Annotated in this window: 55 protein-coding genes (2 of these 55 cut by a window edge); 26 read left to right on the forward strand and 29 right to left on the reverse strand. The window is 48.1% G+C overall.

Annotated features, from left to right (window positions below; all coding sequences use genetic code 11):
- Positions 1–1,400: the 5' portion of a protein kinase domain-containing protein gene (locus tag M3P05_RS04350; RefSeq protein ID WP_249698102.1), read on the reverse strand. It extends 952 nt beyond the left edge of the window; only the first 1,400 of its 2,352 coding nucleotides appear in the window; the start codon lies at positions 1,398–1,400; its stop codon lies off the left edge, out of view.
- 164 nt (positions 1,401–1,564) lie between these two features.
- On the opposite strand from M3P05_RS04350, the gene M3P05_RS04355 reads away from it, so the two are divergent.
- Positions 1,565–2,776 (forward strand): multidrug effflux MFS transporter, encoded by a 1,212-nt coding sequence (locus M3P05_RS04355; protein WP_249698104.1) that lies wholly within the window; start codon positions 1,565–1,567, stop codon positions 2,774–2,776.
- A gap of 24 nt (positions 2,777–2,800) precedes the next feature.
- Here the strand turns inward: M3P05_RS04355 and M3P05_RS04360 are convergent, their stop codons facing one another.
- Positions 2,801–3,763, reverse strand: a complete 963-nt coding sequence (locus M3P05_RS04360) for a LysR family transcriptional regulator (RefSeq protein ID WP_249698105.1) — start codon at positions 3,761–3,763, stop codon at positions 2,801–2,803.
- Between the two features lie 116 nt (positions 3,764–3,879).
- Between M3P05_RS04360 and M3P05_RS04365 the strand changes: the two genes are divergently transcribed.
- From M3P05_RS04365 to M3P05_RS04375, 3 genes are all read left to right on the forward strand, one after another.
- Complete coding sequence (locus M3P05_RS04365; RefSeq protein ID WP_249698107.1) at positions 3,880–5,091, forward strand: multidrug effflux MFS transporter; 1,212 nt, start codon at positions 3,880–3,882, stop codon at positions 5,089–5,091.
- A gap of 118 nt (positions 5,092–5,209) precedes the next feature.
- Positions 5,210–5,821 carry an OmpA family protein gene (locus M3P05_RS04370; protein WP_249698109.1) on the forward strand — a complete coding sequence of 204 codons (612 nt, stop codon included), beginning with the start codon at positions 5,210–5,212 and terminating at the stop codon, positions 5,819–5,821.
- A 106-nt stretch (positions 5,822–5,927) separates the two neighbouring features.
- Positions 5,928–6,395 carry a NifB/NifX family molybdenum-iron cluster-binding protein gene (locus M3P05_RS04375; RefSeq protein WP_249698111.1) on the forward strand — a complete coding sequence of 156 codons (468 nt, stop codon included), beginning with the start codon at positions 5,928–5,930 and terminating at the stop codon, positions 6,393–6,395.
- On the opposite strand, the gene M3P05_RS04380 is transcribed toward M3P05_RS04375, so the two are convergent.
- On the reverse strand, positions 6,378–6,593 hold the full coding sequence (locus M3P05_RS04380) for a topoisomerase DNA-binding C4 zinc finger domain-containing protein (protein ID WP_249698113.1): 216 nt from the start codon (positions 6,591–6,593) through the stop codon (positions 6,378–6,380). The two genes, M3P05_RS04375 and M3P05_RS04380, sit on opposite strands and share 18 nt — an antisense overlap.
- Before the next feature lie 33 nt (positions 6,594–6,626).
- Here M3P05_RS04380 and M3P05_RS04385 point away from each other — a divergent pair, with 33 nt between their 5' ends.
- The gene (locus M3P05_RS04385) at positions 6,627–7,049 is read left to right on the forward strand and encodes a nucleotide triphosphate diphosphatase NUDT15 (RefSeq protein ID WP_249698115.1); all 423 of its coding nucleotides are present in this window, start codon (positions 6,627–6,629) and stop codon (positions 7,047–7,049) included.
- Positions 7,050–7,062: 13 nt separating this feature from the next.
- Here M3P05_RS04385 and M3P05_RS04390 read toward each other — a convergent pair whose 3' ends face one another.
- From M3P05_RS04390 to M3P05_RS04400, 3 genes are all read right to left on the reverse strand, one after another.
- Entirely contained in the window at positions 7,063–7,365 is a 303-nt protein-coding gene (locus tag M3P05_RS04390; RefSeq protein WP_249698117.1) for a hypothetical protein, read from the reverse strand.
- A gap of 434 nt (positions 7,366–7,799) precedes the next feature.
- On the reverse strand, positions 7,800–8,729 hold the full coding sequence (gene ylqF, locus M3P05_RS04395; protein WP_249698119.1) for a ribosome biogenesis GTPase YlqF: 930 nt from the start codon (positions 8,727–8,729) through the stop codon (positions 7,800–7,802).
- Between the two features lie 108 nt (positions 8,730–8,837).
- Positions 8,838–9,074: a hypothetical protein gene (locus M3P05_RS04400; protein WP_249698121.1), complete on the reverse strand. Its 237-nt coding sequence runs from the start codon at positions 9,072–9,074 to the stop codon at positions 8,838–8,840.
- Positions 9,075–10,056: 982 nt separating this feature from the next.
- Between M3P05_RS04400 and M3P05_RS04405 the strand changes: the two genes are divergently transcribed.
- From M3P05_RS04405 to M3P05_RS04415, 3 genes are all read left to right on the forward strand, one after another.
- Positions 10,057–10,548, forward strand: coding sequence for a TDE2712 family protein (locus tag M3P05_RS04405; protein ID WP_249698122.1), 492 nt, complete (start codon positions 10,057–10,059; stop codon positions 10,546–10,548).
- A gap of 293 nt (positions 10,549–10,841) precedes the next feature.
- On the forward strand, positions 10,842–12,167 hold the full coding sequence (gene uhpC, locus M3P05_RS04410; RefSeq protein WP_249698124.1) for an MFS transporter family glucose-6-phosphate receptor UhpC: 1,326 nt from the start codon (positions 10,842–10,844) through the stop codon (positions 12,165–12,167).
- 178 nt (positions 12,168–12,345) lie between these two features.
- Complete coding sequence (locus M3P05_RS04415) at positions 12,346–13,512, forward strand: WD40 repeat domain-containing protein (protein WP_249698126.1); 1,167 nt, start codon at positions 12,346–12,348, stop codon at positions 13,510–13,512.
- Between the two features lie 95 nt (positions 13,513–13,607).
- On the opposite strand, the gene M3P05_RS04420 is transcribed toward M3P05_RS04415, so the two are convergent.
- Both M3P05_RS04420 and ettA read right to left on the reverse strand, forming a co-directional pair.
- Positions 13,608–14,471 (reverse strand): hypothetical protein, encoded by an 864-nt coding sequence (locus M3P05_RS04420; RefSeq protein ID WP_249698129.1) that lies wholly within the window; start codon positions 14,469–14,471, stop codon positions 13,608–13,610.
- 163 nt (positions 14,472–14,634) lie between these two features.
- Complete coding sequence (gene ettA / locus M3P05_RS04425; RefSeq protein WP_249698131.1) at positions 14,635–16,293, reverse strand: energy-dependent translational throttle protein EttA; 1,659 nt, start codon at positions 16,291–16,293, stop codon at positions 14,635–14,637.
- A gap of 108 nt (positions 16,294–16,401) precedes the next feature.
- Here ettA and M3P05_RS04430 point away from each other — a divergent pair, with 108 nt between their 5' ends.
- The gene (locus M3P05_RS04430) at positions 16,402–16,707 is read left to right on the forward strand and encodes an ankyrin repeat domain-containing protein (RefSeq protein ID WP_249698133.1); all 306 of its coding nucleotides are present in this window, start codon (positions 16,402–16,404) and stop codon (positions 16,705–16,707) included.
- Positions 16,708–16,769: 62 nt separating this feature from the next.
- Here M3P05_RS04430 and M3P05_RS04435 read toward each other — a convergent pair whose 3' ends face one another.
- From M3P05_RS04435 to M3P05_RS04465, 7 genes are all read right to left on the reverse strand, one after another.
- Complete coding sequence (locus tag M3P05_RS04435; protein ID WP_249698136.1) at positions 16,770–17,357, reverse strand: hypothetical protein; 588 nt, start codon at positions 17,355–17,357, stop codon at positions 16,770–16,772.
- Positions 17,358–17,604: 247 nt separating this feature from the next.
- Complete coding sequence (locus tag M3P05_RS04440; protein WP_249698138.1) at positions 17,605–18,588, reverse strand: hypothetical protein; 984 nt, start codon at positions 18,586–18,588, stop codon at positions 17,605–17,607.
- Between the two features lie 12 nt (positions 18,589–18,600).
- A complete protein-coding gene (locus M3P05_RS04445; protein WP_249698140.1) occupies positions 18,601–19,710 on the reverse strand; it encodes an AAA family ATPase in 1,110 nt (369 codons plus the stop codon).
- On the reverse strand, positions 19,703–20,863 hold the full coding sequence (locus M3P05_RS04450) for a DUF262 domain-containing protein (RefSeq protein ID WP_249698141.1): 1,161 nt from the start codon (positions 20,861–20,863) through the stop codon (positions 19,703–19,705). The genes M3P05_RS04445 and M3P05_RS04450 overlap by 8 nt, the downstream gene beginning before the upstream one ends.
- Before the next feature lie 81 nt (positions 20,864–20,944).
- A complete protein-coding gene (locus tag M3P05_RS04455) occupies positions 20,945–21,223 on the reverse strand; it encodes a DUF5655 domain-containing protein (protein WP_332841996.1) in 279 nt (92 codons plus the stop codon).
- Positions 21,223–23,112, reverse strand: a complete 1,890-nt coding sequence (parE, locus tag M3P05_RS04460) for a DNA topoisomerase IV subunit B (protein WP_249698146.1) — start codon at positions 23,110–23,112, stop codon at positions 21,223–21,225. Before parE ends, M3P05_RS04455 begins: the two co-directional genes overlap by 1 nt.
- Before the next feature lie 132 nt (positions 23,113–23,244).
- Positions 23,245–23,874 carry a YqiA/YcfP family alpha/beta fold hydrolase gene (locus tag M3P05_RS04465; protein ID WP_249698148.1) on the reverse strand — a complete coding sequence of 210 codons (630 nt, stop codon included), beginning with the start codon at positions 23,872–23,874 and terminating at the stop codon, positions 23,245–23,247.
- Between the two features lie 214 nt (positions 23,875–24,088).
- Between M3P05_RS04465 and M3P05_RS04470 the strand changes: the two genes are divergently transcribed.
- From M3P05_RS04470 to M3P05_RS04475, 3 genes are read left to right on the forward strand one after another with little or no spacing between them, the layout of a single operon-like run.
- Positions 24,089–24,358 (forward strand): aldo/keto reductase, encoded by a 270-nt coding sequence (locus M3P05_RS04470; protein WP_249698150.1) that lies wholly within the window; start codon positions 24,089–24,091, stop codon positions 24,356–24,358.
- Entirely contained in the window at positions 24,340–24,522 is a 183-nt protein-coding gene (locus M3P05_RS21200) for a hypothetical protein (protein WP_408635858.1), read from the forward strand. The genes M3P05_RS04470 and M3P05_RS21200 overlap by 19 nt, the downstream gene beginning before the upstream one ends.
- The gene (locus tag M3P05_RS04475; RefSeq protein ID WP_249698152.1) at positions 24,441–24,638 is read left to right on the forward strand and encodes an aldo-keto reductase family protein; all 198 of its coding nucleotides are present in this window, start codon (positions 24,441–24,443) and stop codon (positions 24,636–24,638) included. The genes M3P05_RS21200 and M3P05_RS04475 overlap by 82 nt, the downstream gene beginning before the upstream one ends.
- Before the next feature lie 63 nt (positions 24,639–24,701).
- On the opposite strand, the gene M3P05_RS04480 is transcribed toward M3P05_RS04475, so the two are convergent.
- Complete coding sequence (locus M3P05_RS04480) at positions 24,702–25,643, reverse strand: protein DA1 (protein WP_249698153.1); 942 nt, start codon at positions 25,641–25,643, stop codon at positions 24,702–24,704.
- A gap of 115 nt (positions 25,644–25,758) precedes the next feature.
- On the opposite strand from M3P05_RS04480, the gene M3P05_RS04485 reads away from it, so the two are divergent.
- Positions 25,759–26,142: a hypothetical protein gene (locus M3P05_RS04485; RefSeq protein ID WP_249698154.1), complete on the forward strand. Its 384-nt coding sequence runs from the start codon at positions 25,759–25,761 to the stop codon at positions 26,140–26,142.
- A 31-nt stretch (positions 26,143–26,173) separates the two neighbouring features.
- On the opposite strand, the gene M3P05_RS04490 is transcribed toward M3P05_RS04485, so the two are convergent.
- A complete protein-coding gene (locus tag M3P05_RS04490; RefSeq protein WP_249698155.1) occupies positions 26,174–26,719 on the reverse strand; it encodes an LOG family protein in 546 nt (181 codons plus the stop codon).
- 243 nt (positions 26,720–26,962) lie between these two features.
- Between M3P05_RS04490 and M3P05_RS04495 the strand changes: the two genes are divergently transcribed.
- A complete protein-coding gene (locus tag M3P05_RS04495) occupies positions 26,963–28,159 on the forward strand; it encodes a hypothetical protein (RefSeq protein WP_249698156.1) in 1,197 nt (398 codons plus the stop codon).
- A gap of 66 nt (positions 28,160–28,225) precedes the next feature.
- On the opposite strand, the gene ushA is transcribed toward M3P05_RS04495, so the two are convergent.
- The 4 genes from ushA to M3P05_RS04515 all read right to left on the reverse strand — a co-directional run bounded on the left by ushA (position 28,226) and on the right by M3P05_RS04515 (position 33,860).
- On the reverse strand, positions 28,226–29,890 hold the full coding sequence (gene ushA / locus M3P05_RS04500) for a bifunctional UDP-sugar hydrolase/5'-nucleotidase UshA (protein ID WP_249698157.1): 1,665 nt from the start codon (positions 29,888–29,890) through the stop codon (positions 28,226–28,228).
- 104 nt (positions 29,891–29,994) lie between these two features.
- Entirely contained in the window at positions 29,995–31,080 is a 1,086-nt protein-coding gene (locus M3P05_RS04505; protein WP_249698158.1) for a hypothetical protein, read from the reverse strand.
- 101 nt (positions 31,081–31,181) lie between these two features.
- Positions 31,182–32,579, reverse strand: a complete 1,398-nt coding sequence (locus M3P05_RS04510) for a S41 family peptidase (RefSeq protein WP_249698159.1) — start codon at positions 32,577–32,579, stop codon at positions 31,182–31,184.
- A 120-nt stretch (positions 32,580–32,699) separates the two neighbouring features.
- Positions 32,700–33,860 carry a murein hydrolase activator EnvC family protein gene (locus M3P05_RS04515; protein ID WP_249698160.1) on the reverse strand — a complete coding sequence of 387 codons (1,161 nt, stop codon included), beginning with the start codon at positions 33,858–33,860 and terminating at the stop codon, positions 32,700–32,702.
- Between the two features lie 194 nt (positions 33,861–34,054).
- Here M3P05_RS04515 and M3P05_RS04520 point away from each other — a divergent pair, with 194 nt between their 5' ends.
- Positions 34,055–35,176, forward strand: a complete 1,122-nt coding sequence (locus M3P05_RS04520) for a diacylglycerol/lipid kinase family protein (RefSeq protein ID WP_249698161.1) — start codon at positions 34,055–34,057, stop codon at positions 35,174–35,176.
- 49 nt (positions 35,177–35,225) lie between these two features.
- Here the strand turns inward: M3P05_RS04520 and gpmM are convergent, their stop codons facing one another.
- Both gpmM and M3P05_RS04530 read right to left on the reverse strand, forming a co-directional pair.
- On the reverse strand, positions 35,226–36,758 hold the full coding sequence (gpmM, locus tag M3P05_RS04525) for a 2,3-bisphosphoglycerate-independent phosphoglycerate mutase (protein WP_249698162.1): 1,533 nt from the start codon (positions 36,756–36,758) through the stop codon (positions 35,226–35,228).
- Between the two features lie 181 nt (positions 36,759–36,939).
- Complete coding sequence (locus M3P05_RS04530) at positions 36,940–38,316, reverse strand: alanine/glycine:cation symporter family protein (protein ID WP_249698163.1); 1,377 nt, start codon at positions 38,314–38,316, stop codon at positions 36,940–36,942.
- A gap of 643 nt (positions 38,317–38,959) precedes the next feature.
- Between M3P05_RS04530 and M3P05_RS04535 the strand changes: the two genes are divergently transcribed.
- From M3P05_RS04535 to M3P05_RS04560, 6 genes are all read left to right on the forward strand, one after another.
- Complete coding sequence (locus M3P05_RS04535; protein ID WP_249698164.1) at positions 38,960–39,376, forward strand: rhodanese-like domain-containing protein; 417 nt, start codon at positions 38,960–38,962, stop codon at positions 39,374–39,376.
- Positions 39,377–39,468: 92 nt separating this feature from the next.
- Entirely contained in the window at positions 39,469–39,726 is a 258-nt protein-coding gene (gene grxC / locus M3P05_RS04540; RefSeq protein WP_249698165.1) for a glutaredoxin 3, read from the forward strand.
- 69 nt (positions 39,727–39,795) lie between these two features.
- A complete protein-coding gene (secB, locus tag M3P05_RS04545) occupies positions 39,796–40,260 on the forward strand; it encodes a protein-export chaperone SecB (protein ID WP_249698166.1) in 465 nt (154 codons plus the stop codon).
- 175 nt (positions 40,261–40,435) lie between these two features.
- A complete protein-coding gene (locus M3P05_RS04550; protein WP_249698167.1) occupies positions 40,436–41,044 on the forward strand; it encodes a hypothetical protein in 609 nt (202 codons plus the stop codon).
- Between the two features lie 90 nt (positions 41,045–41,134).
- Positions 41,135–42,022: a hypothetical protein gene (locus M3P05_RS04555; RefSeq protein ID WP_249698168.1), complete on the forward strand. Its 888-nt coding sequence runs from the start codon at positions 41,135–41,137 to the stop codon at positions 42,020–42,022.
- Between the two features lie 29 nt (positions 42,023–42,051).
- Positions 42,052–44,499 (forward strand): TcfC E-set like domain-containing protein, encoded by a 2,448-nt coding sequence (locus M3P05_RS04560; protein ID WP_249698169.1) that lies wholly within the window; start codon positions 42,052–42,054, stop codon positions 44,497–44,499.
- Here the strand turns inward: M3P05_RS04560 and M3P05_RS04565 are convergent.
- The gene (locus tag M3P05_RS04565; protein WP_249698172.1) at positions 44,496–45,245 is read right to left on the reverse strand and encodes a fimbrial biogenesis chaperone; all 750 of its coding nucleotides are present in this window, start codon (positions 45,243–45,245) and stop codon (positions 44,496–44,498) included. The genes M3P05_RS04560 and M3P05_RS04565 overlap by 4 nt on opposite strands.
- Positions 45,246–45,371: 126 nt before the next feature.
- Between M3P05_RS04565 and M3P05_RS04570 the strand changes: the two genes are divergently transcribed.
- Positions 45,372–45,842: a tRNA (cytidine(34)-2'-O)-methyltransferase gene (locus M3P05_RS04570; RefSeq protein WP_249698174.1), complete on the forward strand. Its 471-nt coding sequence runs from the start codon at positions 45,372–45,374 to the stop codon at positions 45,840–45,842.
- Positions 45,843–45,879: 37 nt separating this feature from the next.
- On the opposite strand, the gene glnG is transcribed toward M3P05_RS04570, so the two are convergent.
- The 3 genes from glnG to M3P05_RS04585 form a co-directional block, all read right to left on the reverse strand.
- Positions 45,880–47,322: a nitrogen regulation protein NR(I) gene (glnG, locus tag M3P05_RS04575; protein WP_249698175.1), complete on the reverse strand. Its 1,443-nt coding sequence runs from the start codon at positions 47,320–47,322 to the stop codon at positions 45,880–45,882.
- Positions 47,319–48,434: a nitrogen regulation protein NR(II) gene (gene glnL, locus M3P05_RS04580; protein WP_249698177.1), complete on the reverse strand. Its 1,116-nt coding sequence runs from the start codon at positions 48,432–48,434 to the stop codon at positions 47,319–47,321. The genes glnG and glnL overlap by 4 nt, the downstream gene beginning before the upstream one ends.
- Before the next feature lie 249 nt (positions 48,435–48,683).
- Positions 48,684–49,223 (reverse strand): DUF4124 domain-containing protein, encoded by a 540-nt coding sequence (locus M3P05_RS04585; RefSeq protein WP_249698178.1) that lies wholly within the window; start codon positions 49,221–49,223, stop codon positions 48,684–48,686.
- 63 nt (positions 49,224–49,286) lie between these two features.
- Between M3P05_RS04585 and M3P05_RS04590 the strand changes: the two genes are divergently transcribed.
- Positions 49,287–50,531: an SGNH/GDSL hydrolase family protein gene (locus M3P05_RS04590; RefSeq protein WP_249698179.1), complete on the forward strand. Its 1,245-nt coding sequence runs from the start codon at positions 49,287–49,289 to the stop codon at positions 50,529–50,531.
- A 57-nt stretch (positions 50,532–50,588) separates the two neighbouring features.
- Here M3P05_RS04590 and glnA read toward each other — a convergent pair whose 3' ends face one another.
- Positions 50,589–51,995, reverse strand: coding sequence for a glutamate--ammonia ligase (glnA, locus tag M3P05_RS04595; RefSeq protein ID WP_249698180.1), 1,407 nt, complete (start codon positions 51,993–51,995; stop codon positions 50,589–50,591).
- Between the two features lie 512 nt (positions 51,996–52,507).
- Between glnA and thiI the strand changes: the two genes are divergently transcribed.
- From thiI to M3P05_RS04610, 3 genes are all read left to right on the forward strand, one after another.
- Positions 52,508–53,971 (forward strand): tRNA uracil 4-sulfurtransferase ThiI, encoded by a 1,464-nt coding sequence (gene thiI, locus M3P05_RS04600; protein WP_249698181.1) that lies wholly within the window; start codon positions 52,508–52,510, stop codon positions 53,969–53,971.
- Positions 53,972–54,029: 58 nt separating this feature from the next.
- Positions 54,030–54,527 carry a dihydrofolate reductase gene (locus M3P05_RS04605; RefSeq protein WP_249698182.1) on the forward strand — a complete coding sequence of 166 codons (498 nt, stop codon included), beginning with the start codon at positions 54,030–54,032 and terminating at the stop codon, positions 54,525–54,527.
- 84 nt (positions 54,528–54,611) lie between these two features.
- Entirely contained in the window at positions 54,612–57,593 is a 2,982-nt protein-coding gene (locus M3P05_RS04610; RefSeq protein ID WP_249698183.1) for a hypothetical protein, read from the forward strand.
- Between the two features lie 2 nt (positions 57,594–57,595).
- Here the strand turns inward: M3P05_RS04610 and M3P05_RS04615 are convergent, their stop codons facing one another.
- A protein-coding gene (locus M3P05_RS04615) for a DMT family transporter (RefSeq protein ID WP_249698184.1) crosses the window boundary here: on the reverse strand, positions 57,596–57,671 show its 3' portion. 791 nt of this gene lie beyond the right edge of the window; the window shows 76 of its 867 coding nt (coding positions 792–867); its start codon lies beyond the right edge, outside the window; its stop codon occupies positions 57,596–57,598.

Raw genomic sequence — 57,671 nt, forward strand, 5'->3', positions numbered from 1 at the left:
AGTTCATTAAATTCATGTTCATGTTTGAATATTTTAACTACATATTTTTTCTGATCAGGTCCTGACCATTCTGAAACTATTCCTGACTGACCGCTGCCAATATCATGAACATAATTCATTCCCATAATTTTCTTCAGGTAGGTATCAAGTTTACCCACACTGATCGGCTCTGAAAGCTGCTTATTCTGTAACCAGTCTGGTATGGCTGCAACACCTTCAGTAGGTGGAGTAGCTCTGATATTCTTTAATCTCGTAATCGTCTCTATGGCTGTAGGTCTATGGGACGGGTGATACGCCGTAAGATCAGTAGCAAGCCTTGCTAATGCACCAAATTCTTTTTGCCTACAGATATGATGAAAATTATGAGCAGCTGCACATGCGATGACATTCATTTTATTTGCGACACCCAGGTTTGCAAATGCTTTCACGCATTCGACAGTTACGGTTGGAATAACCTGAGGTGTAACCGTTGAAACCTTGAAATGAGTGAATTGCTTACTGGTTGTGCTGTAATCGCCTGGCATATTTTCTGTCAGTATTTCGATTAATATAGCCCCCGCTCCCCATAGATCTGTACTCGTACTATACAGGCTCTTGCCCTGGCCCTCTCTATCCAAGAGAGCCTCTGGAGCTGCATAGTTTAAAGGCGCTACGATTGCATCTGGATCTTCTCCCCTGTTAAGGTATCTTGCCCCTTCAAAGTCAACCAGCTTTACTATTCCCGTCTCCTGATCGTATAGACAATTACCTGAATGCACATCGCAATGAACAACACCCATTTGATGCAGGTAGGCCAGTGCCTCACAAAGCTGGATCATAATATCAATGACCTTGTCCAAATAATCGGCTCGGGGAATGTAAGCAGGAAACAGCTGCTTTCCTGGCACAAATTCAGATATCACCGCAGCAATATCAGGCTCTGTACCAGAAGTATCACCGGTTATGTTTGAGTTTTTTTTGAATTCCTCTTGATAATTCTTTTCAGTCACCAGATAAAATTGGTTGTCTCTCTGGAATACAACGGCATGAGTTCGGGCGATATTCTTGTGTTTGAACAACAGGGCATAGAACTCTCCCTTGAGCAGTGAGTACATTTTTGGGCCTTTTTCTATGATTTTCACTGCATAGCTTTCTCCATCCGCGTCGAGCCATATCGAAGTATTTCCGGTTGAGCCACCCCCAATGACTCTGCTATGAGTCATCTTCACGTGGTTATCAAGATAGGTTTGAATAGATCTGCTCTCAATAGGCTTTGAAAAAACCTGATTTTGAAACCTGCAAGAGGTTTCCGCAGCAATGCTGGCGATTGGCTGGGTCGGTTTGGTTCCATTTGATGGCTGGGCCTTTGCAGGAGGAGGCGAAAAGCTTGTTGTTGTGTGGCAAGTGGCAGATGCTTCCATTAATCAAACCATGCTAAGTTATTTGTTCCATGGCTACTTTGATTGTTCATGTTGAAATTGGTTTGAACAGGGCGGTCAGTGTGACTGACACTGACCGCGTTCCTTTATGGTGTCTCCCCTTCAAAATCGATGGATAATGAAATTACATAAGGAAATTTAACTGCATGCCAGTATCCCATCGCTCTGCTCTGCCTGTTGTTTTTGGTCTCGTTATTCTCAGCCCTCTGGCTATTGATGTTTATTTACCATCATTGCCCGAAATGGTTGCTGTTTTTGGTGTTGACGAGGCAGCCATGCAGTTTACTGTTTCGCTGTTCATGATGGTTATGGGAATCGGACAGCTGATTGCTGGCCCTCTTTCCGATCACTATGGACGCAGGTTCAGTGCTCTTCTTGGAACAGCTCTTTATCTGGTTGGTAGTTTGCTCGCTTCAATATCCGCTGATATGGAGGGGCTGTACCTCGCCAGAGTTCTGCAGGCTCTCGGTGCTGCCAGTTGCTCGGTCACAGCATTTGCCTGGGTGCGAGATCACTTTGATGCCCATGAGTCTGGAAAATGGATCAGCTATATGGGAGGAATGATTGGCTGTGTTCCCACTCTTGCACCGTTTCTTGGAGGCATTCTAGCCGTCCTGTGGGGCTGGACATCCAGTTTTCTGTTTATGGCGCTGGTTGGGACTCTGATCTTTATCGGTTCTCTGATACTTATTGAGCCTGGCAAGTTGAAAGAAGACAGTGTTCAAGCATCCTCTCAGAATAACCTGAAGGCCAATATTCGCGAGATTCTGACTAATCGACAGTTCCTTCTCTACAGCTTAACCGGGACTTTAACCATGGCTGGTATTCTCGGTTATGCCACCAATGCACCAATGGTTGCTATGAATCTTGGGGGGCTTGGAGAGTTCGGTTTTGCTTTATTGTTTGGCTTTGTTGGCATAGTACAACTTCTGGCGAGTATTTCTGCGCCACATATTGCCAGCCGCATTGGACGACGGAAGACAATTGCTGCCGGAATAGTTTTGTCACTGCTTGGTGCTGTTGGTCTGGTGATGGTGCCAGCGAGTAGGCCCCTGCTTTATTTCATTCCTTCTGCTGTAGGTTGCATAGGGTTCAATATTATTTTTGGCACAGCATCTGGATTGACTCTTGAACACTTCAAGTACTGTGCAGGGCTTGCAGCTTCTATTGATGGCTGTGTTCGAATGAGTGGTGGCGGTTTGCTGGTCGCATTGATCAAAATGCTGGGCTTCAGCCTGTTTACGACAGCCGCAATAACATTTGTTCTGCTAGGGTTGCCCCTGTTCTGGATTCTGTCAGATATGCAGAAGCGAAACAGCGTGCAACCGGTTAGCAGTGAGTTTCAGAAAGCGGCCTGAGTTGTTTATGCTCTTTGTGTGCTATCAGAGAGAAGAGGGAATCTGATTGACACCGGGCTTTAGTCCACTGCTTTTTGACAGCTGAAGAGCAAACTCCCTGAACCACTGGTGAGCGGGACTCTGATGGTTCCGTTCATGCCAGTAGAGCTGATAATTCACTGGCTCGGTTGGCAGTGGAATAGGAAGGGCTGTTACCTCGTATTTCTCCTGCGCACACAGCTCCCATAGCTGGGATGAGATCAGCGCAAGATCTGTGCTTTCACAGGCGCTGGTGGCGCTGTGGAAATTATCGACGGCTGAGACGATTTTTCTGGACAGCCCATGTTTGTCTAATGTCTGATCAATAATGCATGAACGGCTGGTAACTGAGCCAATATTGATATGTCCCAATTCCAGCCAAGTCTCCAGATTCCAGTCTTCAGATAAACAAGGATGATTGTTTCTGACCAGACAGACCAGGTTGTCCTGATGCATCTGTTTGCGGTGCAGGCCGGCAATTTTATCCTGCCCACATTCCAGGTCATGTGGAATGACTGCAAAATCTATTCGCCCTGCGCTGAGTTCCTGAAGGTTTTCCAGGGAAAGGTGCTGAACCTTTAATGTCAGATTGGGTGCAGCCTTCATGATTTCCGGCATACACCATTTAAAGAAGAGATGGGATATGTTCTCTGGAAGCGCTATACGGAAATAGTGGTCACACTTTGCCGGATTAAACTCTTCAGGTTGAACAACCTGCAACAGACTGTTCAGTAGCGGTTCCAGTTCCTGCTGTATCTTGGTAGCGCGGGTTGTCGGGTTCAAACCGTGTGCTGTTCTGGTAAACAGAGGGTCATTGGTGACTTTGCGCAATTGCGCCAAATGTTTACTGACTGCTGACTGACTTATGCACAATCTGCGGGCTGCACGACTGACGCTTTGTTCTTCAAGAAGTGCCTGTAAGCATACTAGAAGGTTAAGATTTATGCGGGACAGTTGAAGTAATGGCATAGTACTGCTTATAAGATATTCCGTATAGTAAAAACGAAAATGCCATATTTTCACTTCTTTACACAAGGGGAAAACGGCAAAATTCACCCCGAGCCGATTTTGAAGGGAGTCATTTCATGCCAAAGGATTGGCGCTCAACACTTCCCATCGTGTTGTCATTGGTTGTTCTCAGTCCGCTCGCCATTGATGTTTACCTGCCCTCTTTCCCGGAGATGATGGGGGTGTTCAAGGTAAATGACAAAGCAATGCAGCTTACTGTTTCCCTGTTTATGGTCTGCGTTGGGGCAGGTCAGCTTGTAGGTGGGCCGCTGTCTGATCGTTTTGGACGACGTGCGACAGCCTTGTGGGGAACTGCAATTTATATTGTTGGCAGCCTGATCGGTGCCAGCTCTGAAACCATTTCTACTCTTTATCTCTCCAGAGCAATGCAGGGCATTGGTGCTGCAAGTTGCACTGTTACAGCTTTTGCCTGGGTGCGTGATCATTTTAATGCTATCGAGTCAGGCAAATGGATCACATACATGGGAGGGATTATTGGTGTAGTCCCAACCTTGGCACCATTACTGGGCGGGGTTTTGGCAAGCCAGTGGGGCTGGTCAGCAAATTTCCTGTTTATGGCCCTGTTTGGTGCACTGATATTTGCCGGAGTCTGGTTATTCATTCCTCCTGGGGTTTCCGGATGCATCCATGCTAAAGGAAGTCTTCAGCAGGCAAGCCTGAAAAACAGTGTTGCAGAGATTCTGGAGAACCGGCAATTCATCCTATATAGCATGGCTGGTATGCTGACTATGGGAGCAATTCTGAGCTACACCACTCATGCCCCAATTGTGGCAATGACCATGGGCGGTCTGGATGAATTTCAATTTGCGCTAGTGTTCGGTGGCCTGGGAATACTCAAGCTTTCCATCAGCCTGCTCGCGCCCGAAATCGTCAGGGTTATTGGGCGACGCCTGACCATCCTGATTGGTCTGGGGATATCGATCTCTGGTGGAGCTGGCCTCTGGTTTGTACCGGGATCAGATCCGCTGCTGTTCTTTGTTCCTGCTGCAATCGGTTATATCGGTTTCACTCTTGTTTTTGGAACAGCATCCGGTCTTACATTGGAGCCCTTCAAACATTGTTCCGGTGTGGCTGCGGCAATTGACGGCTGTGCGCGTATGGCTGGCGGAGGTCTGATTTCTGCGCTCCTGAAAGTGCTGGACTTGCAGGTATTCCACACAGTCTCTCTTTCCTATTGTCTACTCGTTATCCCTTTCTTGTTTGTGTTAAGAGATATTCTTTCCAGATCGGAGACTTCCGCTGGTACAGAAATCGATCAGGCTGCCTAAACAGCTTTTGAGACAAAGACTATGCTGTTGAGCATTGTTTTTATCGTGGAGATACCTTTTCCATCACCTTGAGGTGACAAAAGGCACTTCCCGCTCATGGCTGTTTGAGGATAAGCCCATGAAACCAGCAAGTACCAGTCATAGACGTCTGCTACTTATGATATCTCTGGCACTGACAGCAGCAGGCTGTCGTAATGAAAATCCCAGTGACGTCCAGCCTGAGTTACCTGCAGACCAGACCATTGTCTCCGAGGGTGTTCTTGTTGAGGTTTCTGCGCCAGATGACCAGGCACCGTTACCTCCTGCGGCTGATTTGATAATCCCCGGCGCAGATCAGGCTCACCAGAAAGAAATCGAAGAGATAGAAAAGAAAAATACAGTGACTCTTGAAGAGATCGAAGCCACGCTTTACTTTGGTTTTGATCAGGCCTCTTTGAGTTCAGAAGAGATGTATGATCTGAAGGCTTTGTCAGTGCAACTGAAGAAGCTACCGAATGTTGCCATTCTGATTGAGGGCCATACCGATGAGCGCGGACCTGCCATCTACAACAAGGATCTTGGTATGCGTCGTGCCAAGTCTGTAGCAGATTATCTTGAGGCGCAGGGGATCAAAAAGTCCCAGATGAAACTGAGAAGCTACGGCAGTGAAAGGCCTGCTGTTACCGGATATAACAAGGAAACCTGGGCCAGGAATCGCCGGGTTGAGCTAACGGTGGTTGCAGCCGGTTAAATCTGGCAGGCTCGTAGTTCACTAATGTGACAGTTGGCCTGCATGAGTCAGGGAAATAAGAGTTTAAAATCTGGACAATCCAGTTTTTTCTTACGCTTGTCCCTGCATGAAGAAGATCGTTGTCACTACCCAGAACCGTCGAACCATAACCGGCTACGCTGCCCGCTGCCGTAATCATCTGGTATTTATCGTACAGCCTGAACGAAAGCGTATTATCAGCAAAGAGGTTTACGAGCTTTTCAAGCAGGAAACCTGGTTTGTTACAGAGCCTGATCAATCACACCCTTTTGATGAGATGGATGCCCTTATCACTGCAGGTATGGGAAGTGGCCTTCATGCGGAGCTGGCAAAACGGGGCATTGAAGGTCTGGTAACTCACGAGAAGGATCCGGTTAAGGCGGTGAAAATGTACCTTCGGGATGAGCTGCCACTGGAGCCTATCGAAGAGTTTTATGACACGGATGATTATATTGAGGACTTGAGTCGGTTACCCAACGAGGTGCGCAACAAGTGCTGCGGTAACACTGATGTAAATGGTGGTTGCTGTGGCAGGGGCTTAAAGGGTCTTATCTGATGATTCGGAAGGCTGTATTGGTCGTATTCCACGACACATGGGATAGCGGGTACAGCCCCAGAACTGATTGCCAGCGTTTTCCCCCTGTCTGGCTGTCTGCCGCACCATGATCGAAGCACAGCGTGGACATCGGGGTGGAACCTGTTGTTTGATCAGTTCCTTCTGCTCTTTTGGTTCATTATTCTCGTGACTGGCCATTTTTCTTTCTTATAAAAAAAGGACTCACTATCAATGGTAACTGAAACTGTCCGTCCTGCTATTGGAGTGGGTGCCATTATTCTTCGCGGCAACAAAGTACTGCTGGGCCTTCGGAAGGGCAAGCATGGTGATGGCTGCTGGCAGTTTCCCGGTGGTCATCTTGAATATGGCGAAGCTATTGAAGAATGCGCACGCAGGGAGGTTTTGGAAGAAACCGGTCTTAATCTCGAAAATATTCTGATTGGCCCCTATACCAACGATGTCTTCGCTAAAGACAAAAAACACTACGTGACGCTATTTACCGTTGCTGAAAGCCATGAGGGGGAAGCCACGGTTATGGAGCCTGATAAATGCTCTGAGTGGGGGTGGTTTGAGTGGGATAAAATGCCTAAGCCTTTGTTTTTGCCTATTCGGCATCTACTTGAGAAAGGTTATAGCCCTTTTCTGAAATCATGAGAGAGAGCGCTAGTTAAAGAATTTGGCAAAGCCTTCTACGTTGTATCGGGTGAACAGTGTGCTCTCGTTGGGTATCTCTTAGTTTTTTCAAACCCTCGTGATCCTTTTGCCGATGAAACACTGCTGCACCTTTCTTTGCCGGAATGGTTTGTGTTCTGCTTTGAGAAGGTGCCGGTTTGATTATTTCTGTGGTTTCAGCCATTGCCTCAGGAAGTTCGCATTTACAACCTGAATCATCGTGGTCGTAAGGATCGAAATGAAGGCAAACCAAAAAACAAGACTGGTCATAGTGGCCAAAGTCTGTGACCAGCATCATGTTTCCCACATGTCCACACTGAAAACTGCTGTCATCAACAAAAACTATGCTGGCATAAGGTCTTCCCTGTGTTTCCTCGGCAACCTTTATGGCTTGTTTCACATAGGTGGGTTTGGCGTTTGCAGACGTATAGATGATGTTGTTTTTGATTAGGAATGAATCTTTCTGAAAGTTTGCTAACCCCGTTTTGATATCATCAGCCTTTTCATCAATATGTGAAGGGTTTGTTTCACTGACCAGGTTGCGGTTTCAGCAGTCCTTTCAGGCACGTATGAACGCTGCAAACTTGGATCCTTAATGATTGTGCTGTTGATATCTGTCAGTAAAAGACAAGGTAGTACTGTGTGTCCGAGACATTACCTTAATGTCAGGGATGCCTTTACAGATGTGGAAAAGGCATCACTGTTGATTTGAGAGGGGGGGAGGTTGATAAATCAGGCTTTGGATCGGGACTTTTTCTTTTTGGTAGTCTTCTCTGCCTTTTTCTCCTCTTCCTCTGCCCGGCGGGCTTCCATTATGATTTTCTGGGCTTCGATCATTTCTGGCGTTTCCAGAGTCAGGCGACCCAGTGCTCCACTGCGAAAATCATTAATCAGAATCTCAGCGACCTTATGGGTATCGGCAAAGCCTCCTTTACGCATACAGCCGCGACGTCTGCCAATATCGTCAAAGATCTCAATGGCAGACATTGGAATTTCATCCAGGTTGTAGCGTTTACGCAGAATATCCGGATGAGCTTCCATCAGGTACTCGACCAGGAACATACCCACATCTTCAAACTCAAGAACGGTATTCTTGATGGCACCAGTTACTGCCAGACGGTAACCACACTCTTCCGGTTCCAGTTTTGGCCAGAGAAATCCGGGAGTGTCGTGCAGAACGATATTATTTGGCAGCTTGATGCGTTGCTGTGCTTTGGTCACAGCAGGCTCATTACCGGTTTTGGCAATAATGCGGTTTGCCAGATTATTTATAGTGGTTGATTTGCCAACATTGGGAATGCCAAGAATAAGCGCACGCAGAGGTGTTCCTTCAAAGTTCCTGTGCGGCAGCATCTGCGGACAGATATTCAGCAATTCACGAACTTTCTGGGGTTCATGCTGAGTCATTGGAATAGCACGAATCCCCTGTTCCTTTTCCATTGCCTGTTGCCACTGTCGGGTGGCAACAGGATCTGCCAGGTCAGCTTTATTCAGGATTTTTATGCAGGGAGTATCTTTTCGCAGAGATGGTACCAGTGGGTTCTCACTGCTGAAGGGAATACGGGCATCCAGCACCTCGATAATAAGATCCACCTGAGGCATAAGCTCTCGGATCTCTTTTCGAGCCTTGTGCATGTGTCCGGGGTACCAGTTGATCGCCATCTAGGGATTCTCTGAAGCAAAACCTCTATTTTAACGACTGCCGGGCCGAGTGTCTTTTATCTGTAAAGCAGAGTTTTGAGATGCCTGGATTTTCTAGAGGAAACCATGTCAGGAATCTTCAGCATTCTCATTCTGAAGAGCTTTTTCTTTTGCTTCTCTTTCTTCTCGTGCCAGCCTTGCTTTTTCTCCAAGGCTGATCTGACCGCTGACCCCGGAAGGGATCTCATCGATCGCGCCACCAGATTTAAGGAATGCAGCCGTTTGTTCTGCAATGGAGAGACTTGTTTCTGTGGCTGCAGGGCCGCTTTTCTTCAGGCTGATAGTATTGATGTTCTTCTTCGACATAAGTGATGGGCCCTTTAAATCCGTAGGGTGAGTGAGTATAGGCCAGTACACAGGATTCTGAGACTTGGGTTTGTAACTCTATGGGAGAGAGTGTTGTTCCTTTAAGATTGTCAGTGAGCAAGATTAAATCTTGTAACTTTTCGCAGAAAAATGTGGAAGCTTAATTCAAGACGAGAACCCAAATTTTTATTACTGACTGGAATTTATTTACATCGTTTTATTAATCAAATCCACGATATCAGTTCAAATATTGTTAACACGGAACTGATGTTGAGTCCTCTTTAGCAGGGGTATATCCAGATGATGATCCATAATCAAGTGCTTCGCCGGTTTTATCCTTAATGCACCAAAGCAATGGGAGGGTAATCAGACTCAGCAGGGAGAGGTATATGCCCGTTGCCCAGAGTAAACCGGTTACCTGAGCCAGATACAGTGCAATAAGTGATGTAGTCCCACCAAAACAGATGATGGCCACGCTATATGGAATATTAGTTCCCATCATTCTTAGGGAGTGAGGCTAGATTTCCGAGTACAGCGGGCTGCTGCTACCGGGAATCAGCCCCCAACGACAGCACTGAAAACTGGCCGAGGGCACATAGCAGGATCTTGTCCTGACTCATCAGCATCATAAGAGGGATGCCGACTATGGCAAGTGCTGAAAGACTGGCCAGATAGGTTATTCTGTGGCCGACATGATCCGCTATCCAGCCCCTAAATCCATCATGCCTAAACAAAAGTTAATTTTTTCTACAAAATTCTCTGGTTTGTTTGCCCAGTGTCATAAACAGATGTGGGCATCGCTATTAGGATGCTGCGTTGATACCCCCATGCCGTTCTGCGCCGCACTCCCCTTTGGGCGACAAGTGTAAGTAAGGCAGACAATTCTTGGCAATCTAGCCATGAGAGGTTATAGCAGGGCAGTGAACTCACATTTCAGCGTGAGCCTGCAATTCCTTTCATGGAACAACAGGAGCACGCAATTATGGCTATCAAGATGAACATGGAAGTAATGGAACTTATGTTCTACTACTGGCAGGCCACCAGTGAGCGGGAAAAGGTTGGTGAAGCCTACCTGGCCACTATCGCCAATAACGCCGAAATGGAAAAGATCTACACCGAAGAATTCACCGGTGAATCAGTTCGCCGTGCCCTGAGCGCGATCACCAACCGTGAGATCTTCAGCGCTGAGAGCAAGAAAGAGTCCCGCTTCTGGAATAACAACATGTGGGCTATGGAAGACATGGGCCTGATGGAAGCGATGATGGCTCCCCTGAAGGTCATGAACCTGGATGACGTTAAGGTCGCAGGTGATCTGGACGTTGTTATCCTGCCTATGCACATGGATACCTTCTACAAGAAAGATGGCCAGCTGTTCATCAATTTCTTCCGCATCCAGGCTGACATCATCGAAGGCGGCCCGCTGAAGATTGAAGATACTGAAATCAAGGCATGGATTGAGAAAATTGCTGCTTGACAGGCTGACTTTCTGACCATTTTGAGGATACAAAACAACGAGTTATCGACTTTGTATCCTCATTACTCTCCTTTCACGGCATTTCCTTTTATTTATTCTTCCTATTGAGAGTACCATTTCTCGATCTCTTCTCTCCCTATTCAACCCATTGATCACCATTCAGTTAACTACGAGAACTATAATGGTGTTCTGAATCAGCTTGCCAAGAAGATAAATACCCCAATTCGGGACAGCTTCTTTCAGAAACGGGAAAAAGAACTAGTATCTAGGCGTTCCGGCAAAGAAACCATGTTATGAGTAGGGATTATATTGTGGGAAAAGCAGAGTTGGGTAACAGGGGTGAGATAGACAGGAGGTATATATATTGGCGCCTGCATGTATTCCTTGGAATCTATGTGGGTTACGCAGCTTACTACATAACCAGAAAGTCATTTACCTATATCACACCTGCTCTGATTCAGGATCTTGGCCTTGAGAAAGCGGATATTGGCCTGATCGGAACGCTGTTCTACTTCACCTATGGTGCCAGCAAATTTGTTAGTGGCATTATAAGTGATCATTCCAATCCTCGCTATTTCATGCCCATCGGATTATTTATTACCGGTCTGATTAATATTTTCTTTGGTATGAGCTCATCCTTTGTAGCCTTTGCCTGTTTGTGGACGTTGAATGCTTTTTTCCAGGGATGGGGATGGCCGCCCTGTTCCAAGATACTGACATCCTGGTATTCAAGAAATGAACGGGGCTTCTGGTGGGGGGTATGGAACACAACACACAATGTTGGAGGAGCTATTGCCCCCGTGTTGCTGGGATGGCTGGTTGTGCATCTGGGCTGGCAGTATGGCATGCAGGCTGCTGGCATTGTGGCCCTGGTAATGACGGCTTTTGTGTTTCTAAAAATACGGGATAAACCCCAGACTATGGGACTTCCCACAGTCGGGCACTGGCGGGGAGACGAACAGGAAATTGCCCATGAGCAGGAAGGCAAGGGGCTGGGAAGCAAAGACATACTGTTTCACTACGTTTTGAATAATCGCAAGCTCTGGCTGCTGGCTCTGACTTACGTGCTGATATATATCGTGCGGGTTTCCATCAGTGACTGGGGCAACCTTTATCTGACAGAAGAGCATGGCTATTCACTTATTATGGCTAACTCGGCTCTCTCAGCTTCTGAAATTGGTGGTTTCCTGGGATGTATCGTTGCTGGCTGGGGCTCTGACTGGTGGTTCAGGGGGAACCGTGCTCCCATGAACTTTATTTTTGGTATTGGCGTTGTGGCTGCAGTTATCGGGCTATGGGCGATACCTGAAGCCGGTTACTTCATGCAGCTGGTTCTATTCTTCTTAATCGGCTTCTTTATCTATGGTCCACAACTTTTGATTGGCATGGCTGCTGTTGAGTGCTCCCACAAAAATGCTGCAGGAGCAGCTAATGGTTTCGTCAGTCTTTTTGCTTATGTTGGAGCCGCTCTGGCTGGTTACCCTGTTGCCAAAATCATGGAATCTTCTGGGTGGGACGGTTTTTTTATCACTCTTACAGTGTGTTCATCCATGGTCATAATACTATTCATTCCCTTTCTGTTACCTAACGGGCACTTTAACTCAACCCAAAGAGATTAAAAAGCACGATTTTATGAGTGATTCTTTAAACTTGAGTTCTCATTCTTCCTCATGACTTTCATGCTGTGAGCCCGGCCCCTCACAACAGCCCGGTTAGGCAGTCTATCACAATGAGAGTACAACGCTGTTTTTTTTGTCTGAGTCATTATCGAAACTTGACCAGAGACTATCAGCCGTTATGCAACAACGAACAACAGCTATTTCCCGCACACAGGCAATGCCCCTGGAAGTGATACCAGAGCGTTCAAACGTGCTTGCTCGCAGTAGTAGTGATGGACACACAGTCACCAGAGAGTCAGGCGATAGTCAGGTCTTTATATCGATGATTTTTGATTGCTGGCGACTTGTCAAAGTATACCTTTCTGCCAGGGACGTTCTGGCACTGCGGCACACTTGCCAGTACTTCTTCACCAAAGCGAGAAAAGAGCACCCCGTACCGGGCTTATCGTCTGAACCCTGCCGCGCCAAGACTCAAGATCGTACCTATGAGCACTTTGAGCTGGACGGCTCACTGATAGTTAACGACTTGGACCCTTTTGGTCTCAGCCGGAATCAAATCATTACCAATTTTCTTGTGGAAAGGTACTTCACCCGACACCCAGGGGTTCAGTCCGTATACCGTAAGAGAATGGTACCACAATGCCTCCATCATAAAGATCAATATCCGAGGAATGTTGAGAGATGGATAAGTAAACACTTTGATGAGCAAGAAAAAGTATGGGCCATGAGTGACGTATTAAGACAAGGTGCCCTGTCGCGACGTTTAAGCAACAGTACCCATGAAATAGAAAGTGTCACCACCCTTTCAGGGTTCTCAGGCGGAATCATTTGCATGACTATCGCCTCCGGTGGACGGGTGATCTCCGGCTCTAGTGGTAATACCCTGACTGTCTGGAACCTGACCAAACCTTTGAGGAAGCAGCCTATCACCAGCCTGAAAGTGCATTCTGACTGGATCTATCGCGTGTCCACTCTCCCCAATGGATGGGTGGTTTCCGGCTCATATGATACAAATCTGAAAGTCTGGGATCTGACAGAAACTCCGAAGGTGCAGTGTGTCGCCACCCTGAGAGGGCACTCCAGCGGGGCTACTTGCATAACCACCACCCCTGAAGGGTTGGTGATTTCCGGCTCATATGATGGAACCCTGAAAGTCTGGGATCTGGCCAGAGCCGGGGGGCTGTGTGTCGCCACTCTGAAAGGGCACTCAGACAAGATCATTTGCATGACCATCACTTCTGAAGGGCTGGTGATTTCCGGTTCTGATGATACAACCCTGAAAGTCTGGGATCTCTATCAGTCCATTAATCCGGACATGGAGTGGTTAGAACGGAAGAAACCGTGACGGGCGCGAGGTAACTTTTAAACAACAAGCAACAAGCAACAAGCAACAAGCAACAAGCAACTGGCTAGTTCTGAAGACGTCGTAGCTTAAGTGCCTTACTGCTTTAGGCTATCTTCCACTCTTATACTTTGTACGATATGAGGGTGGGCATTCCATATATCGAATAGTTTTTGGCTGTAACCAACGGAAACCGTAGATTCGCTTCGTACTGCATCCTCTGCAAACTGACAACCCTTGTCTGAAAAAATGTTCAGAGGTGTGACTTTAGATTGTTGAGTAGTGATATTGTCCTCTGTTATCGTCTCCATCCCTCCTTCGTGAAGATAGCATGTGCACATCTTGCCAAAAAACAAGCCCCATCTTGATACGTGCCTTATTTGCCCTCTTTTCATACCTTTTCCATATAAGCCATGCCTGACGCCAGGTGGCTGAGTAAACTGATTTCCAAATTTTCGATATGATTCAGTTTCTGCAAAGTTGCTTTTAACTGGCTCTATTTTTTGTATCCAGTACTTTGATTCTGTCCAGTGGAAAGGGTAAAGAGGAAATGGGTGAACATAGCTGGCCACGACAGCCTGGTCCGGCGAGGCTTTCACTGAGCTGCTGAAAACCTCATCGCTGTAGGTTGATACTTGTGTGCGTATGGGATGGAATCTTTCGTTTCCACTCTTGGTTCCTCCTCCTTCATAAAAATCCATTTCTTTGGTTTTAACTACCAAACCTCTATGGCAAACATTACCAACCTGTCCGACAGCTATTCCAGTTGACCAGTACTTACTGGGGAATTTAAGAAACTTGGAAAAAGAGTCTAAGTTGCTGGTGACAATATCACTTTGAGAGGCATTGCCTTCTTCACTGGCCCAAGCCGAGGTTTTATACAAGGCAAAACAAAGAGAAAGCAGAAGGAGCTTTCTTATGTCCACCATAAGTTGCCCAACGTTATCTGAAGAATTTTTCAATATAGTAGAAAATTGCTCCTCGCTCTTCCGAATATGAAACCTCTTCAGTGAAGCTATGAGGCTGCTCCCTGACTCTACCAATCAAAATGCCAGATTGAAGTAAAGAAAGGGCGGCATTGTCTGTAGTGCAGCCCTTTGTGGGGAGTGATAAACGATGGCAGAGTTAACCGTCGATACGCTTGTACTTCACGCGGTGAGGATTCAGTTTTTTCTCTTCCGGTAACTGAGCTTCATATTCGGTGTAGTTACCCTCAAAGAAAGTCACTTTAGACTCACCTTCGTAAGCCAGAATATGAGTAGCAACACGGTCCAGGAACCAGCGGTCGTGGGAGATCACCATAGCGCAGCCAGGGAAGGCCAGCATGGCTTCTTCCAGAGCACGCAGGGTTTCAACGTCCAGGTCATTGGAAGGTTCGTCGAGAAGCAGCACGTTACCGCCTTCCTTCAGGGTTGCAGCCAACTGCAGACGGCCACGCTCACCACCGGACAATTCACCAACACGCTTCTGCTGGTCACCACCTTTGAAGTTAAAGCGACCGATGTACTTACGGGACTGAACTTCATAGCCGTTAATGCGCAGAATGTCCTGGCCATCGGCGATGGCATCCCAGACAGTTTTGCTGTTGTCCAGCTCATCACGCATCTGTTGAACATTGGAGATCTTTACGGTCTCGCCCTGTTCGATGGAACCGGCATCAGGCTTCTCTTCACCGGTGATCATCTTGAACAGAGTGGATTTACCAGCACCGTTACCACCGATAATGCCGACAATGGCACCCTTGGGCACGCTGAAGCTCAGATCATCAATCAGCAGGCGGCCATCAAAACCCTTGGAGACATTGTTGAACTCCAGAACTTTGTCGCCCAGGCGAGGGCCGGGTGGAATATAGATTTCGTTGGTTTCGTTACGGTTCTGGAACTCCTGGGACTGCATCTCTTCGAAGCGAGCCAGACGGGCCTTGCTCTTGGATTGACGACCCTTGGCGTTGGAGCGGGCCCATTCCAGTTCCTGTTGCATAGCCTTGCGGTGTGCGTCCTGCTGTTTCTGTTCGGTTTGCAGGCGGGCTTCTTTCTGCTCCAGCCAGTTGCTGTAGTTACCTTCCCATGGAATACCGTGGCCACGGTCAAGTTCCAGAATCCAGTTAGCGGCATTATCGAGGAAGTAACGGTCGTGGGTGATCGCCACAACTGTTCCGGGATATTCGCACAGGAAGCGTTCCAGCCAGCCAACGGATTCAGCATCCAGGTGGTTGGTTGGTTCGTCCAGCAGCAGCATATCAGGGTTGGACAGCAGCAGGCGGCACAGAGCTACACGACGACGCTCGCCACCAGACAGGTTGGCAACGTTGGCATCCCACTCAGGCAGACGCAGAGCGTCGGCTGCGACATCCAGCTTACGCTCCAGGTTATGAGCGTCAGCAGCCTGGATAATATTTTCCCACTTGGCCTGTTCTTTGGCGAGCTTATCAAAGTCTGCATCAGGTTCAGCATAAGCTGCGTAGACAGCATCAAGCTTGGCCTGGGCTTCCTTGATTTCACCCAGAGCTTCTTCAACAACTTCACGAACGGTTTTGCCAGGGTCCAGTTCTGGTTCCTGTGGCAGGTAGCCAACATTCAGATCGGGCTGAGGACGGGCTTCACCGTCAAACTCCTTGTCGACGCCTGCCATGATGCGCAGCAGGGTAGATTTACCGGCACCGTTAAGACCGAGAACACCAATTTTTGCACCCGGGAAAAAGGACAGGGAGATGTCCTTCAGGATTGTGCGCTTGGGCGGCACAACCTTGCTGACCCGGTTCATGGTGTAGACGTATTGAGCCATCAGAAAGTGTCTCTTGAAAATATGTCAGGTTAATCGGCTAAACATACAAGATGAACGGCTGAGACACCAGAACCAAGAGCTTGGTTAACCCGAAAGAGACTATGTTTCGTGTCTATACTCCATCCCATCCCATCCCATCCCATCCCACCAGAAGAAGTGAAGGCTATTCTTGAGTGTGAGTGCGTTGATATCAACGAGAGAGATTCCAGCGGCCAGTATCCTCTGGAGATGGTGTTAATTATGGAGAACTGTCAAATGGCCAAACTACTGCTGGGGGCAGGTGCAGATCCATTCGTCAAACGCCAGGATGGTCAGAGAATTTACGATATCGCCGTTAACAGTGGCAATAAAACACTGCGTAGTATTTTTCTTGGATACTCGCGTTATCCGCAACCAGAGAAAACAGATCAATAAGTTAAGCTTTTCACTCCTCACTCATGGTGATTGAGGAGTGAAAGACTCAAGGCTGGTAAGGATCAGGATACTTCTTCCTCAACCTGCTCTTCTTCAGCTTCTTTGATCTTGGCTTCCGCTTCTTTCAGCTGGCGCGTCAACTGATCGATCTCATTCTTGCGGGAGCGGGCCAAACGGGATGCCTCAGCCAGTTGCTTCTTGTTAGCCTTGAGTTCGGAGTTGGCTTCGTGCAGCTTGGCTTTCAGCTTCTCTGGCTCAAGGTGTCTGAGACGCTTCAGCTCAGAAACATTCTCTTTAGCTTCTTTCTGGCTTTGCTTGACCTTGCCATCCAGGGTTTGAATCTGACGCTTGGCAGCGGCTTCGTCTTTGAGAGCCTGCTCTTTTTCCTGTTCGAGAGTGCTCAGGCGAGTTTCCAGATGACTGACCTCTGTCAGCTGGTGGTTAATATCCGCCTTGGTCTTGACTCCCTGCTCGGTCAGTTCACGAATTCGGGCTTTGGACTGTTCGAGACTCTTCTCAAGACGATCCATATCGGCTTCATACAGAGCTTTGATTTTATTTTCGCACTCTGCGTAAAACTGCAGCCTGTATTCAATAATTGCTTTAAGTTCGACTTCCAGTGCTTCTTCTTTACTTAAGCCTTTTTGCATTCCAGGAGCTTCTTCTATTGATTTTCACGTGTCTGCACAAGTAACAATAGCTTGGAAATCAAAATCCAAACCCAAGTGCACCAGTAATTATAAACCCCCTTTTCCCCGCTGATATTCGCTCAGATCAATGGATTGGCCGGGAAAAGAGCAAATCGGCCTGTATGTTAGCCCACTGTAGAGGTGAATGTATTGGCATTTTCTTTCAGATAATTTTTTAGAGTTAAGATATGTTTCTTTTTGGAGGATCCTAAAGTGTAAGGTGTGGACCCAAATAGGCTATATAGATTGTCTTTTCAGATGACTCTGGGTAAAAGTGGAGCCTATAACCGCCAGGTAGTGTCACATGGTTTTGGCAATTAACTTTTACGCCTTTAGGCAGCCAGAATTCGCGCTCACTTCTTTTTTTGGGGTCTTTATTTATAGATGATGATTCGCCGCTCACTTTTGCAGAAAGCCCGCAGGTGGACAGATGCTCATGCTGATAATCAGTAAATCCTCCTGTATTCCACTGATGGACAAAATCATTCATGCATAGGAGAGCGTCTCTGGCTTTACTGAGAATATCTGCCCTATGTCCCCACGTTTTCAACTGGGTTCCGAAGTCATCGAGAAACTCTAAACCATCAAAGAATTCTTTGCGCTTATTCCAAAGCTCTTTACCTGTAGCGAGCTGCTCTGCCCTACGGTGTTCTAATGCACCCTGGTGGAACACTAACGATTCAGATGAAAAGATATTATCAATTACCACGCCGGTCTCAGAAAAATCATTCTCGTCCTCATCTACATCAAACACCCAGGCCTGAAGCTCATTATTTGTCCATTTTTCAGAGATTGGGAGGCTAACTAAAAAAGAGTTATAAAAATGGCAAGCAAGAAGCGCTGATAGACCAGCTGACTCCCCTTTCAGCCCAACCTCTCTGCAGTAGCCAATCTTTTCCAAGTCAACATCTGTAAGCAGGGGTTGTCTGGTTTGCAAACTGCGAAAAGCTCGTACAACCTCTTTCAGGCCACTGTCTTCACAAGCTTCGTCATACCAGTTTCTCCAAGCATAATCTGGAGCCAACTGAACCTGAAACCAGTTTGGGTCCATGCTCTCATCAAGTAGCATCAGGTTGTAGCCATAACCCCTGCAGCGCAGGGTCACCTGAATAAACTCTGGTATTGCTGCCCTGGCACTGGATTGACTGTCAAATGGTAGAGAATGGTGGTTAAAAACCAACACCTGGCTCATACAACACCTTATTTATAGAAGCCGATCCAATTGCTTATCCCACTCATCAAAGAAACCATTTGGCCACTCATCAATACGGCCTAGATCATCAATTTTGGGTTTTCGAATGTGCGATGCATGCTCACTCCCCTCATTCTCTCGCTCAAGGAAAAACAAGCTCACAGTTTCTTTTGGGGCAAAACCTTCTTTGATGGCAACACGGACACCATTCAGGAAGTGATCAGAGTGCGATTCTACTATTAGTTGAATGCCAGATTGTGCTGCCAGCGTACATAACCGCCCCATGACGGCTTGGCCAGCAGGGTGCAAATGAGACTCTGGGTTCTCAATAATTAGCAAGTCGCCAAGCTTGGCTCGTAAGATGCTCGTAACTACCGGAAGTACGTAGCTCAAACCAAAGCCTACGTTTTGAGGTTTAAACTCATTGGTTGTCTCATTTCCCTGTACAAAGGCAAAACTCAGGGTGGCGGAGTTATATTGTGGTAAAGCTTCTGTTTTTACCTTAAGGCCAGGAGCAATTTCAGACATCCATGCATCAATATTGGCCAGCAAATCATTAGAGCCGGCAGAGGGGTGAATCAGGTCTTTATTTTCAAGAGGCTGGTCAGCATGATCAGCAATATAATGAACGGTATACTCCCCTTGGTTGCCCAGTGAGTTCAACTCGTTGATGTGAAACTCAGAGAGTTCATGGTGACTTTTTGGAGCAACCCTGTCAGCACTAAGGTATTGGAAGTTTTGATTGAAAAGGCTTAACTCTTCAGGCTTATCTACAGACACCTGACTTTGTACAGGTAGTAAGTCGGACTGAGAGGCATAGTCAAATACAAAAGTTGCTGCATCTTCCCGTTCAGACCATTTCACTGTGAAGTATATGGCCTCTTCTTCACTCTCTTGAGAGAGGACATCCCGTCCAGTTCCTAGAGACGCATAATCGCCCTTAAGCAATAGTCCTTTTGAAAAGAGAACATTCCTCTCATAGGACTGCCGCAAGAGCAGCAGTGTTTGTATGAGAGAGGATTTTCCCATGCCGTTAAGGCCTGAAAAAATGTTCAGCTGAGATAGCGGAAAGCCGCCTGTTAGCAAAGTTTTAAAGTTTCTGACATGCAGGTACTCAAGCATCACTCGTCTCCCTCAAAACCTGATTAAGTAAATTTTTTACCCGCTCATGCCGTATCTTCACGTTCTCAAGTTTCTGAGTGCTGTAAGTAATAGCGTTGAAGAACTCTATATCCTCTTTTAGCAGCTCCCGATTACGGGCTTTAATCACATCCTTATTGGACTCCAGTCTGGCAAACTCCTCTGGCTTACATCGCCCGAGACAAACAGACCAGACCTCAAATAAAGTGCTGCTTTTCCGCTTTTGCTTTTGAGAGCCATCAAGTATTTTCAAAAAAACATCATCATCCAATAACCGGTTACAGCGCTCAATTGCAGTGTCAAACAAGCCTTTCAGGCCGACCAACTCTGCGTCAGTTTTCTGTTTGATCTCTTCCAGCATATCATCAAGGAACGCTGTAATGTTCTTTTTACTGGTTTGGAAGTCATGTTGAAAAAAAGCAAAGAATCTGAGCACATGCTCCTGATCACTCATACGGCGGGACTGGTCACCCATAGTCATGATGAGATGTTGGTTTTCTGCGCATTTTTTCAGAAAATCCCGCTCTCTTGGCTTAGCCATTGCGTGCCGTATTTCCTGATTATTCAGAGTCAACCCACCGGTATTAATACGTTGAAAGATACTGTATTTCACTTCTGTGGGGGTAGTGGGTCTGATTTGGTAGGTGGTGACCTGACACTCTTTCAACCGCCTCTTATAAACCCGAGGCAGTTCATCATAGGTTTTACCTTTGAGCTCCTTTGAAAGGAACTCAAGTCCATGCAGCCTTAACGGCCTTTCCTTATCTAAAACAAATTTGCGTATAGCTGAAAGGCGCTGTAGCCCATCAACAACCAGCCACTTATCTTCATCACTGGCATCAAAATAAAATGCAGGTAGAGGCAGCCTGATTAATATTGATTCAATCAGTCGGCTCATTTTATTGGGAGACCAGAGATCAGCTCGCCGCTGAAAGTCTGTATTCAGCTCAATCTCACCATGTTCCATGCGCTCAATTAGGCTATCCATGGATACAGGGGAGACGGCGATATCAATCTTGCTGGGATTGAATGGCTGCATCTGATCATCGGGGTTGGAATCATTCTCCACTCCCTCCGATTCAAACTGCTCTTCCTCCAGCTCAATGGTGTTTTCTTCATCCTGATTGATTGACATTACTGTCTCCTGAAAACCTTTGGTGAGAGCTATGACGACATGCTCTCACAGTTTGGCCCCATGGCAAATTCATTGGCCTGATCAAAGAAAACTGGCTATTCTAGTCTTCCCAGCCTGGTGCACCAGTTCCATCACATAATCTAGCTCTGCCAGTTCAGCCAGCTTGATCTCCACATCACCATTCCCCCAGCGACCAACGTTTGAGATATCCTTGCAACGTTTTTGCGGGTCAATGATCTCATCAAATTTCATATTTAGGGAAAGGCGCAAGCCTGATGCCTGTGGAACCACATCCACAAAATTAGTATCCAGCTTGAAAGCAACGTACCTCTTTAGAAAATCTGCCGTTACATCTTCAATTAACTAATTTCGACCAGATTACCCTTAGCCTCAAGCCACTTCTTACGATCCGAAGCACGCTTCTTGGCCAGCAACATATCCATCACCTGGCGTGTTCCCATCACATCTTCAACTGTGAGCTGAACCAGACGGCGGGTGTCCTGCGCCATGGTGGTTTCACGAAGCTGCAGCGGGTTCATCTCACCAAGGCCCTTAAAGCGCTGGACGTTGATCTTGCCGCGCTTCTTTTCAGCCTTCAGACGATCAAGGATTGCATCTTTCTCGCCTTCATCCAGTGCGTAGAACACCTCCTTGCCGATATCGATTCGATACAGAGGAGGCATGGCCACATAGATATGACCACCTTCCACCAGTGGACGGAAATGCTGGATAAACAGGGCGCAGAGCAGGGTGGCGATATGAAGGCCATCGGAGTCAGCATCGGCGAGGATACAGACTTTGCCATAACGCAGGCCGTCGATCTTATCGGAGCCAGGGTCGACACCCAGGGCAACAGAGATATCGTGAATTTCCTGTGAAGCCAGAACTTCGGAGGAGTCGACTTCCCAGGTATTCAGAATCTTGCCTCGCAGAGGCATGATTGCCTGATGTTCGCGGTCACGGGCCTGCTTTGCAGAACCGCCCGCAGAGTCACCCTCTACAAAGAAGATTTCAGTCAGGTTCATATCCTGACTGGAACAGTCAGCCAGCTTGCCGGGTAAGGCAGGGCCCTGGGATATCTTCTTGCGCACAACCTTCTTGGCCTTACGCATACGACGCTGGGCCGTGGAGATGCAGAGGTCAGCAAGCTGTTCGCCCAGAACGGTGTTCTGGTTGAGCCATAGACTGAAAGTATCTTTTACCACGCCGGAAACAAAGGCAGCACACTCACGGGAGGAGAGACGCTCCTTGGTCTGACCGGAAAACTGTGGGTCAGCCAGTTTGGCAGAGAGCACATAAGAGCAGCGTTCCCAGATATCTTCCGGAGCCAGCCTTACACCACGAGGCAGAAGACTGTGAATTTCACAGAACTCACGCATCGCTTCCAGCAGACCACTGCGCAGGCCGTTAACATGAGTACCGCCCTGGGCAGTAGGAATCAGGTTGACGTAAGACTCGGTAGTCAGTTCACCACCTTCCGGTTGCCAGATCACGGCCCAGTCTACAGCTTCCTTCTCACCCTGAAGGCTGCCGGTAAACGGCTCGGCAGGAAGCAGTTCATAACCTTTTACTGCACCAGACAGGTAATCACGCAGACCATCTTTGTAATGCCAGGTTTCAGATTCACCGCTGGCAATATCCTGGAAGCTGACTTTCAGGCCTGGGCAGAGAACGGCTTTGGCACGCAAGGTGTGCTTCAGACGGGATACTGCAAATTTGAATGAGTCGAAGTACTTGGCATCAGGCCAGAATCGAACTGTGGTGCCGGTGTTACGCTTTCCGCAGGTATCGACAATCTTCAGATCTTCAGTTTTAAAACCATCGGCAAAACCAATAGTGTAAACCTGTCCGCCGCGACGAATGGTAATCTCCAGTTTGCTGGAGAGAGCGTTAACTACGGAAACACCCACACCATGAAGACCACCAGAGAACTGATAGTTCTTATTGGAGAATTTACCACCGGCATGGAGGCGGGTCAGGATCAGTTCAACACCGGAAACCTTATGCTTGGGGTGAATATCCACAGGCATACCGCGGCCGTTATCGGTCACTTCCAGAGAGTTATCCGGGTGCAGGCGTACTTTCAGTTCAGAAGCGAAGCCAGCCAGGGCTTCGTCGACACTGTTATCAATAACCTCCCGGGCCAGGTGGTTTGGCCGGGAGGTATCGGTGTACATGCCCGGACGTTTGCGCACAGGGTCCAATCCTGAGAGGACTTCTATGGCTTCGGCAGTATATTCGTTCTGCATGCTTATTTTGGAGAGCTCCTTTCTGAAGCGGAGGTCTGACCCTTTATTAGGGCTTTGACAAATTCAATAACCGGACAAGTTTAAAACGTCTTGCCCTGTCTGTTCAAAGCCGGGTTTATGCGGTTACATTTCCTATGCTGCAGTTGGTGCCAGCATGGGGCTGAAAAAGCTGAATATCATCGGGATGCTTTCAGCGAAATCTTCATAGGCATGGCTGCCGCGTTCATCAATTCGCTGGGGGCAGTCGCTGTAACGCTCAACGGCCAGGCGGTAATCGAGAGTTTCATCGCCGGTTTGAGCCAACAGAAGAATATTGTCTGGATGATGCAGCTTGGCAACTTCAAGATGGCGCAGCTGCTCAATATGTTCTGTGGTCAGCTCGTACTCATCATCACTATAATAGTATTTCTGGGGGCCGAGATATTCTTCGAACAGCTCGTAAGGGCGCACTGCCGGGTTGATCAATACCAGTTTAACCGGGAAATGGGATTCCTCTTCCAGCAGGCGTTCCATCAACCAGGTACCGAAGTACCCTCCCAGGGAGCTGCCAATGATATACACCGGTTTCTCTTCAAGGGCTACACTTGCCATTTCATAGAGCATGCGGGCACTTTCACCGGGCCATTCCGGGAGCTGGGGAACAATATACTCACAGGGGATATTCTGATTCTTGATGTATTGACCAAGAACCTGCGCCTTTGTAGACAGCGGAGAGCTGTTAAAACCATGGATGTATAAAAGGAGTGGACGCTTATCAACCACAGTTACCCCCCTCCAGCCTGTTTAGAAGACATGAACTCTGCATACTACCAGCACAGAGGCTCTTTCTAAATAACAGTGTTCGAGCAAGTTTCTTTTCTGATACATGACAAAAACGAGAGGTGTAAAAGGCGTACACTGGTGCCAAGGGAATAAATAATAATGGTGCAGTATGAACCCAATTCCTCTAAATATATTCCTGCCCGATGCAAGCACTATGGCTTATGGCTGTATGGGGCTGGGTGGTGGCTGGAACTGGGATGCAATTACCCGGGAACATATCGATCAGGCTCATAAAGTTATTGATACAGCCCTCGAGTCAGGCATTAATTTTTTTGATCACACCGATATTTATGCTTTTGGCAAAGCAGAAGAAGTTTTTGGGCGTGCTTTGGCTGAGCGTCCTGAACTGCGGCATTTGATGAATTGTATCGCAGCGGTAAGGTACGTTTATTTGGTGTGTCCAACATGTCCTGGCCACAGATGAAATTCCTGCAGTCCTTTCTGGATAAGCCCCTGGTTGTTAACCAGCTTGAGATGAGCCTTACCAAATTGGACTGGTTGCAGAGATGGCAGAGATTATGGGTGTCAGCCGGGAAGCGATTGTTCTCGGCTGGTTGGCAAGACATCCGGCCGATATTCAGGCCGTGATTGGTACGACCAGTCTTGATCGTATTAAAGCCTGTGGCGAGACCCAAAAGGTTATCTTAAGCAGGGAGCAGTGGTGTCAGTTGTTTGTTGCTGCCCGCAGTTCTTTGTTGCCTTAATTAGCCTTATTCTTCGCTAATTGGATTTAGCGGGTAGCGGAGAAATTATCCGTAAAAAAAGCTCTAGTTATAAAAGAAAGCAGAAAGCGCTGAAGGGAATTTCCCCTTATCCAGCACATACCTTACAAGCGAAGGAAGGGAGAGATACTTCAGGGACTTTTTGGCTTCTCTGAATCCATCCCCATAAATGGGATCTTTTGTTTCCAGAATAACTTTCATCCGGTACTTGGCTTCTTCCGTCTTTTGCCTGCGCAGCCAGAGATATTCCAGCAGCACACACATGCCTTCTTCAACTTTCAATGGCAGGCGTTTGCCTTTGGGGTTGTTGTAGAAAAACCAGGCATGTCCAAGTTCATGGATAACAACCGTTCTGAAGTGTTCTTCAGGAAGGTTCTTCTGAACCAGTATCTCTCTGAAGTCCCGTGAGACAATCCGCTTTCCAGCAAAGCTTGTGCTCCAGATTGCCAAGCCTAGTAAAGGGTGTTCATCATGATGATCATGTCGGCTGTTGCTGTGTAATTCATCCCGGTCTGCAAGACGCACAGGTGTCTCTGCATTATAGAGGTTCAGCCCAAGTTTTTTCAGGGCTTCTCGCATTTCGAGTGCCAACCGTTGTGCCCGGCTGTTTGTTGCGACACCATCATTAGCGCACAGGTTGCAGATCATCAGGCCATCAGGAAACTGCATTCCACCGCCAGTGATGGGGCCACAGACAACGCGGCCACAGCTGGTGCATTTCGCATACTTTCTGTGGGACAAGCAGAAATTATTGCCCCAGTAATCCTGCAGATACTGGCCGGTCAGATATTTCTTGCAGACATCGCAGCGAGGGATGAACTTTTCCTGAAAGCATTGCTGGTGCCAGGGTTTACCCTGCTTTTTTATATATTGTCCGTAGATTACTTTATCACAGCCTTCGCAGCGCAGGCACTCCCTGTGCCAGACCTGACCCATGGCCCGCACAAAGTGGTTTGATAATGGTTTCTTGCAGCGATGGCACTTCAAATTTCACTGTCCGTGTGTTTTGAGTATCTATTCAGAATAGATCGCCATTACCGCTGCATGACTATAATTCGAGCGTTTTGCTTCCAAAGTTATTTGCAGTTTTGGGAGGGCGAGAATGTCCACCTGTATTCATCGTCACGCCATAATCGCGCATATTCCGGATGAAAGAATTGTAGCCAACATGGATGTTGAGTGTGTGATCATCCCTGAAACACCGGCATCAGCCGTTGATGTCAAAGTTGATATCATCCAGAGAGGAGGGAAGCGGTTATCCAAACACTTTGTTCTTCCGGCAGATATCAGTTACAACCTGCCGCACTATCTGCGTGGTATCTTGCAGGAAGCGCACCTTGAATCCAAAGATCTGACCAGTCCTTTGGTCACGGATAAGGGATCAACATCCCCTATGGTTATGGAGTTGCTGGATGAACTGGTCAGCAAACTGAGGAGTAATCAAACGAGTGTTGATATCAGCCGCTATCTCAGTTTTCATACTTGAAGTGGTCGTTTTCATATGGTTCGCATAAGAACTACTTTTGTTTTTGGAATAAGTTTTCCAACAACTCTTCGGGTGTAGTACCAACCTTAAGCAGGCGTCGGTTGTAGCTTTTCAGCAGCCCCTGTTGCTCTGCTTGATCCAGAAAGGTCAGCAGGCTGTCGAAATACCCATTTACGTTAAGAATCCCGACGGGTTTGCTGTGCAGGTGAAGCTGGGCATTGGTCAGAGCCTCAAACAGTTCGTCCAGGGTTCCGTATCCGCCAGGAAGTGCGACAAATGCATCGGCTGTTTCCTGCATGGCCTGTTTACGGTCACTCATTGAGCTGACTTCCATCAGTTCAGTAAGACCTGTATGAGCGATTTCAGTATCAACCAGGTTTGTGGGCATGATGCCAATCACTTCACTGTTATGCTCTAAAGCACGGTCAGCAATTACCCCCATAAGGCCGGTACTGCTTCCGCCATAAACCAGCCCAATTTTCCGGGCTGCCATTGCATCTGCCAGATTAAGAGCCTGCTGCTGGAATTCGGGGTCAAGACCTGGATTGGCACCACAGAAAATACAAATTCTTCTCATATTATTTTCTTTTCCGTTCCTTTTGGGGAGAGAAAGCGAGTTGTTCTCGAGTCTATTAACTATTGCATAAACAGCGGAGTTTGGAGACGAAGAACTGTTACAAAAATTCCGGAACTCTTTCCTTGGTGTTGAGTCCAACGCGGCTAACAGTGGCTGATTTGGTTGCTTTGTGTATAGCGAGGCAAGCGAATGTAACCGTTGCTGCAGGACGTTATCTAATGTTTTATTCCCAAGGAAAAAGTCATGCTTCAGGTAAATCGTTTACAGCTGGTTTTATCATCCCTGAAAGTCACCATGTTGGCAGGAGCAATGGTTGCTGTCTGTCCTCTGGTCGTTAATGCGGGAGGGTATACTTACCAAGGCCCTATGTCACCTAATGGAGGGCATTACCCCGACCCCTCTAGATATTCTTACCAAAGCCCAGGGATGATGGGACATACAACAACAGAAGTCCCACCTGTTAACAAAGTTTATATTCGCAATAATGATGAGTATCTCCTGTATCAGGATCTGGGGTTTATCAACCACTGGCAAAACTATGCCCGCCATATTCTGGAACGCAAAGAAGCCCGTTTCTCTCACCCAGGTGCAATGGAGCAGTATCACCAGAACCAGATGATCATTGCCCGCCTTTTGGGTAGCGCCCAGGGAATGATGGAGATCAAAAATGAAAACATTTCAGAACGTCAGACGTTTATTGAAGAACTGCAGAGAGAGCTGGAAGAGCGTTACAACCAATGTGTAATGAGGCCAGCATCCCTGGCAGATGTAGCCAGTGGTATAGCTGCTCTGTATGGATTGTTCTCTACTGTCACCTTAAACCTCAAGGAGGCTGTTCTCAGCTTTGGCTGTAGCGGTGGTTTGTATCTCCTTTCCAATATTATGAAAGAGGTGGAGATTCACAGCCTTAAGAAAGCGCTCGAAGAGAGCAAAGTGGAGTACAAAGACATTACTGACCGTCAGTCACCGGTTAGCTATAACATGGAAAGAGCCAGGGATGAGTTACAGCAGGCCCGAACACTGGTTCTTCACAATATTGCCCTTAGAACAGGGGGTGACAGGCTGAACGACCAAAGGCGCAGACAGGCTGTTGGAGATTTATTCCAGGACAGTCAGTATCGGCATATGCAGCCACCAATGGAGCTTGCAAATTACTCTATTGCCCGGGAACTCTATGGGGTGCTGAGCAGCCAGGTTGACGATGATGCCTTTATTCTTGCGATAGGAGGAGAAAGACCAGATAGCAGTAGCGCCTATAAACTGTTGCGCTGTCAGGGGCGGTTCTATATTCCGGCTCCCTTCAGAGGGCAGGTTGAATATCTGGAGTTCGAGAAAGTTGAGAGTGTACTCGCCTTTATCACTGAGCTGGCAGAAGTTCACCATGCTCGTGGAGTTGGCTTCATTAATCTCGATCCAGTTCCCTCATCTGGAATTCGATAAGGAAGACAAAAAAGCCACTCATCATAACGATGAGTGGCTTGTAAGAGCTGTGACTTTTATCCGCGATTAACGGTAAATCATCTCACCCTTGGGAGCGTAAGCCTGAGCTTCGATTGGGCTGTGGCTTTCCAGGAATTCCTTCAGTACTTCTGCGTCAACAAAACCGGTGTTAACGAAGTTTGGATGGTTGTTGATCTTGGGATAGCCGTCACCACCTGCAGCGTTGTAAGAAGGGATGGAGAAGCTGTAGGACTTGCTCATATCGATGGGCTCACCACCAACTTTTACATCGTGAACCTTACCGCCTTCAACGCGCATGGAGATGTTCCAGAACTGAGCGTAGGCACCGGAGTCAACTGGCTTTGTTGCAACAGTGTTCAGGTACTCGATCACTTCAGGAGCACTCATGGTAACGGTGGTGATGATGTTGCCGAAAGGCTGTACAGTCAGAACGTCCTTGTAGGTGATTTCACCTTCGCTCAGGGAATCACGCACGCCACCGGAGTTCATTACGCCGAAATCTGCACCGGAACGCTCTGCCTGAGCCTGGGCAATGATATGACCCAGGTTGGTCTGCTGGAAACGAACAACATTACGGTCACCTTCCAGCTTGGCATCAGTTTCAGCAACTTTCTTCTGCAGGGAGTCCTGACCTTTTTCCTGGTAAGGCTTCAGGAATTCCTTCAGTTCTGGATCCTGCTTGATTTCGTCTTCGATCAGAACGTAGGTCTTCTTGCCGTCAACCTTGATCTTCTTCTTCAGGTTAACTGGAATGAGGTCGTAGGAAACCAGCTTCAGCTCACCATTCTTGAATTCATAGTCAGCACGGCCAACATACTTGCCCCATTCGTGAGCCTGCATGATCCAGGTGCCGTTTTGCTGATCAGGAGTACAGGTCATACCTGGCTTGTACTTCTCGTTAACATCGTCCTTGCCTTCCATGCAGACAGGCTCCTGGGAGTGACCACCAATAATCATATCCAGGTCGCCAACTTCCAGAGAGCGGGCCAGAGTCACATCACCAGGAGCGTTGATACCGCTCATAGCATTTTGGTAGTGACCCATATGTGTGGCTGCGATGATGATGTCAGGATTTTCAGTTTGCTTGATTTCAGCGATGACTTTTCTGGCTTCAACCTTTGGGTCGGTGAAGGTGATATCGCTGATAAATTCAGGGTTACCCAGCTTGGCAGTGTCTTCGGTGGTCAGACCGATAACAGCAATGCGCATATCGCCCTTTTCAAAAATCTTGTAAGGGTCAAACAGACGGTTGCCATCTTTGTAGATGTTGGCAGCCAGGAATGGGAAGTTGGACCACTCTTCCTGCTTCAGCAGAACTTTCAGAGGGTTATCGAATTCGTGGTTACCCAGAGCCATGGCGTCATAGCCGATACGGCTCATGCCCTTGAAATCAGGCTCAGCGTCCTGCAGGTCAGACTCAGGTACACCCGTGTTGATATCACCACCGGACAGCAGCAGCAGCTGACCGCCTTCGGCTTCAACTTCTGCACGGATCTGATCAATCAGAGTTTTACGGGCAGCCATACCATACTGACCACGCTTGTCGTGCCAGAAGCGGCCGTGGTTATCGTTGGTATGCAGAACAGTCAGATCGTAAGTTTTACCTTCTTCCCACTGGGGAGCAGGGGCGGAAGTGGTGGCGCATCCAGCAAGTGTGGCAGCAATAACTGAGGCCAGAGCTGTTGTTTTCAGCAAGTGAGATTTTTTCACGGGTTAGTCCATGTGTGTTAGGGGATTTCACTTGCGCGGATTATGAAAAAACTTAGTGCAGGATTGAATAAGCGCTGGTTTAAAGAAGAGTAATTAATAATGGTTTAATGATCTTGATCAAGGTGTTCTCGTATTTTTTCGTTGAGTTCTGTCGCTGCTTCAGTAACAGCCTGTTTGATTTTTTGAATACACTGTTTGCGAAGTGTGAACCAGCGAACACCTTTATCAGGAAGTGGGTCTGTACACATGTAAACTTTGACGCAAAATTCCTGAATTACATCAATCCTGTGTGGCTCTTCAAAAAAACCAGCCTGTCGTGCAAGCACCAGCGGTACAAGTTCTCTGATAACTTGATCTCTTTTTTTCACAGTGGCTTCTGTTTGAAGTCTCGCATGGCAGCCATAGCTCTGGCAGCGATAGTATCTTGGGTGACACTGCACCCAGTGAGAAGCATCCGCAGCATGATTGCAGGGGAGTAGAGCCATAGCTTCTGCAAAATTGTTTGTATCGTCACAGATCAATTGCTGGGTCAGTTTCAAAATGAGTAGTTCTTGCTCGTACTCATTAATAGCATATTGTTGAAACCTGCTTTGAAGTGCGTCTTGAGTCAGGTTTTGAATCTGGCTCTGCATGCCTTGTAATTGAGTTTCAAGTTCAGCAATTCGTAACAGGCGTTCAGTGCTTTCTCTCTCTTTTGCCTGGCGCTCATCAATGTCATGTTGATTTCGTTCTGTTTCTGTCGAGACCTGAATGCCTATGCTTGTTGATGCCTTCTTCAGATTTGGGGCAGGAGGCCTGGTAGCGTATCTCCGTTCATATTGTACTGGTGTTCTTGTCCGAGACGTTCGGGGTGGTGTAGACGATAAATACGTAGTTGTTGGCTGAGTGGAAAATGCCGCGCGTTTGGATGGAGGTGGTGCTATCGGAAAATCATCATCAGATGAACCGGAGCTATGAGTTGGAGATGTATCCGTAATGGCTACACAGCCAGGAGTATCGTTTGGGTTAGCTAGAACTTTTTTTTGAAGCGCCTTCAGCTGTTTGGCAGCCCTCCTACCATCGCGGGTTGTTGTCGTGACAGTGGATGTTGTCGTGACAACACTGCTCGTTGGCACTGTCGAGGGATAAGAAGTACTTAATCCTGATATACCTGAGTTAGACGCCATAACCAGACCAATATCCACAGTCATCAAATAAAAACTGGCGCAGGTTATAGAGGTAAGAGGAGAGAGCCAATAACCAGACGGGTAGCAGTATTAACTACCTGCCTAGCTATTAGAAAGGGCGCTGATTAATGGAGAGTGGAAATAGACTGCCCACTCCCTTTCTGGTTGGAGAGATAAAGGCTTTTCAGGATATTAAGAGCCTGGTTCAACTGGTAGTCAGTGACATCAAGTGGTTGCTCACTTTCACTGGCACCTGTGTTAGAAGAGTTCTTGTTGCTGCTCTTGTTATCATCTGCATTGTCCAGATGGCCTTTCAGGTCTGACTCACGATATCCCTGATCTTCCTTGACCCTGGTGACACTGGCATTGTCGACGGTAATGTCCGGCATAATGCCTTCAGCCTGAATAGAGCGTCCTCCCGGAGTGTAATAAAGGGCTGTGGTCAGCTTAAGGCCGCGCTCATTATCTGTGGATAGCGGAAGAACAGTCTGCACCGAGCCTTTACCAAAACTCTTGGTACCAACAACAATGCCACGCCGATGATCCTGCAGGGCTCCGGCAACAATTTCCGAAGCTGATGCTGAGCCACCATTGATCAGGACAACCAGAGGCATTTTTCCGGCTGGGGTTGCTTTGCTGGCGCTGTAACTCATATCAGAGTTTGGAATCCGGCCCTTTGTATAAACAATAAGCCCGTCATCCAGAAATACGTCTGCAACATCAACTGCTGCCTGAAGGACACCGCCGGGGTTGTTGCGAAGGTCCAGAATCAGACCGTTCAGCTGTTCGTTTTCCTGCGACTTGGCCAGTTCTTTAATAGAGTCGACAACCTCTTTGCCGGTATCGACCTGGAACTGACTGACACGGATATAACCTAGGCCAGGCTCCAGCGTGCGATGTCTGACACTTTCAATCCGGATGATATCTCGAACAACAGTAATATCGAGTGGCTGACTGGCGCCTTCCCTGATAATGGTCAGTTTGATCGGTTCGCCGGGTTTACCACGCATCAGTTCAACTGATTTTTTCAGGCCCATACCGCGAATCGGTGTATCGTCGATTTTGATAATCAGGTCGCCGGCTTTTACACCGGCTCGTTGAGCAGGTGTGTCATCGATGGGCGTGATTACCTTGATCATGCCATCTTCACTGCCAACCTCTATTCCAAGGCCACCAAATTCTCCGGATGTGCTCTGTTCGAGGTTTTTATAATCTTCCGGCTCCAGATAGGCTGAATGAGGGTCAAGGTTATCCAGCATGCCGCGAATAGCGTTTTCCAGAAGCTCAGTATCAGTAACGGGTTCAACGTAAGATGACTTGATTCTCTGCATGACTTCCGTGAAAGCGCGAAGCTCATCAAGAGGAAGGCTGCCTTTTTCAGGTTTTAGAGAAGTGCCGGCATTCTCTGGCTGTTTTTCCTCAGCCGAGATTTGGCCGGAAGTCAAAGCCAGCGAAAGAACCAGGCATAACCCCAGCCCCCAGGTACGAAAAGCCCAAAATCGATTAATGAGTGGAAAGGGCATGCAATGCTCCTGCTGATAGGATTTATTAACCATTTTTTACGTGCAGCCTCTTTTTGTCTTCCTTGTACGGGCGTTAATTTAATAAACAGAACTTAATGAGTATATCTGGAGAAACAGAACCTAGCCTCGTAACCAGGCCTGAGGGTTGGAGGGGCGGCCTTTATAGCGAATTTCAAAATAAAGCCCGGCTCTTGGCTGGCCTCCACTGTCACCAACCAGTGCAATCTTTTCCCCTGGAAGCACCCAGTCGCCAACAGTTTTCAGCAGCTCCTGATTGTGTGCATATAAAGTCATATAGCCACCGCCATGATCGATAATCAACAGCTGACCAAAACTCTTCATCCAGTCGGAGAAGATGACTCTGCCATGGTGAGGGGCTTTAACAGCTGTGCCGACACTGGCATTAATAAATACGCCATTCCAGGGAACCTTGGATTCGCTGCGCTTTTCACCGTAACGATGAAGAATTTTCCCTTTAACCGGCCACTGCATTTTGCCGCGTTCTTTCTTAAAAGGTTTATCAATTGAAGCAACGTACTCAATGGTGGTGATGGATGAGAGGATTTCCTGAAGCTCCTGCTGTTCTTTTTCCAGGCGCCCGAGTTTGGAACCGCTGGTCTTCTCACTTGCAGTGAGCTTGGCCAGTATCAGCTGTCGCTCTTTGCTTTGGGCATCCATCTCTTTTGCCTGGGCTGCCAGCCTGTTTTTTTTATCGCTGATGGTGTTGCTGGCGCGAACCAGCTTGTCTTCTGTAAGAGCCAGTTTGCGATCACTTTCCCTGAGTGCAAGCAACGCATCTGACTGAGCCTGGGCAAACCGGTCGTAATAGACCATCATCCGCCCGGCCTGAGAGGGACTTTGCTGGTTCAGGATGACTTTCAGCTGGGGATCCTGCCCGGCGACGTAGGCAGCTTTGATAGCCTTGGCAACCACCTTCTGGTTACGAGACTGTTCATTCTTCAGTTCACTGCGCCGGGCCTGGTGCTTTTTTTCTTCGATCTTGACCTCTTTCAGCTCTTTCTCCGTTTTACGGATGCTGCCCTTAACGCGGTTCAGTTCTTTTTCTGATTGCTCAAGGCGCGTTTCAATGCTGCTGCGTTCTTTCCGGATTTTATCGAGAAGAACCCGCAGTTCTTTAATATCCCTGTTGATACGCTCAAGGCGAGCGGAATCACTCTCTGCGACTGCAGGAGAGGGTGGCATGACCAGCAATAAGGCCATGATCAGGCTGAATGTCAGTGACTGGATTTTCATTGCGGTTTCTATCGCGGCTCGTGCCATTCATTATGCCCAGAGAAAGCCTTTGCCGGTAGAGAGAGGACATCATTTTTCTCCAGCGTGGGCAATATCGTTCAGGAAAAACGCTTTACCATTATTCGATTAAAGCAATAAATGAGCAGGAACACCGGGGATATCAATAAAAACTGGTTTCATACTATTGTTTCCAACCAGTTATTTCAGACGAAGTTATTCAAATGTTATACAAACGATTTGAGACTGGTGTTTTCAGCAGAAAAATATTTCTGTGGTTTATTACCGTTCTGGCTCTGGCTTCATCCCCTCTGGAAGCCGGGATATCCCATGTTTGTTTTATCGTTAATGGAGCTAGCAATTCTGGTCGGTGCGCCAGCACATGGATGTCGATTCACGACAAATATGTTCGCAAGCTGTTTATCCCCAAAGATTCAATGACGGTTGCTTCTGATGAGGAGCTGACGTACGAAGTTGCTGAAAGCTCATACCCGGGAGCAGTTCCTGAGATAGCTGAAAGATTATATGACGAGTGGGAAAGTGAGTCGGAAAGCGATGATGACCAGGTTCTCATGGTTGCAGTTGGCGGTGATGGTACTGTCAGTGAAGTTGTCCAGAACCTGCATGGTAAGAAGAATGTTGTTTTTAGTGTTCTGCCCTGCGGAACTGGCAATGACATCGCCCGAACCCTTGGAATCCCTTTTAACCTTAAAAAAGCTCTCGACATTATTCGGTGGGGTGGCAGGACAGTAAGTTATGGCGCTTACCGGATTCAGGCTGATCGATTAGGTGAAGGTGGTAACTTGATTCGTAAGTATGCTGTAGATGAGTTTGACCTCGGCGTTTGTGCAGATGGTGGGCTTATTAAATATCGTCACGATCGCAATATAAGAGAAAGGCCAGTACTTAACTGGATACCCAGATTTTTGAAATACCCGGCTATCACGCTGCTTTCTCTCATGAACTGGAAGGCCAGAAAAGTGCACGTCGCCTTGGATGAGTTAAGCCGGGAAAATTTTAATCTGGGGATGATTCTTGGAGGTTGTGGCCCAACAGTTGGAGGAGGGCAGAGGTTTTTCCCAGCGATGAAACCAGAAAGCGATAAGGGAGCCATGCTGATTGAACCTTCTTCAAGTCGTTTTCAAATTCTTTGGGATTTATTACACCACCAACTGGGCAGGAGAATGCCTGGAAGCAAGATGGTTGAGTTTACAAACGCAGCTATTAGACATGAAGATGGAGAAAGCCCGATTCTTCTTCAATATGATGGTGAGCCGGTCTTACAGACTCCGGCAGAAATCACCTGGCTTCCGGGTGCATTTAGATTTCTGGGAAAAGCGAAATAGAGTGACCATTAAACGGCCACTCTATATCTGCTTATGATCTGACGGAGTGTTAGATCAAAGAGTGGCCAGTCATCTCTTCCGGCTGTTCCAGCGCCATCAGTGATAGCAGAGTTGGAGCAATATCAGACAGCTTGCCATCCTTCAGGACAATATCTTTCGGGCCAGAGTAAATCAGAGGCACTGCTTCGCAGGTGTGAGCAGTGTGAGCCTGACCGGTAGATGGGTCTTCCATCTGTTCAGCGTTACCGTGGTCGGCAGTGATCAGACACTGGCCGTTCACTTTTTCCAGGGCTTCGACAATGCGGCCAACACAGGTGTCTACACATTCAGCAGCTTTGACTGCTGCATCAAACACGCCAGTGTGACCAACCATATCGCCGTTAGCATAGTTACAGATGATCAGGTCGTACTCACTGCTTTCAATGGCGTGAACCAGCTTTTCGGTCACTTCCGGTGCGCTCATCTCTGGCTGCAGGTCATAGGTAGCAACCTTGGGCGAGTTCACCAGGATACGGGTTTCACCGCCGTAAGGCTCTTCACGGCCACCGCTGAAGAAGAAGGTTACGTGGGCGTACTTCTCGGTTTCAGCAATACGCAGCTGGGTTTTGCCCAGCTTGGCCATGTATTCGCCCATGGTGTTAACCAGCGTTGCTGGTGGGAAAGCACAGGGAGCAGGGATACTGTCAGCGTAGCGGGTCAGCATAACGAAACCGGCCAATGCAGGACGCTGCTTGCGGGTAAACCCATCGAAAGCATCATCAGCAAATACACGGGATAGCTGGCGGGCGCGGTCAGCACGGAAGTTCATAAAGATAACGGCATCGCCATCTTTCATCACTGCAGCTTCTTTGCCTGCAGGAACAATGCTGGTGGCTTTAACGAATTCGTCGTTTTCATCACGCTGGTAAGCGGCTTCCAGACCTTCAACTGCGGTAGCAGCAGTGAATGCGCCTTCACCTGTAGTTATCAGGTTCCAGGCTTCTTCCACGCGCTCCCAGCGGGAGTCACGGTCCATAGCGTAATAACGGCCGATAATGCTGGCGACACGACCGGCATTCAGTTTCTGCAGCAGAGCATCGGTCTTTTCCAGGGATGCTTTGGCGCTGCGGGGAGGAGTGTCACGACCATCAAGGAAGGCGTGAACATAAACTTCCTTGGCACCCCGTTCAGCGGCCATTTCAATCATGGCGTGGATGTGGCTTTCATGGGAGTGAACGCCGCCGGGAGACATCAGACCCATGATATGAACGGCCTTGCCTGTGGAAACAGCTGCATCGACAGCCTTAACCAGCTCAGGGTTGTGGGCAAACTCACCGTCCTTGATGGATTTGGTGATACGAGTCAGGTCCTGGTAGACGATGCGACCAGCGCCCAGATTCATATGACCCACTTCACTGTTACCCATCTGGCCGTCCGGCAGGCCAACATCACCACCGGAACCGGAGATCAGGGAATGCGGGTTTTTAGCCCACATGCGATCCATGTTCGGAGTATTGGCTGCAAGAATGGCGTTGGATTCTGCGGATTCACGATGGCCCCAGCCATCAAGAATCAGCAGTGCAGTTGTAGTGCGCTTTGTCATGCTGTTTCGGCGTCGCGTGAGGAAATTCAAAGTGTGAATTCTAGCGCTTTCCGGGCATTGAGGCTACGTAGAATACTTACCAATACCGGACAATAGCCTGTGAGAAAGTGTGCGAAATCATTGGTTTAAAAAGGCAGGACAAGGCAGTCACATTTGCATGACTGCCTTGCTGAGGACGGTATTAGCTTGTTGGGACGCTTGCCTCTTTTCTATCAGATGAGAAGTATTCTCTGGTTAATTTGAATACCACAGGACTCAGAAGAATCAGGGCAATCAGGTTAGGCAGGGCCATCATGGCATTCAGGGTATCTGCAACCAGCCAGATGAAATCAAGGCTCAGAACAGCACCGGCCGGAATGGCGATAATCCAGGCAATGCGGTAAGGAGTAATAGCTTTGACACCAAAGAGGTATGCAATGCTTCTTTCGCCATACAGAGCCCAGCCCAGAATGGTTGTGAAAGCAAAGATACTCAGGGCAACGGCAATTATATAGTTACCAACACCGGGCAGAGCCTTGGCAAATGCGGCAGAGGTCAGGGCTGCGCCGGAATCGCCGGATGTCCAGAGACCGGAAGTGATAATAGCCAGACCGGTAATGGAGCAGATGATAATGGTATCAATAAAGGTACCCAGCATGGCCACCAGACCCTGGCGAACAGGATCATTGGTCTGCGCGGAGGCGTGGGCAATAGGAGCAGAGCCCAGACCTGCTTCGTTAGAGAAGATTCCGCGGGCAACACCAAATCGAATAGCCATCCAGACAGCTGCACCGGCAAAACCACCTTCCGCTGCTGTTGAGGTAAAGGCCTGAGTGAACACAAGATCAAGAGCTGCCGGAATAGCGTCAGCATTCACAAACAGAACGGCAATACCGGCAACCAGATAAGCGATGGCCATAGTAGGGACAAGTGAGCCTGCCACTGCACCAATACGCTTTACACCGCCTAATAGTACTGCGCCAACCAGTACCATGATCACCAGACCGGAAACCCATGTAGGAATACTGAAATTTGTTTCAAGAACAGCGGCAACGGAGTTCGCCTGAACAGTATTACCGATACCAAAGGCAGCTATGGAAGCAAACACGGCAAATACTGTTCCCATCCAGGCCCATTTCTTTCCCAAACCATTTTTGATGTAGTACATCGGGCCACCGACATGCTCACCATTTTTACCAACTTCACGGTACTTGATTGCCAGCACGGCTTCAGAGTACTTGGTTGCCATTCCGACCAATGCTGTGCACCACATCCAGAACAGAGCACCTGGCCCCCCCAGGAATACAGCTGTTGCTACGCCTGCAATATTACCGGTACCAACGGTTGCAGAAAGCGCGGTCATAAGAGCCTGGAATGGAGAGATTTCACCTGAACTTTGTTCTTTATCTGAAGAGCTTCTGCCCTTCCACATTAATCGAAAACCTGTCCCCAATTTAAGAATTGGCATCAGCTTGAGTCCGAGCATCAGGAATAAACCTGTACCCAGAATCAGAACCAGCATGACTGGTCCCCAGACAATGGAGTTAAGACTGCTAAAGAAAGAGGTAAGTGCTTCCATAAGGATCTCTACCCTTTTTATTTTATTGAATGGTGTTGGAAAAACTTACGAGTGCTGTAAAGAAGGAGATTCACTTCACCGTAAGCATTCCCATAATGATTATTTTTTCAAGTGATTGAATTCTGAACCTGCTACAACCCCCAAAAGTAACAAGTTTTGCGCACGTTGATATTCAGGGAATTTCATCCCGTAATTTTTATTATTTGTTGAAACAAAGGCAGCAGCTGCCTTTGAAAGATTCTTTAATTATGCAGAGAGCAGGTAACCAAGAATCGGAATCGCCAGCATAACGAGTGGTATGATCTGACCCCATTTTGGCTCTTCACGATCATAAAAACATGTATGCTTTCCGTAGGGAAACCTCCCGTCGCAACATCCGCCCATAGCTAAAACCCTCTAAGCACAACTCAAGGTGTGAGCAATTAGTAACATCCGAGCTATTTTTTGTAAATAGCTCGATTTAGGTACAAAGGTTATCCATCTTTGTACCTCTGCAGCTTGGTGCGAAGAAGTTGAAAGGATGGATTCAATTTTTTTTCAAATTTATTTCCGATCCTGTTCCATTGACCCGGAATGGTGAAATTGTTCTGTCAGTCTGTATACTTGCCAACTTGTCGTAATTTTGGGTTGTCCGGCTTTTCTAATGGAACAATTAATCGAATTCATCATTAACCATCCCATGCTGACCGGCTCCTTTGCCGTATTGCTGGCGATGCTGGCCTTTACTGAGATGCGTAAGGGTGGTCAAAGTATCAGCACTCAGGAGCTGACCCAGATGATGAATGCAGGGGGCGCAACCCTGGTTGACTTGCGTGATAAGAAAGAATATTCCCGTGGTTTTATTACCAGTGCGATCAACATTCCCCATGTCAGCCTTAAAACGCGTATGGATGAGCTGGAGAAGCACAAATCCGGAACAATTATTCTGGTGGACGCCATGGGGCAGCATACTGGTGCCGCAGGCAAGCAGCTGAAAGATGCAGGCTTTGAGCAGGTTGTGCGACTGAGCGGTGGTATCAGCTCCTGGCAGGGAGAAAGCCTGCCGCTGGTCAAAAAATAGTCTCGGGTTGAGAAGACGCCATGATCGGAAAAATGCCATTTTTGTATCGAATCATGAGATGGTATTTTCAAAGTAAAAAAACGGAGACAGCAATGCAGGAAGCCATTGTTTACAGTTCATCGTGGTGCCCTTTCTGCTATCGTGCGCTTGCCCTCTTAGCCAAAAAAGGCGTGCCTGTTGAGGTTATCTCTGTTGATGGCAAACCTGACGTTCGCCAGCAGATGGCAGAAAAAGCAGGCCGGACTTCAGTCCCCCAGATTTGGATTGGCACTAAACATGTTGGTGGCTGTGATGATCTCTATGCCCTTGAGGCCACTGGAGAACTCGACCAGCTTCTCAACGCTGACTAATACAGCCTTGAGTGTATGAACCCTGTTAATGATGGAACAGGGTTTTCAAGGTAATTAAAGGAAAGAACGATGTCTGACAATCAGCAAACTCAGGAACAGCAGCCACAGTTCGCACTGCAGCGTATCTACATCAAGGATCTGTCCTTTGAGTCCCCCAAGGCACCTGAGATCTTCAAGACTCAGTGGCAGCCAGAAGTGAAGCTAGACCTGAACACCACCAATACTGCTCTGGAAGAAGAAGGCATGTATGAAGTGGTTCTGTCTCTGACCGCAACCGTAAGCAATGGCGAAGAGACTGCGTTTGTTGCTGAAGTACAGCAGGCTGGTATCTTCCTGGCGCGCAACCTGCCTGACGCTGATCTGCACCGTACTCTGGGTGCTTTCTGCCCTAACCTGCTGTTCCCATATGCCCGTGAAACCATCGACAGCCTGGTTACCCGTGGCAGCTTCCCTGCTCTGATGCTGGCTCCTGTGAACTTTGATGCCCTGTATCTGCAGGCTCAGCAGCAGGCTGCTAACGAAACTCAGCAGTAATATTCTGCAAAGAAGACTTACTGCCTTTCACAGAAAAACCGCCATGCAGGCCCTCTGCTGGCGGTTTTTCTATTTTTGCCTATCCTGACATGCTCGTCAGCCACGCTGACCCTCTTTTGGGGAACCCATAGCCAGTAAGAATTATCAAACACCTGTGGATGGCAGAGGCTTGGAAATGACTAACAACAGTAAAATAAGGCATGAACAGGAAGAGGAGTCCCTCATGATTAAGGATTTGCTCGATCCAAAAGAGTTATTCCGGAAAATTCGCTGGATAGGCATCTGTCTTGTTTCAGCCCTGTGTGTGGCATTTTCATTTCTGGTTACTGCTCAGGAAGATGGTTACAGCACTGCTCAAAGTTTGGATGTTGTGGTTAAGTTGAATATTTCCCACCGAATTAAAGTTACCCAGATGGAAGCAGGAGAACTGGTTCTACTTCCTGGGCCAAATGAAGTAGCTTCAGGGTCAAAAAATTACTGTGTGATTACAAATAACGCTGAACAGAAGAAAGCTAAAGTTGCGGTTTCTCCAGTTAGCGGCGGAGCATTTGTATTAAAAAGTGCTGGCAAACAGGACGTCCCTATTGACGTGAAAATTGCTGATACATCTTCAAATAAAAGTGGGGATAGCGTACCACCTAATAAGCAAGTCCCTGTTTCCGCAGTAGCTACAGAGAAGGACTGTGCTCAAACTGCGACTCAGCTTTTTGTTTCAGCCCAGACCAAAAATGTTCAAACAGGAAACTATAACACGACTCTTAAACTGACATTCTCGGCAGAGTGATCCTCTTAATAGGGTTAAAGCTCAGTTAAACATTTTGTCTTTCATTTGACTGACTAGACTGAAGTGCATACTTCTACAAAGAGACAGGGAATGCCTCTTGTTCTTCCAATACTTATTTTCCTGAGTATTTCTTCGGCTTACGCAGGCCAGCCAGTCATTCAATTGACTGGTGATGAGCGTATTGCGCTCACCAACTTTGGGAACCCCCAGTCCGGACGTTTTTGTATTAGAAATGACAGTGCTGAGAAACTCAGTCGAAACTGGCGGGTTGTTTTCTCCCTTCCTGGTGGTGGACTGCAGCTTAAAGCTTCGGGGTCACAAGCCGACCCTGTTCCCTTCCAATTAAGTGTCAGGCCGGAAAAAAGTGGGCGTACTATTCCGGTACGCAGTGGAGATATTCTTGCCAGAGGTTCTTCAATATCCAGTCACTGCTCCAATGAGGCTGATATCTTCTATTTGGAAGCCATGCCTCAGAAGGTATCTGGTTCAGTAGCCGGAGGTTTGTATACGCAGGTTATAAAACTGAGGCTACAGATTGATGAGCAGGATATTCATGCTTTTGATACTTTGCTTTCCTTGGAGGTGCCTGAGCAGGTTGATGTGAAGGTGGCTGGCCCACTACTGCTGCCAGACTTCACTGGAAACAGTCCTTCTGAGGGAAAGATCGATGCCTGCATTTTTCGAAATGGCTTTGGCCGTTATGCCGTTCGCATGCGGGGAGATGGCAGCCAGGGGGCTTATGTATTGAAAAGCGGCAGCATTGAACTGTCCTATCAGGTGTTGTGGAAATCGGGGGCCAGACCTGCTGAAATGCTTGCCTCCGGGGAGTTAAGCCAGGCCTATCAGGGAGACTCATATTTTGATTGCCGGGGGCAGCCCAACGCTTCCATCCAGGTGAAAGTACAGCCTGAACATGAGCTCGGGGCCAACTCCGGGAACTACCAGGGACTCTTGAGAATAACCGTGGAATCCCGATAAAACGGAGAGAGTCTCAAGATTAAACGGCTATGCCTGACGCATTCCGCGCATTTTTCCTTGCTTTCATTCTTGCTTCAACCTTTGTATGGAGCGGATGGGGTATTGCTGATGAGAAGGGTGCAGCTGTCTTTGATGAGGAAGAAGAAGAGATTCCTCCAGGGTTTAAAAACATTGATGCTGCAAGGGAAACCGAGGTTGAAATCTGGTTTCGTGACAGGAAGGCGGGTTCTATACAGGCAGAGTTTACGACCAGCTGGATCCGTTTCTTTGACGCGGCAAAGGTTGTGGGTTTATTTCCGGATGTTCTGAATGCCGGAATTATTTCAGCGGCTCTTGCAGGGAAGCTCAGTGCCAATCAAAGCTTTATCTGTCACCAGAAATCAGAATGCCCCATTCCCGAGCCTGAGATTGCCTCTGTGGTATTTGATGCCCGTCATTTTCGAGCGACTGTTTATATTAACCCTGCCTATCTGAAAGTAAGGACGCTGAATCAAAACCGCTACCTCAGCGGTGCCTCAACGGGCTTCTCTGCCATTCAGGGCCTAAGCCTGAGCATGTCTGGAGCCAGGGCTAAGGATTCAACTGATCATTATTCCTGGTACGGGCGTTCTGTTATGGCTTTCCAGGAGAACCATGTCTTTGCTGACTGGAATTACGACAAGACAGAGCATGCCAATATATCCTCTTTGTACCTGGAGAGAGACCTTCAGGGGCAGGAAATACAGGGGGGACTCTTTGGTGGCAGCAGCTTTGGGCTTAGCTTTTCTGCAGATTCTTTGCTCCTGGGGGGCAGGATTGCTCATTCATCAGAAACCCTGGTTCAGGATGCAGCCCTGAATATCACGCCATTAGTGGTGTTTCTGCCCGTAAGAGGGCGAGTGGAGATTTATCGGGATGGCAAGTTGCTGGATGCCATGCTGCTGGAAGCTGGCCGTCAGCAGATCGATACCAATAAACTGCCCCAGGGGGCTTACAACCTGACAATCAAGGTGTTTGATGGCACCCGTTTAGTTGATGAGCAGACACAGCTATTTGTAAAGAGCAACAGGCTTCCTGGTCGGAACGACCCGATTTACTTTTTTGAAATCGGACGGCCAATGGAGAATGTCAGGCAGGAGTACTGGCCTCGAACTGGTAAAGGCTGGGTTGGCCGGGGTGGCTACAGCTTTCTGCTGCAGGAGAGCACTTCCCTGAGCATTGCCTCCACGGTCAATAACAGTGATGCGCTGGTTGAAACAGGACTCCTTCATCTAGGGCATAGCTTTGATTTTGCCGGTGGCATTATGCTGGCCCGTCACAACCGGCAGGGGCTCTATGGTGAAGTTCGCTGGCACGGACAAGGTCTCCAGAGCCAGGCCAGCTACCGTGAGTTGAACCATAAGAAAGAAGGAAAGAGTTCACTTTTAGAGAAGGGCTTTCGCTCTGGTCAGTTCAGTGTCAGCAGCGTGATCCAGGATACCAGTGTTGAACTGGGAAGGGATTGGAAAAAGGCTGAAGGCGATATCAGCACAACTATCACTGACCATGTTCGTATGGAATGGCCTTTGATTCGTGGTGTTCGAACGGATCTGCGGATGTCTATTACCGGTTCTCGGACAAAAAATCTGAATCAGTTACTGGTCGGGCTGACCCTCGCCCAAAGAACCCAGTTCTCTGAAATTACTTTCAAGCAAACCCGTCAGGAAACAAGAACCAAAGATAATCAGGAGCTGGCAATGGCCAGCCGTGTAGATGGCAACCTGCGTGATTTGGAGGTTGTTGGGAGAAACAGCATAAACCTTGGAGGCTTTGTCGAGAGACAAAGACAGCAGCGTTCAGTTGGCGCTGATATGACTTTTACTGGTCAGCGTATTGGTGGCCGGGCCAGTATCAACCGAACCTGGCCTGAAAAAGGGGAAAATGTGACCAACTATATTGGTCAGTTCAGCACAAGCCTGTTAGCCAGCGCCAAGGGCATTGCCATCGGTGGCAGCCAGTTAAGCGATAGTGCTGCCCTGGTTGTGCTGGAAGGGGAAGGAAACAGTCAGTTTGACATCCTCGTCAACGACAGGGTTGTCGCCAAGGGGCAAACAGGAGAGAGGGTTCCTGTGACTTTATCTCCGTATGGCGAGTATGGAATTTCCATTCGTCCTGCAGCCAACAGCTTTTCAGATTATGAAGAACGTGTTCAGCATGTCACGCTTTATCCGGGTAATGTTGCAAAGGTGAAGTTTGAAGTGACTCAGGTTGAGCCGGTACTAGGGCGGATTCAGAATGAACAGGGCAAGGCTATATCAGGAGCTGTTCTGGAAAATTCACAGGATAAGACAGTGACTGATGGGCGGGGCCTATTTCAAACCCGCCTTGTGCCCAGCGTGACTGCGTTGAAGGTGATAATGGAAAATGGGCAGACCTGCCTGGCGAAGCTTCCGACAGAAAAAAGAAAAAGGCGAGGAGTGGTTCTTCTCGGAAAACTGGTTTGTATACCTGATGTTTAATCTGCTAGAGGTTTTGGCATGGAGTCAGGCAACTTATCTTTGCCATTAAAGATACTTGTTGGTGCCGACTCTCCATCATTCAGGCTGAACTCCACATCAGACTCAAACGGCAGATCCGTTGTCCAGCTTGCTTCAGCATAGAGGCGTGATCCGAGAATATCCTCACACTGGCTCTTATTTGCAGGATTACACTGTTTCCCCCTCTCCAGAAAAATGTTGGTATTGCCTGCGTTATAAAAAACTATGTTTTTTCCCTTGCGTGACGCAAGGATTTTGGTCACCGGTTTTTCCGGGCGCACGATAGCGAGAATATCGTAGGAAACCAGTACCTGTACGGCATCCTGCTCCGCCTTGAATTTTGCACTGGCAGGTTCAACCAGAACCCGATAAATCCTCTCCTGGTTATGGTCTTCATCAAGGTTGAGTAAACGAACAGGAGAGGACTGGTTTGCTTCAATGATCAGGCGGGACGGTGTCGCAACCAGTAGAGCCTTATCAGGATCATACAGTTCTTCACGCTTTTCATCGGGCTGGCCTGGTTTAATGACCTCCTTTATAGAAACAGAGACGTAGGCTTTCTTGTTGGCATTGTTCTGCACTTTAATATCGGTGTAGTACTCCCCATTAGGTCTGAATTCGACAATGGCTTTATCAACTGAGATATCTGCATAAACAGAGCATGAGAGAAAGGATAAAGCCAGCAATGTCAGGCCGAAGTAACTTTGAAGAGCTGTCTTTAAATTCATTGTGATATACGTATTATTCTTAGCTTATTCGTAGAGGATAGTTAAGTACTTGAATTCTTCCTGTTTTTGTATTTAACAGTTCAATTATACTCGCGTCCCCTGTTTAGACACTAAGCCAGTCCTGCTATGTTCCATATTGCACTTTATGAACCGCGAATTGCCGCCAATACCGGAAATATTATTCGATTAGTGGCAAATAACGGCTGCCGTCTGCATTTGATTGAGCCTCTGGGTTTTGATCTGGATGAGAAAAAAGTGCGGCGTGCCGGGCTGGATTATCATGACCTGGCTAATGTCAGTGTTCATCCAAATTACCAAGCGTTCCTTGAGGCGGTAAAGGGTGCTCGAATTCTTGCCTGTACTACAAAGGGCAGTCGTCCCCATGATCAGCTGGAATACCAGGAAGGGGATGTACTCCTGTTTGGTTCGGAAACCAGCGGATTGCCGGATGATCTTCGTAATAGCTTTCCGGAAGAACACCGTCTGCGTATTCCAATGCTGCCAACAAGTCGCAGCCTGAACCTTTCCAATGCTGTGGCCATAGTCAGCTATGAAGCCTGGCGGCAGGTTGGTTTTATTGGTGGGTTGAAAGAGTAAAGTTGCTACCAGGCTCATAGAGCCTGGTTATCGATACTCAAGAAACAATATCTTCGGCAGGCTCTTCCTGCTCGTTTTTACCGGTTTCCATATCCAGTTCTTTAATCTTCCGGGTCAGGGTATTTCGGCCCCAGCCCAGAAGGTGAGAGGCATCACGCCTTCGACCGCAGGTATGCTTGAGTGCGGTTTCAATCATGATGCGCTCAAATGTAGGGATAGCCTGATCCAGAATACCGACATCCCCTTGAGCAAGGCGCTGATCGGCCCAGTTTCGCAGAGCCAATTCCCAGTTGTTTCCTGTCGCAGGTTCTTTCTGTTGCTCTGACAGCTCGGGTGGCATATCACTGATCAGGACTTCTCTGCCAGAAGCCATAACAGTGAGCCAGCGACAGGTGTTTTCCAGTTGTCGAACATTACCCGGCCAGTCGAGGCTGCACATAAAGTCTTCAGTTTCTGGTCGCAGGATTTTGGTTTCAACATCCAGCTCTCGGGCGGCTCTGTCCAGAAAGTGAAGAGCCAGCAGAGGAATATCTTCACGCCGGTCGCCAAGCCTCGGCAGATGAATACGGATCACATTCAGGCGATGAAACAGGTCTTCACGAAACTTGCCTTCCTGTACCAGGCCTTCAAGGTTCTGGTGGGTTGCGGCAATAATGCGCACGTCAACGGATACAGGAGTATGTCCGCCAACCCTGTAGAACTCACCATCTGCCAGAACCCTGAGCAGCCGGGTCTGGGTGTCGGCGGGCATATCCCCAATTTCATCCAGAAACAGTGTTCCGCCATTAGCCTGCTCGAATCGGCCACGACGTTGCTGGTTGGCTCCGGTGAACGCTCCTTTCTCATGACCAAATAGCTCTGACTCGATCAGGTCCTTGGGGATAGCGGCCATATTCAGAGGAATAAACGGGTTTGCAGCCCTCGGGCTATGGCGGTGCAGGGCATGAGCGACCAGCTCTTTACCGGTTCCTGATTCGCCATTAATCAGTACGGTGATATTGGATTGCGACAGCCTGCCAATTGCCCGAAATACCTCCTGCATAGCTGGAGCCTCACCAATAATTTCGGGTGTGGCTTCGGGAGTGTTCTTGGGGTATTGAACTTTCTGTTCCTGGGCGTGACTCAATGCCCGTTTAATAAGGGCGACGGCTTCATCAACATCAAAAGGTTTGGGCAGGTATTCAAAAGCCCCGCCCTGGTATGAGGCAACAGCACTGTCCAGGTCTGAGTGCGCTGTCATGATGATCACAGGAATTTCAGGGAAATCTTCCTGAAGTCGGCTCAACATGGTCAGGCCATCTGTTCCCGGCATGCGAACGTCACTGATAATGGCATCGGGTTGCTCTGATCCGATTTTTTTCAACACCGCATCTGCTGTTTCGAAGCTTGTGTTATCTATTTCTTCATGGGCAAGTGCTCGCTCCAGAACCCAGCGTATCGACTTGTCGTCGTCTATGATCCAGACGGTTCCGGCGCTCATAGTGTCACTCCCCTGTTTTTATCTTTCTTATTTTTGCATTGAAATGGAATAAATAATGAAAACACGGTTTTTCCTGGCTCTGACTCGCAGGCTATCAATCCGTTGTGCTGGGTCAGGATAGACTGGGAAATAGACAGCCCTAGGCCGGAGCCATCAGCCCGGCCACTGATCATCGGGTAGAAAATATTCTCAAGCATGTCTCTGGGAATGCCTGGGCCATTATCTTCAATATCAACCCGGCAGATAATTTTGTGACGAGTGTCGCCTATAGTGAACTGGCGCAGAATACGTGTACGCAGGGAAATATGGCCGTCGCTTAAAGGCATGTGCTGGCTGATTGCCTGCATGGCATTGCGCACGATATTTAATGTGGCCTGTATTAGCTGCTCTGCATCGGCTTCAACATCCGGAATACTGGGGTCGTAGTCCCGGGTAATTTTCAACTGCCCGTTGGTTTCCGCATGAATCAGGTTGGAGACCCGTTCCAGAACCTCGTGAATATTTATGGGGGCCATTGTGGGCAGCTTTAATGGACCAAGCATCCGGTCAACGAGATTTCTCAACCGATCTGCTTCTTCGATGATGACGTTGGTGTAATCCTTAAGATCTTCATTCGGAAGCTCACGTGCCAGCAATTGAGCTGCCCCCCTGAGCCCGCCAAGGGGATTCTTGATCTCATGGGCCAACCCTCGTACCAGAATGCGGGCAGTTTCCTGCTTGGCTTTCAGGGTTTCTTCACGACTGATTCTAAGCAGGCGATCCCGGGATTGAAGCTCCATCAGCAGAATGGTTTCAGAGTCGCTTATGAGTGGCGTGACAGCGTAATCAACAGTCAGACTATGACCATTCACCAGTTTCAGTCTGGCTTCGCGCTTGTTGTAACAATTGCCGCTTTGCAGTGCTGCCCTGATCTCTTCTGTGGAAGAAGGTTTTTCTTTGAATAGTTCCTTGATCGACAGACCATAAACCTGCCGCCCACTGATTGCCAGAACGGCTTCGGCGGCCGGATTCATAAACTGCACTCTGAGTTTGTCATCAAAAACCAGAACGGCAGTTGTCATGTTTTCAAGAAGCTGGTGCTGCATGAGACTGTGCTGGAATGTCTTTGTCATTGGTCTTGGTATCCAGAAATGCAAAAAGCAAACCAGATTGATCTTCCTCGGCCCATCTCTTTGGAAATATCGACTTCCAAAGGTGAAAGAGTGGGCCAAGTGCTGAGCTTTCAACCCTTTTAAGGTCAATCAGGCAGCGCACTGTTTTCAGGCATGATCCGATTATGCCAGCTGAGTAGTGTGGCATAGAAAAAGATGTTGCACCATGTTGGTGCATGAGGTCGAGGGGACTTTCTTTTTGCTTAGAGATTATTTGGACTGGGGCTTTGGGGCATTTACCCTGCTTCTGTGCACGAATATGGTGCGTGGCGAGCTGCTGATAAGACTCTTGCCTTTGGCATTCAGAATTTCAGCCTTAATCGTGTATGAGCCCCGATCCGGATAATCCATAACAAACTGTGGTGTTTTTCCCTCGTTAAAGGTTTTGCCGTTAATCGAGAGGCGATAGCGGTGGCCAGGTCCAAGAGGAGGAGTACTCTTCAGGGTGACAGCAATACTTTCCGGGTTTTGATACGTTTCCTGTTCCAAGGGGTATGTTATTTCAATGGATTTGTAGAATGTCTCTGCTTTTGTCCTTGGTTTAGTTTTTGACGGGGTGATTTTGGGGGCAGGAATTGTCTGTATCGGCCCAAGTTCAACTGGAGCCGTATTGCTTTTGGTCTCAGCTTTTTTGTTTGTGTAGGTAACATTGCCATTTTCGTCGATCACTTTATAAACCTCTGCATTGACTGCAAAAGTCACTAGAAGTATTGAGATTCCGGCAGTTAGTAATCGTATAAGCCCACTCATGCTTATCCTTTATTGTTCTATTCTATTTCTCCTCATGTTAGTGATTCGCGGGGGAATCAGCCAATGGGGCGGAGGCTGAAGCGATCAGGGCAGTACGTTCTTGCCTGTCTGATTTTGTTGTTATCAAGCACTCTTGTTATTTCTGATGATGAGCTTATTCGGCTGAGAAGGGTGGTTGTTTTTGGGGACAGCCTGTCTGATACAGGTAACACCAGTCAGCTATTTGAGTACTTCCGGGGAGTTAGGGGAAAGCCTTGGTACTTTGATGATCTTTTCAGTTCAGGTTGGTCTTTACTTCCTGTGGGTATGTTTGTGGGGGCTATGCCCCCAAAAGCATATTACCAGGGGCGTTTCAGCAATGGCCCTCTCGCCAGTGAGCTGGCCGTTGAAATGTTAGGGCTGGATACACAGGATCCAGATCAGTTCGTTAATCTGGCCTTTGGCGGAAGCTGGTCCGTGTCATCATGGCAGTTTCTTCAGTCGTGGCTGGGCCTATGGCAGGATCAGAGAGTCCACACTCAGGAATGGCTGCGATATCTGGCAGGAGGAATAGGAAAATGGATTCTTCCGAGTACATACGAACTGGCACACTGGTATCTGCAGCATCATAAGAGACTCGACCCCGATACTCTTTATATCATGGCATCAGGTTCCAATGACTATCAGAATCAATTCTGGGATGTAGAAGCTATTGTGGCAACTCAGGTCAGCATTATTGAACGGCTGATTCTAAAAGGTGCACGTCACATCGGCTGGGGGACTTTACCGGATCTGACTTTTACTCCCTGTTTTCAAAACAGCCCAAGCGTACCCAAAATTCTTGAGACTGTTGAAGCCCACAATAGATTGATATCGAAGGTCAAACTGTATCTGGAAACTGTGTATCCAGACGTAAAAATTGTCTTTGCTGATGGGTATTCTGCAATGAAGCTGTTTTTCCAGCATGCATCAGTATTTGGTTTTTCTGTGACTGATCACGGGTGTACCAATATAACAATTCCCGGGTGCTACAGTTCCCCCGGAGATCATTCAATTTTTGATGTCAGGGAGAGTGACGTTAAGGTTTGTGAAAAGCCTGATGAGCACTTCTTCTGGGATGCATTACACCCCACAGCCCGCGCTTATGAACATATGGCTGCATATTTGTGTGTTATGGCCGGGTTAGAAGGCTATTGGACTGACTGTCGTTTACCTAAGAATTTCAGAAAGCATGAGGCTGAGGCGTTGATGAATCTGTTACTTGATGAAGGCATTTCAAGCTCAGTACTGCCTGATCGAAAGACGTTGGAGCAGTTGCTTCATCTTTAATTGCTGAAAAAAAGAAAGGCCGCTTATCAAAGCGGCCTTCCAGTTATCTGCAGAAAATTAGCAGGAATAGTAGAGATCAAACTCAACAGGGTGAGTTGTCTGGCTAACCTTGACGCACTCATCGCGCTTCAGTTCCAGGTAACCATCGATCATATCGTTGGTAAATACACCGCCAGCAGTCAGGAACTCACGATCCCGATCCAGAGCATCCAGTGCTTCTTCAAAGCTGGCTGCAACAGTTGGGATTTCAGCTGCTTCTTCTGGTGGCAGATCGTACAGATCCTTGTCAGCAGCATCGCCTGGGTGAATCTTGTTCTTGATACCGTCCAGACCCGCCATCATCAGGGCAGCAAAAGCCAGGTATGGGTTGGCTGTCGGGTCAGGGAAGCGAACTTCTACACGACGTGCTTTCGGGCTGTTCACATAAGGAATCCGGATGGATGCGGAACGGTTACGGGCTGAGTAAGCCAGCATAACCGGAGCTTCAAAGCCTGGTACCAGACGCTTGTAAGCATTGGTTGAAGCGTTAGCAAAAGCGTTGATGGCTTTCGCATGCTTGATCACACCACCAATGTAGTAGAGAGCGTCATCGCTCAGGCCGGCATAACCGTCACCAGCAAACAGGTTTTCGCCGTTTTTGCTCAGGGACATGTGTACGTGCATACCACTGCCGTTATCACCTACCAGAGGCTTGGGCATAAAGGTGGCAGTCTTGCCGTAAGCGTGAGCTACGTTATGTACGCAGTACTTCAGAATCTGGTTTTCGTCAGCTTTGCGAACCAGGGTGTTGAAGCGGGTGCCGATTTCACACTGGCCGGCAGTACCAACTTCGTGGTGGTGAACTTCAACAGGAACACCCATGGCCTCAGTAGCCTGACACATGGCAGCACGCAGATCGTGCAGGGAGTCAACTGGAGGAACGGGGAAGTAACCACCCTTGATGCCTGGACGGTGACCAGTGTTACCGCCTTCAAACATCTCGTTGGATGCCCAGGCTGCTTCTTCGGAGTTCACTTCATAGGATGCGCCGGAGATATCGATCTTCCACTTCACATCGTCAAATACGAAGAACTCGGGCTCAGGGCCAAAGAAAGCAGTATCAGCAATACCAGTAGACTTCAGGTACTCTTCGGCACGCTTGGCAACAGAACGTGGGTCACGCTCATAACCCTGCATGGTGGCAGGTTCGATGATGTCGCAGCGCAGGTTCAGAGTATTTTCATCGGTGAATGGGTCAACAACAGCGGTGCTGTCGTCAGGCATCAGGATCATGTCGGACTCGTTAATGCCTTTCCATCCGGCGATGGAGGAGCCGTCAAACATCTTACCGGCTTCAAAGAACTCGCTGTCAATTTCAGAGATTGGCAGGGAAACGTGCTGTTCCTTACCAATGGTGTCAGTGAATCGAAGGTCAACCCACTTGATGTCATGTTCCTTGATCAGGGAAAGAGTGTTGTTGGACATTGTTGTCTATTCCTCGGGCTGTTTTCGACCGCTTGAATCCGAATTCCGCCTGGTGCTGGATATGCGGTTTATCAATGTTTCCGGTAAATCAGTATATGAAGCCGACAGATCAATCTGTCGCAGCAAATCTCTCGCAAACAGTGTTTAGCAAGTGGTGTGCCAATTTGGTGACATACAGTGATTTCAGTGTATTGAACGGGTGCATCGGCCTGATCTTCATACTTGTTGCTTTGATCAAGGCATCATAATAGTGCGCGTGTTGATTTTTTCTGCACTATTATGGTGCGCCATTTTGGTGCAATGTTTGAGAATAGAGTGCCGTTTCATCAAACTTTCAACAGAAGCTTCGATAGAAGCCGCAGCCAGTTTACATCATTACGAGAAAGCCAATAGGTTATTTCAGGAAAATCTGGTTGGATTACTATCAGTAAGCAGTAAACCGCAGGTAGCGGGTTCCTTGGCCTGTTCTGTATAATGAAGAATTATATTCTTTTCTGGCCCTTGCTCTTTCCATGAAGTTCGTCATCAAACTCTTTCCCGAGATTACGATTAAAAGTGCTCCGGTACGCAAACAGCTGGTTAAACAGCTGCGCCGAAATATCCGTCTTGTCTGTCGCCCGGTCGATCCTGAGCTGGACGTAACCGGCAAGTGGGATATGGTCGAAGTTGAATCAGGGCTGACTGATCAGGGCGATCTGGCAACCCTGGTTGATCGCCTCTGCTGCATTCCCGGTATTCACCAGGTTTTGGAAGTGGTGGAATACCCTCTGGAAAGCCTGGAGGATATGCTGGAAAAGGTGCGTCCGGTATATGTCGAGCAACTGGCAGGCAAAATGTTCTGTGTTCGGGTCAAGCGTACTGGTTCCCACGATTTCAAATCCAATGATGTCGAACGTTATATTGGCGGGGAACTGAACCAGACGACAGAAGCCGCTGGTGTCAAACTCAAGAACCCTGATGTACGTGTTGATATTGAGATCAAGCATAATCGCTGGTTTCTTGTAGCCAAGCGTCATCCCGGGCTGGGCGGTTACCCAATGGGTTCCCAGGATCCGGTGCTGTCGCTGATTTCAGGTGGTTTTGACTCAACAGTTTCCAGCTTTATGACTATGAAGCGGGGAATCAATACCCACTTTTGTTTCTTCAACCTTGGTGGGCATGCTCACGAACTGGCTGTAAAAGAAGTGGCTTACTATCTGTGGAGCCGTTATGGGGCTTCACACAGGGTACGCTTTGTCACCATTCCTTTTGAAGGTGTGGTTGAAGAGATTCTGAACAAGATTGATAACTCCCAGATGGGCGTGATTCTGAAACGGATGATGCTGAGGGCTGCCAGCAAAACAGCCGAGCTGATGAAGATTCAGGCTGTGGTAACCGGTGAAGCTGTGGGCCAGGTGTCCAGCCAGACGCTACCAAACCTGGCCGTAATCGACTCTGTGACCGACACCATGGTATTGCGTCCTCTTATTGCCATGGATAAGCAGGATATTATTTCCATTGCCGCCAGAATCGGTACAGAAGATTTCGCCAAGAATATTCCTGAGTACTGTGCAGTCATCTCCAAGAAGCCCACAACACGTGCACGTCCTCAAAAGATTGAAAAGGAAGAGTCCTTCTTTGACTTTTCTGTTCTGGATAAAGCTGTAGAAGATCGCCGCAGTGTATCTGTGCATGAGATCGTGGCTGATGACCTGAGAAGGGAAGAGGTTGAGGTTGTTGATACGCTGCAACAGGACGATATCATCATCGATATACGTCACCCTACTGAGGAAGAGCTGAAGCCTCTGCAGATGCCTGGGCGTGAAATTATTGTGATGCCTTTCTATCAGCTGCGAACCAAGTTCCCTGAACTGGACAGAAGCCGTAATTTTCTGCTCTATTGTGACAAGGGCGTGATGAGCCAGCTTCATGCCATGCACCTGCGTGATGAAGGTCATGAGAATGTCAGGGTTTTCCAGCCCGGCAAGGATGACTGACACACATTTCATTCCTGTCTTCCGGTTTCAGGAAGGCAGGAACAATCTGGAATAAATAATGAAAATAGCCATGATTGCGGCTGTGGCGGAAAATAACGCCATCGGCATTGATAACAAACTGCCCTGGTATCTTCCCGGCGATCTCCGGTACTTCAAAGCGGTAACCATGGGCAAGCCCATAATCATGGGGCGGAAAACCTTTGAGTCCCTGAAGCGGCCTCTGCCTGGGCGCACCAATATCGTGATGACCCGTGATGAGTCTTTCTACCATGAAGGTGTTCGGGTTGTTCGCAGCCTGGAAGAAGCCGTCAGTCTGGCTGAGAGTATCGCCATGATTGATGGTGCTTCGGAAGTGATGGTGATCGGCGGTGAGCAGATTTACAGGCAGGCACTTCCCAAAGCTGAGCGTCTCTATCTCACCAAGGTCAGCCAATCCTTTGCTGGCGACGCTTTTTTTCCGGCACTTGAGGAAACGGAGTGGCAGGAAAAAGCCCGGGAAGACCATGAAACTGACGAGGGTCTCAAATATAGCTATCAGGTGATGGATCGAGTCTGATACCCGGCAAGTCCCTTCTTATACTGTCTTTATTACCCCCTCAATATTGGGCAGGGGGCTATTGTCAGGAGTGAATAACGGGACATGCTGGTACGCACGCCAGGGACTGGGCAACGGGTTGATTCTTCACAGGTTTTCGATAGTGAGAGTCTGGCTCGGGTTAAGGAAGGAAGCTCAGTAAATGCCATCCATTGCGACGGTGAGAAGCAGCTTGCCCAGCTTGTCAGTGGCGCCGATGCTTCCAAGAATCTGATACTCAGGGCTTACAGCCGTTTTGTCTCCATGGTTCGGGGTGAGGCCAACATCGGAAAAGGCCTTTTCTCCGCCTATATCAGAAAGTTTCGCAACCTGACGGCAAAAACAGTCTCCCATGCCGATCAGATGTCTCCCCAGGTTTCCCCCTCTACTCTGCAAAGAGTCTCCCGTACAGCGGAGCTGCAAACCCCGGAAGGGTTCCAGGTTGCAGCAGCAATGGAGCTGGCGGGAGTATGCAAGTTAAACCATGGTCGCTTTGGTGGCATCAAAATCAAAAGCACCCGTAAAGACCTGAACGAGAAGGATCTGAGGCGGGTCGACTACTTCGTTAATCTCAACCCTCACAGGCTGGCTTTTGAGTTTCTGGCTCTTAACCGCTCGGTTCCAAACGGCTACCTGGAGAGGGTTCTTATTCCCCATTACTGTAACCGTTTGATGGAAGAGGCAGGATTCTCTTCCGGCCAGGCCAGTAGTGCAGTATCTGCTTTAACCAATCTAAAAGAGCTGACCAGCGACGGGAATGTAGATCTTGAGCACCTGATGGAAATGCGGGTCGGCCTCGACCAGCTTATTGCTTCACACGGAAGAAATGTTTCCTCTGTAAAACATGTTGCTCCCCAGATTCCAAAAGGAAAACAACTGGCTGGTAGTCTATCTGGTATGGTCAAAATCACCACATCCCAGGTGCTTGAGCACGGACAGGCTTCGCGTCAGGTTGTTCGGGAATACTTAATTGATGAGCTGAGGAAACAGGGAACTTCCCGCGAGAAGGCCAGGGAAATGGTTGTTGCGGTTTTGGCTCAGCGCGGGTGTGCAGCATTGGATAGCCAGCTCTCGGTAACGGCCTTTCTTAATATCGCCAGAGCTCTCAAGCTGAACCAGCAGCATAGTCAGGGCGATATGATCAAGGCTTACCTAAGACTGGTTGACCATCTGAATGAAGCTGTCACGTGTGTCACCCCAAACCAGCGCTGCAGAATTATGGAGCGGGCCGGGTTATCTGAAGATGATGTGTATACAGCGGTCCATGGCTGTGAAAAAAAGGTTCTTCAGGTTATTGAGCGCCCTGCATTAGAGCCACCTAAAGTCGATGCTGGTTATAACTGTAACGAAGATGAACTCTGGTTGATTCAGGCCAGAGTAGACCGTAGCCATACCCTGCGTATTACCAAAGATATTATCAACAGAATTATTCGCTACGCGGCCCGCAGCAAAAGAGTGATTGCTGTGGATCTGGCTGCAAGATTGTCAGCGGCAGTTACGCTGGGTCTGATGAGTGGCGGGTGGGCCGGAGCAATGTATATTGTCACTTCTTGTCTTTCTTTGGCATGTCTAACTGCGGGAAAATTTGCATGGTCAAATATCCAGTACTGGCGACAGGAACGCAAAGTTCTCAACTACGACAAGGCTGGAAAATCTCCTGATATGGGTATGCGAAGCGATATGATGAATGGCCTGGGTTACTTGGTAAGTGAAAAGGCGCTGACTGATGTTTTCAATGCTTACGCTAATTTGAAAGATGGTTACGCTGATTTGGATAAGATCAAAGGTAAGGCAAATCTCAGTGCTGCCGATCAAATCAAGCTGCGCAGATATCAGGTTCTTCAGCAATTGCGTTCTGCCCAGTTGGGAGAGTCATTCAAGGATATGGAACGCCTGATTGTCGAGACGGTGACTGAAATATCTGATATGGAGGATAAGTTTGAAAAGGGGTTTGATGAATTATGGAAGCCCTTTGAAATGAACTCTCCAGAAGGTGAATCAGGAAGTTTAACTGAGCATAGTCTGGGCAGTAATGAAGAAGAGGGTATAACAGACAGTGAAGAAGATTCTCTGTCCTCATTGGAAAGTGACTCTGATACTGACGAGAAGATAAATAAAGAAGAACTTTCAAAGCCGCAAGTGCAAGCTATGACAAAGGCACGGCGTCTGAAGGTGTTCAGAAAGGCTGCAAGGCAGTTGAAGGAGTTACCCCTTAAAGCCCGGGAAGATAACCAGAACTGGCTGCGTGAACTGGCTCTCAGTGGCGAGACAGTTGAGGGTGGCGAAGGGAAAAATGTCTGGTTAAAAGAGTCAGCCAAAGTGTTGCATGAAGCCTTCGGTGAATTAAAACCTCTTCCTCCAAAAGAATTAAGAATCTCTGCAATTAAAGCGAAGTTGAGCTGGATCAGTTGTCACTCTCTTGATGCTGCCCTGCATACAGGAAAAGTGGTGGCTCACTTTCTTTGGAACAGCCTGACCTGGAATGCGAGTAAAATCGCAAAAGCAGCGTTCCGCTGGATTGTTCAGGATGTATTACCTAGAAAGATTGATCTGACTCCAATTCCAACATTTGTTGCCTGTGTCTACTGGGTGGTTTCATTTGTTGGAAGCAGAGGGGCTGAGATGATAAACAATGCCATGAACAGAGCCCGTATAAGCAAAGTGATTGAAAGCCGCAAGGATGAAGAGGGCAGGGATCTGGCTTTCGATGCAGAGGTTACCCGCTTAACAGCTGAAGACTGGCGAGCTATGCGCCGTGAAAGCAAAAATGGTGTAAACGGGTTTGTTAAAGTGCTGGCCTCTTTGAGAAAGGAGCATGCGGATTTGTTAAAAGAACTTGAAACGATTCGCAGTGAAGGTCATCAGGAACTTAATGAAAAGATGCTGGTGAAAAGAGCAAAACTTATACTCAGGCGGAAATTTCTTGAGCAGCAGCTTCAGGATCTTCTGGCCGGTTCCGTTGGTCATTTCTTCCAGGAAACCATCCGTGGGGAGCTTGGACACCGCCAGCTCCTGGATGATATCGACCGTGGTATTGTCCCTGCCTAAGCTCAGTATGATTCTGAAAGCTGTCTGGTTCCGCCAGATTTCTTTTTCCCGATATAGATCAGAGGCACAATAATCAGG

It is taken from the genome of Parendozoicomonas callyspongiae, assembly GCF_023502345.1.
Classification (GTDB): domain Bacteria; phylum Pseudomonadota; class Gammaproteobacteria; order Pseudomonadales; family Endozoicomonadaceae; genus Sansalvadorimonas; species Sansalvadorimonas callyspongiae.

Coding starts and splice junctions, on each gene's coding strand:
- M3P05_RS04355 (WP_249698104.1), top strand. CDS start 1,565: ATGCCAGTATCCCATCGCTCTGCTCTGCCTGTTGTTTTTGGTCTCGTT.
- M3P05_RS04360 (WP_249698105.1), bottom strand. CDS start 3,763: ATGCCATTACTTCAACTGTCCCGCATAAATCTTAACCTTCTAGTATGC.
- M3P05_RS04365 (WP_249698107.1), top strand. CDS start 3,880: ATGCCAAAGGATTGGCGCTCAACACTTCCCATCGTGTTGTCATTGGTT.
- M3P05_RS04370 (WP_249698109.1), top strand. CDS start 5,210: ATGAAACCAGCAAGTACCAGTCATAGACGTCTGCTACTTATGATATCT.
- M3P05_RS04375 (WP_249698111.1), top strand. CDS start 5,928: ATGAAGAAGATCGTTGTCACTACCCAGAACCGTCGAACCATAACCGGC.
- M3P05_RS04380 (WP_249698113.1), bottom strand. CDS start 6,593: ATGGCCAGTCACGAGAATAATGAACCAAAAGAGCAGAAGGAACTGATC.
- M3P05_RS04385 (WP_249698115.1), top strand. CDS start 6,627: ATGGTAACTGAAACTGTCCGTCCTGCTATTGGAGTGGGTGCCATTATT.
- M3P05_RS04390 (WP_249698117.1), bottom strand. CDS start 7,365: ATGATGCTGGTCACAGACTTTGGCCACTATGACCAGTCTTGTTTTTTG.
- ylqF (WP_249698119.1), bottom strand. CDS start 8,729: ATGGCGATCAACTGGTACCCCGGACACATGCACAAGGCTCGAAAAGAG.
- M3P05_RS04400 (WP_249698121.1), bottom strand. CDS start 9,074: ATGTCGAAGAAGAACATCAATACTATCAGCCTGAAGAAAAGCGGCCCT.
- M3P05_RS04405 (WP_249698122.1), top strand. CDS start 10,057: ATGGCTATCAAGATGAACATGGAAGTAATGGAACTTATGTTCTACTAC.
- uhpC (WP_249698124.1), top strand. CDS start 10,842: ATGAGTAGGGATTATATTGTGGGAAAAGCAGAGTTGGGTAACAGGGGT.
- M3P05_RS04415 (WP_249698126.1), top strand. CDS start 12,346: ATGCAACAACGAACAACAGCTATTTCCCGCACACAGGCAATGCCCCTG.
- ettA (WP_249698131.1), bottom strand. CDS start 16,293: ATGGCTCAATACGTCTACACCATGAACCGGGTCAGCAAGGTTGTGCCG.
- M3P05_RS04435 (WP_249698136.1), bottom strand. CDS start 17,357: ATGCAAAAAGGCTTAAGTAAAGAAGAAGCACTGGAAGTCGAACTTAAA.
- M3P05_RS04440 (WP_249698138.1), bottom strand. CDS start 18,588: ATGAGCCAGGTGTTGGTTTTTAACCACCATTCTCTACCATTTGACAGT.
- M3P05_RS04445 (WP_249698140.1), bottom strand. CDS start 19,710: ATGCTTGAGTACCTGCATGTCAGAAACTTTAAAACTTTGCTAACAGGC.
- M3P05_RS04450 (WP_249698141.1), bottom strand. CDS start 20,863: ATGTCAATCAATCAGGATGAAGAAAACACCATTGAGCTGGAGGAAGAG.
- parE (WP_249698146.1), bottom strand. CDS start 23,112: ATGCAGAACGAATATACTGCCGAAGCCATAGAAGTCCTCTCAGGATTG.
- M3P05_RS04470 (WP_249698150.1), top strand. CDS start 24,089: ATGGCTTATGGCTGTATGGGGCTGGGTGGTGGCTGGAACTGGGATGCA.
- M3P05_RS21200 (WP_408635858.1), top strand. CDS start 24,340: ATGTCCTGGCCACAGATGAAATTCCTGCAGTCCTTTCTGGATAAGCCC.
- M3P05_RS04475 (WP_249698152.1), top strand. CDS start 24,441: ATGGCAGAGATTATGGGTGTCAGCCGGGAAGCGATTGTTCTCGGCTGG.
- M3P05_RS04485 (WP_249698154.1), top strand. CDS start 25,759: ATGTCCACCTGTATTCATCGTCACGCCATAATCGCGCATATTCCGGAT.
- M3P05_RS04490 (WP_249698155.1), bottom strand. CDS start 26,719: ATGAGAAGAATTTGTATTTTCTGTGGTGCCAATCCAGGTCTTGACCCC.
- M3P05_RS04495 (WP_249698156.1), top strand. CDS start 26,963: ATGCTTCAGGTAAATCGTTTACAGCTGGTTTTATCATCCCTGAAAGTC.
- M3P05_RS04505 (WP_249698158.1), bottom strand. CDS start 31,080: ATGACTGTGGATATTGGTCTGGTTATGGCGTCTAACTCAGGTATATCA.
- M3P05_RS04510 (WP_249698159.1), bottom strand. CDS start 32,579: ATGCCCTTTCCACTCATTAATCGATTTTGGGCTTTTCGTACCTGGGGG.
- M3P05_RS04515 (WP_249698160.1), bottom strand. CDS start 33,860: ATGGCACGAGCCGCGATAGAAACCGCAATGAAAATCCAGTCACTGACA.
- M3P05_RS04520 (WP_249698161.1), top strand. CDS start 34,055: ATGTTATACAAACGATTTGAGACTGGTGTTTTCAGCAGAAAAATATTT.
- gpmM (WP_249698162.1), bottom strand. CDS start 36,758: ATGACAAAGCGCACTACAACTGCACTGCTGATTCTTGATGGCTGGGGC.
- M3P05_RS04530 (WP_249698163.1), bottom strand. CDS start 38,316: ATGGAAGCACTTACCTCTTTCTTTAGCAGTCTTAACTCCATTGTCTGG.
- M3P05_RS04535 (WP_249698164.1), top strand. CDS start 38,960: ATGGAACAATTAATCGAATTCATCATTAACCATCCCATGCTGACCGGC.
- grxC (WP_249698165.1), top strand. CDS start 39,469: ATGCAGGAAGCCATTGTTTACAGTTCATCGTGGTGCCCTTTCTGCTAT.
- secB (WP_249698166.1), top strand. CDS start 39,796: ATGTCTGACAATCAGCAAACTCAGGAACAGCAGCCACAGTTCGCACTG.
- M3P05_RS04550 (WP_249698167.1), top strand. CDS start 40,436: ATGACTAACAACAGTAAAATAAGGCATGAACAGGAAGAGGAGTCCCTC.
- M3P05_RS04555 (WP_249698168.1), top strand. CDS start 41,135: ATGCCTCTTGTTCTTCCAATACTTATTTTCCTGAGTATTTCTTCGGCT.
- M3P05_RS04560 (WP_249698169.1), top strand. CDS start 42,052: ATGCCTGACGCATTCCGCGCATTTTTCCTTGCTTTCATTCTTGCTTCA.
- M3P05_RS04565 (WP_249698172.1), bottom strand. CDS start 45,245: ATGAATTTAAAGACAGCTCTTCAAAGTTACTTCGGCCTGACATTGCTG.
- M3P05_RS04570 (WP_249698174.1), top strand. CDS start 45,372: ATGTTCCATATTGCACTTTATGAACCGCGAATTGCCGCCAATACCGGA.
- glnG (WP_249698175.1), bottom strand. CDS start 47,322: ATGAGCGCCGGAACCGTCTGGATCATAGACGACGACAAGTCGATACGC.
- glnL (WP_249698177.1), bottom strand. CDS start 48,434: ATGACAAAGACATTCCAGCACAGTCTCATGCAGCACCAGCTTCTTGAA.
- M3P05_RS04585 (WP_249698178.1), bottom strand. CDS start 49,223: ATGAGTGGGCTTATACGATTACTAACTGCCGGAATCTCAATACTTCTA.
- M3P05_RS04590 (WP_249698179.1), top strand. CDS start 49,287: ATGGGGCGGAGGCTGAAGCGATCAGGGCAGTACGTTCTTGCCTGTCTG.
- glnA (WP_249698180.1), bottom strand. CDS start 51,995: ATGTCCAACAACACTCTTTCCCTGATCAAGGAACATGACATCAAGTGG.
- thiI (WP_249698181.1), top strand. CDS start 52,508: ATGAAGTTCGTCATCAAACTCTTTCCCGAGATTACGATTAAAAGTGCT.
- M3P05_RS04605 (WP_249698182.1), top strand. CDS start 54,030: ATGAAAATAGCCATGATTGCGGCTGTGGCGGAAAATAACGCCATCGGC.
- M3P05_RS04610 (WP_249698183.1), top strand. CDS start 54,612: ATGCTGGTACGCACGCCAGGGACTGGGCAACGGGTTGATTCTTCACAG.